Here is a 57,671-nt window from a genome sequence, read left to right on the forward strand (position 1 = left end):
TGGAGATTATATTAGAGAAGGCGATAGAAACTGATGCAGAAGTTATATTTCAAATGCAAATAGACTCATTTAGTCCTTTATTAAATACATATAAAGACTATGAAACAAATCCAGCAAATGAAACTATCGAAAAAACTATTTGTAGAATAAATCATGTAGATGGTGGCTTCTATAAAATAATAGTGGATATGAATCTCGTTGGAGCGATATGTATTTCACAAAAAGAAACACCCTCTAAATTTTGGATCAGCCCAATGTTTATTCATCCGAATTATCAAGGAAAAGGAATTGCTCAAAAGACGCTTACATTAATTGAGGAAATGTTTCTTGAAGCAACAAGCTGGGAACTTGCTACTATTTTAGAAGAAGAGAGAAATTGTTTTTTATACGAAAAGATGGGTTATAAAAGAACACAATTAGAAAAGAAATTAAATAATAAAACTACACTTATTTATTACAAAAAAGAAAGGTAAAGCATTTAAAAAACGCTTTACCTTTTTATGTTATTTCAGATTAAATATACAAAAATAATGTATGTTCTTCCAAAATACTCGGGTTAGTAATTTTGAAAGTGAATAAAAATACAAAAACTACTACTTTGTCGTAAATGTTACTAATGCTTTTTGAATGCTTAAAATACTATCGTCACCTTTAAATTCTTTCGTAATTGGATCCTCCATACTAGACACCCAAATTTTAAGTTCTGCATCCAAATCAAAATGCCCAGCCGTTTCGATGCTATATTGTGTAATACTTTTATAAGGGATAGAATGGTATTCTGTTTTTTTGCCAGTTACTCCTTGTTTATCTACTAAAATAAGACGACGATTTGTAAATACGATTAGATCACGAATTAATTTATAAGCATGCTCTACCTTTTCATCGTCTAGCATAATCTTCTCTAAATCACGTTCTACACTTTCAGAACTCGTATTTGATGCATTTCCTAAAATACCGCTAAATAAACCCATATAAAATTCCTCCTTTAATATATGTGGAATAAATTACTTATATTGTAACACGTTACTCACAAAGAAATTACGATATTACTTTAGTAGTTTCTGGTTATTGTTGTAATTAGTTTATATAACCTCATCTTAAAATCTTATGCTAATATGGAATTAAGAAAATAGAAGCAGAGGGATTTAGCATGAAGAATATCGGTTTAGTATTAGAGGGCGGAGGAATGAAAGGTTTATATACTGCAGGTGTACTCGAATATTTCATGGAGAAGAACTTATTCTTTCCGTATGTAGTCGGCGTATCAGCTGGAGCCTGTATGGGAGCAACCTATTTGTCGCGTCAAAAAGGGAGAAATAAGAAAGTAAATACAGAGCTAGTATCCGATCACAGGTATATATCTTATCGAAATTTAATTCGTAAACGTGAATTATTTGGAATGGACTTTTTATTTGACGAAGTACCTACTAAAATTGTCCCATTTGATTTTCAAACGTTCTTAAATTCTAATGAACAATTTGTTATAGGGACGACTGATTGCGAATCAGGACAAGCTGTTTATTATAATAAAACAGAACACGGAAATGATATTTTAAAAATCATTCGTGCATCTAGCTCAGTGCCGTTTATAGCACCTGCTGTCGAATATAATAATCGAAAATTGTTAGATGGAGGGATTATAGACCCTATACCAGTTTTGAAAGCCCAAAAGGATGGTTATGAAAAGAACGTTGTTGTTATGACGAAACCAGAAGGGTACGAGAAGCAGCGGAATAAATTTTCTGGATTAGCTAAAATTCTATATAGAAAATATCCGAAAATCGCAGAGAATTTAGTAGACCATTATCGTTTTTATAATGAGACGATATCTTATATGAATCAAGAAGAACAAAAAGATAATTTTTATGTAATTCAACCAAGTGTACAGCTTCCTATAAGCGGAATAGAAAGAAATAAGGAAAAGCTTGTTAATCTATATAATCTTGGGTATATCGATGCTCAATATCATTATGAAAACTTATTAAATTGGATAGAGAAATAAAGGGGTGGAAAGTTGCTATTAGGTAAAAAGGTTATTTTTAATGAATTGCAGAGAATGCCTAGTCTGCTGTATAAACCGTTTCCGAATTGTGACATTCGAAAAATAAGAAAAGATTTTAATAATATGTTTACAGAAGATGATTGTATAAGCGCTGATTTAAATTATTATTGGATGCATACAGCAGGTACTTTAAGTTACGTGCTTAATAATAATGAACAGGAGATTATGTTTAATCAAATAAAGTGGCTAAGGATATCGTTTTTCGAGTGGTTTCCGCAATATCGTTTTCTAGAAACAGAAATTGTTAAGTATCCCATTTTGTATAGAGATTTCATGAATTATGAAAAGACCCGAAAGCTATTACTTTATTACCTTGCTGAATAAAAGCAAAAACGTACAAGTTACATTACTTGTGCGTATTTTTGTTCATAAAATATTCAACATTAAAAACTAGTTTATATAGGAATTCTAATGAGAAGAAAGAAGTACATATTATAGAATGATGTAGGGAAGGGGAGAAGAGGAGTTGTTTTCCTTTAAGTTATTGTCCAACTCGAATACAGTTAATTATTTATGTTAAAATATTTCGAGTGAAATAACAAAACAAGTCCGCACCGTAGAAGGGATAACATTAACATGAAAAACGTATCAAATATAGATAAAGTAGAATCAATAAAATCTTTACAGTCAACAATCCGTAAACTTGAAAATGCCTTATCACAGATGACTCAAAAAGGATCAAATACTACTTTAGTGAAAAAAAGACTGAAAGCAGCTAGTATCGGCTTAGCTATGTTAGAAAGTGTTTGGAATCAAGAAACCCATCATTATACTAAGGAAGATTTAGCAGAAGCTCGTAATGTTCTGATTAGTTTGCTTCCATCAATTGAAAAGATTTATGTTAAGTCAAAGCTTGGAAGTCCTCAAAGAACGCTTTTAGAAAGAAGAATAAAATCGTTGGAACTTTCTATTCAAGCACTAGATAATTATTCTAGTAAATAACTCATTTAAAGAGTCTTATTACAAAAGTGTAGCAAGGCTCTTGTATCATTCTATTAAAATTAAATATCCTTACTGTCACATTACAGTAAGATTAAAGCAGCTTGATCCACTTCATAATTATTCTCAAACTTCACATCTTCAAGAACTTTTCACTATCTCTAATAAAAACCAATGCATTTAGTAATCTTCAATCGCAAAAACACTCAATTATTTAATTTACGAAAATGGAATCCCGCCATGCATTGCTATAGATCATATTAATCAGCTAAAAGAACTAACTTTCGAAAACGATATTCCGTGGATTGAAAATCAAATTTCATCTATAAATTCTAATACGACTCAACCTCATTTCTATATAGCAGCAGGACAACTTGAAAACAAACCTCTTTTGACAGCTAACAAGCGCTTATACAGAGCTTTAAAAGATAAAGGGTACCAAATTACTTATGAAGAGTTTCAAGGCGGTCATGATAGCGTGTGGTGGCGAGAAAAGTCGTTTGATGGTTTAAAAACTTTGAAACAGACAGAAATCTCACTATAAAGTAAAAAGGAGAGAGAATCTATGAATCAAGAAGAATTAGATAAAAAATTAAAGAAACAAGAGATTTTAGTAAAAGATGAAAAAGTTTGGTCGTATACGTATGAGGATCATATTAGTTCTATCGTGAAACAAGCAGAAAAGAAAGGAGCTTTCGATAATTTACCTGGTAAAGGGAAACCTCTTAATCTTGATAAAGACCTTTCGTACAATCCTGAAAAGCAACTTTATAGAACTTTAGCAAATAATCATGTTTTACCTAGGTGGATTGAGCTTTCAAAAGAAATTGACGATTTAAAAGAAAAACTACAAGAAAATACAAATACAGCAGAAGCAGCGGATTTAATCCGAACTATCAATAAAAAGATTTTAGAGCATAATTTACTTTGTCCACCAAGTGCGCAAAAAATGAGGGTGAAAACGGATTTTTAACGATTTTCAATTAAGCTATCGCTTACTATATAATTAATTAAGGCATTTTCAACTAATTACTAAAGGGAGGCAAATGTTGTGAAGAATACGTATCAACTTCAAATTCCGAAAGAACTAGAACAGTATCGTAGTATTTTAGAAAGAAGTGTGAAACCGTATATTAAAGTGTCTGGAATGCAAGCGGAGACGACTCTTTTTGAAAGTAAGTTTGGTGGATATCCGTATGTACCTATAAATCAAGAGCATCCTAAAGACTCAAACGGACAACCTATGATGCTACTTGCACAGTTAAACCTTGAAGAAATACCACACATTGAACATATGCCTCAACATGGAATGTTACAGTTTTTCATAAGTGCTGAAGAAGATCTTTTTGGAGCAGATTTTGATCATCCAACAAGCCAAAAAGACTTTCGAATTATTTATCATTCTACAATCACAGCGGATTTAACTAAGGTTATTACTGATTTTAGTTATTTAAACACTTTAGATTTAGAAAATTTTATCATACCCGAAGCAGCAAAGCTAAAGTTTGAGTTGGCTTTTCAACCAGTAACACCAAGAGATTATCGATTTGAAATGATTTTTCGTGATAACATTGATTGGGAAGAAATTGTTGATGAAGAAAACGAAACAGAATTAGGTGAACTATATAATGTTCTATGCGAGGATCAAGGGCATAAAATTGGTGGATATCCGTTTTTCACACAGACAGATCCGAGAGAATGGGAAGAAAAATACCAACAGCATGACATATTATTGCTACAAATTGATACAGACAATTCATTAAATATTATGTGGGGAGATTCTGGCGTTGCTAATTTCTTTATACGTAAGGAAGATTTGTTAAATCTAGATTTTCCCAATGTTATTTACAATTGGGATTGTTACTAGAAGATATAAATAAAATAATAGCAAACAAAAAATCTTCCTGAAGGTGAGGAGGATTTTTTTATGTTCAAAATAAGTGTTATGTTAACTAGAATAAAAAATACTATGTAGATTAGAAGTCAAGTGTTTATATAGAAAAACTCGAAGAAAATATACATTGAATAAAACATATATAAATTGAACTAAAATTATAATGTTAATCATAAAATAAAATGAATAATAACGTTGTGTGCAACAAAATAATTCTTATAAAAATTTTTCACGCTGATGAAATTTATTTGCGGATTATTAAATTATGATCATAAATTTTAAAGTTTGATTTGCTGTAAATGCGTAATTGTAAAATTAATGATAAAAACACCAGAAATTCATGTAATAAAGAATTTATGTAAATCTCATTGAAAATCTTCATTTCGTCTCATTAAGTATAGTTTACTTGGTTTTTGATACCTGAAATCGCTTTGTTTCTATAACTGCCTATAATATATATTATGTTAACTGGATAAAAGTAATAAACTTATTATATGTTAGTTTAGATTGTTACGCTTCCCTTTTCATCGGATTCATTCTGTGTAATCGATTGTGTGCTTATTTGTTGTTGTTTTATGAGTTGTTGATGATAATGTCTCCAGATATAAATTATATTTAAGACAATAAAAAATGCAATTCGTTTTAAATGAACGCATTAAACGAATTGCATGGATATGATTCATAATAAGTTTTTAAAATTAGTTTGCTACAGCAATTGCTTCGATTTCAATTAAAAAGTTATCGTTAATTAACTTTCTAACTTCTACAGCTGAACTTGCTGGTGGATTTTTAGTATCAATGTATTGATCTCGTATATCTCTAACAATGGCCATTTGAGAAATATCTGTTAAGAAAAATGTTAATTTTACTACATCATTAAATTGTAATTCCGAAGTTTCTAATGCACTTTTAATATTTTCGAATACTTGTTGCGTTTGTGTAGCTAAATCACCAATGCCAACTATCTGACCTTCAGTATTGATTGCTACTTGTCCAGATATGTAAATTGTTCGTTTAGCGTTACTAACTTCGACTACATGTGAATATCCAAAAGTTGGTGGCATCGTTTCTGGATTGATAAATTTCTTTTGCACGATTTTTCTCTCCTTTTAATATCTTATTTTCTTTATATATTAGATTTTAATTTTGAATGATCATTTATTTACAAATTACTAAAAATTCCACATACACTCAGCTGCTACATATGTGAAATTATATAAGTCGCTGTTATTTAAAGTTCGTTAAAATGAGTTTGTAATAGATTTAATAGATTATGTACGTTTGATTTTTTTGAGCACTAGTTATAATTACACCTTGTTTTATTAATTCTTCAGTTACTTTTGTATAGAAAAAATGATACCACCAGATAAAAAACTCTTCATAAGTTATTTCTTTTGAGTATCTGCTGCTCGCAAAGTATTCTTTTAAAGGTTTATCGTTTTCTTTAAATAATAAGACTAAATCTTCACTGATTGTGTTTGCAATTTCGTTAAGTATAGATAAGTCTGTTGATTTAAATACAGGGATAACAGGTTTTGAATTTTGATATAAACCTAATTTTTCGTAAACTATATTTAAATGTAAATCTATTTGTCTATCTGTTGCTACGTAACCTTTTACTAATTGCTTTTTCTTATAATTAATATCAGTATTAGTGTTTTGAAAATATTCTTCAAATGTTTCGTTACCTGCTGTTATTAAATTTAATGTTGAATATCGAGCATTTCCATAAAGACCAATTTGAACTTCTCCTAAATCTAAATACGTATTACCATACATCCCGAACGCCTCTATATCTGTTTGTTCTTGTTCTGGAATTGAATAATAGTATCTTTTCTTATTTCTTAGAGGTCTTTCCTTTTTTAAATAGTTTTTCTCAATGTTATTTATTTGTCCAAAATCTAATAACACACCGCTATATAGTAATAGACTATAAGATTCTTTAGATAAATGATTAAATGTCTCTATTTTTTTAGAACTAGCATCAATTTGATTTGAATAACTTTCAATGATCTTAAGTGTTGGTTTAATTAGAGGTTCACAAAGGTTATAAAGCTTTTTTCCTTCAGTAGCTGTTATCACCATACACGTTGGATAATACCTCCCTCCTGTTTGTTTCAATAGCCCCTCTACTTCTAATGAATTAATGTGCTCTTCAAATTCCTCATTCGTCCAACCTAGCACCACTTTCATAATATTTGACTCAAAACCAAGATGAAGCATTACAAGTAAATATTGAAGCTTCGTTCCCTTTATTTTTATAGATGGCGAATTATCTCCAGACGAAATCATTTTTGCTTCATAAGCTGTATGTAATATATTCTCCGGATTATTATTAGTGAGCATTTCATATTCCCTCCCTTACTAATAAATTCATTGTAAAATCTATGTATTTATTAAGTTCTATAAACGAAAATGAGTGTCCTCTAATAATCCCAAATTAAAAACCTTAGCATAGATATACTAAGGTTTCTTGCATTTTTATAATGAATGAATTCTTTCATAGTCTTTTTTAAATTGATTATCATTTTTTAACCAACTTTTAAAAGTTGGTTCCTTTATTTCTAAAATGGAACAAGTTTTAGCGATACATTTATTTTTCATATATTCCTTAAGGAAATTTTGTTTTCTCTGCTTAACAGCAGCTTGAGTTCTTTTTAGCTTTCGATCTTTTAATTGATCTAGACTTAGTCTTTCTTTCTGAAATTCTTCATATTTTCTATGCAGATAAATATCTTTGTCTTTATAAATCCACTTTGAAAATAGTTGTATTGGTTTTCTTCCGGTTAAAATGACGCGATAATGTTTATTTTGATTTAGTAAATCGGCTGGTAAATTATGATTTTGTAGTACCTGATTTAAAGAATTCATAAAGTTATATGATCCTCCTACAAAGCTTACTGTATAAGTTTCATACTTGACGTAACCATCCCCATCAAAATATCCACGAACAAAATGATGTAAATATTCTTCTGGTACTAAAGGAAATTCAATGTCAAAAGATTTACATGGCATGATTCCGTGAATATTCATTAGATCGTCTTTTATTACTTTGCTATTAATGTTTAGCATATATACGCCTGTTTTTTTATTTCGATATAGTGGCTGGTTGTTGCTTAGTTCTTGTTTTATATCTTCTAAAATGTAATTTTCTTTTTGAGATATACTGACACATTGATTTTCTTTCTGTATAACACCATCTGCTGCTATAAACCCTAAAATATAAGCCATATTGTTTGACCACGTTTTAAAATAATTTTCCGTTATGTCATACTTTCTCTTCCAACTCCCTATAGCGCGCCTTGGAACGTTACTGTCTGATAAAACCATACGAATATACCTTGCAGATACATTAGCAAGTGTAGCTATTTCTGAAGTACTCTTTCCTTCTGCATATTGCTGCGTTATTTCCGATTTTGATAGTTTACATTTTGAGTTCTTTTTTCTCTCTATTTGCACTTACATCCTCTCCTTCCTTTCTTATATTAGAGACATATTTTCTTCTATAACATACAATGAAACGTACGTTCTTTTTTGCGTATAAGAAGGAATTTACTAAATAAAAACAATTTACATGTACTTAATATTTGTCTTAGCTGCTGCTGTGCGACTTGTACTTTATAGATACAAATAATGAATTTGACGGATTTATGAAATACAAGGCATTTTAGATGAAAGGTAAAATGATATAGTTTAAACTACAAATAGCTACAATAACAACATACGTATATTGTTAATCGTAAAAAGGAGAACGAATGAATAAGAAATATACAAATCAAATTCATACTGATATGAGTTTTAAACCGAAAGATATTATAAGTTTAATGACGGATTACTTTAAAATAAAATCAAAGCTGCGTCCTATAAAGGATTTGCCTATCGTTTTATCAAATAAAGATAATGAATCGTTAGAGAGTGTTACATGGTTTGGCCATTCTGCTTCTCTTTTGAAAATAGAAGGTAAAAAACTGTTATTAGACCCGATGTTTGGAGATGCCTCTTCCCCATTTCCCCTGTTTAATAGTAAACGCTATAGTGGTGCTTTTCCTTTAGAACGTGATGACCTTCAAGAAATTGATGCGATTATCATTTCTCATAATCACTATGATCATTTGAATTACAAAAGTATTATGCAGTTAAAAGATCGCGCAAAGCACTTTTATGTTCCAACCGGAGTTGCACAATATCTTATTAAATGGGGTGTTTCACCTAGTAAAATTAGTGAGCATAATTGGTGGGACGAAATTACGTTTGATAATATTAAGTTAGTATGTGCGCCTGCAAGACATTTCTCTGGACGTGGTATGACAGATAGAGATTGTTCATTATGGTGTTCATGGCTTATTCTTGGTCAAAAGACTAAAATTTTCTTTAGTGGTGATAGCGGTTATGCCCCTCACTTTAAGGAAATTGGTGATAAATACGGTCCATTCGATCTTACATTGATGGAATGCGGACAATATGATTCGAGGTGGTCTGCGATTCATATGTTGCCTGAAGAAACTGTACAAGCTCATATTGATGTTAAAGGAGAATTACTTCTTCCAATTCACTGGGGTGCTTTTACGTTAGCATTACACGAATGGAGTGACCCGATAGAACGTGTTACGCAAGAAGCCAACCGTTTAGGAGTTAAAATTACAACGCCTCAAATTGGCGAATCTATTACGTTAAAATCTACAGACTATCCTAGGTATGCTTGGTGGCGAAAAGTCTAATTATAATAAAAAGCGAATCTGTCTTATATAGAAGATTCGCTTTTTACTTATTGCTTATAATGTATCGTTTACAAACTGATTAAACTTGTCTATTTCTTCAACGAATGGATTATGATTACTTTCTTCAAATTTAGTTAATACTGCGTTCGGGATTAAATTTGCTATTTCACGAGAAAATATGTAGGGACATTGTGCATCATGCTTACCACAGTATATAAAACTTGGGATTTTTACGAATTTAAGTTTCTGACGAACATCATAATCTTTATATTCAACTTGTCTAAAATAATTTAACCGATTGCCAACTGTCTTTCCGCTATTCGGCAATTTTAATGCCTCTTCAAGCTTTTCTTCAGAATAAAAAGACATAAGTGCCCACTCTCTACTTAATGTTTTTCTTTCTTCTTGTAATGTACTATCTTCATTTAATGCATTCATAATTGATACGATTCTATTAAAATTTCCATTTTTATTACAGTATATACTATCTTTATGAGATGCATATTCCATACTCGCCGCTGCGCCACCAACAATTATTTTCGTTAAACTTTCTTGTGCTTCAGTCGCATATACAAGAGCTAACATCCCTCCTGTCGAATGACCAGCAAACCCCCACTTATTAACATATAAAGCTTCCCGAATCGCTTCTAAATCTTTAACCGTTTCCGTCATACTATATTCAGAATCGTTATTTGCTAAATCTGACTTGCCACAACCCTTTAAATTAACTAAATATACGCTATAAAAATCAGTGAACGGGTTTGCAAAAGTATTTCCATTATCGTTATACTCGCTATACATATGTGTAACGCATAAAGGCGGACCTACTCCCTTCACAAAATACTCGAACTTGCCTCTAGTAGTCTTGATAATATTTGTTTTCCACATATTGAATCTCCTGTCTAAAATTTTTATTTCTAACTGCTTTTTAGAAGTGAATTCATAAATAAAAATATTACTTTACTATATTGGATTTCCCACTATCTAAAACTCTATTTGTAGGTACACTGGACATTTCAATTACTGTATTCATGCTCTTATCAGTTAGTTCAATGAGTTCGTTTTCATGTTTTATTTTATTTAAGTCCCACACCATTCCATGAAATTCATTATGCTGACCACTTACCTTTATAATACTTTTCGTTTTATTTGAAGGCTGTATTTGAAGATTTGTAAATTGATTCCCACTAATTTCATTTGGCGTAGTTACTTGACTATCCATATAAATCATATTTACACAGTCTTCTAAAGAAAAGTTCATAAAACGATTAGCATTTATCCAAGCTTGTCCAGTATTTGGTTTTTTCGCTACTAATTTCAGTCCAGTTTCCATTCCTGCAATTTTAATATTTTCGAAGTTAACAAACGAAATTTCATTTTCTTTTCCGGCGGAGTATAAAGAAATTCCGGTACCTTTATTCGTTTCCGTCCAATTGATAATATTTATATCTTTTATTTGTGTTTTGTTCCAAGTATTATAATATATATTTTTACCGTCTAAATAAATAACTTCAGAGTTAAATTTAGGATCGTCAATAGCTATATAAGCTCCTTCTATGGATGCGTTTTTCTCTAGTTCTAGAACTCTAAAGTTTCCCTCAACCACAAATTGTGATCCATAACCAAATAATAATTTTACACCTTTTTTAACAATGATTGGTGACGTGATTTTATACTTTTTATCATCGAGCAACACTGTTTTAATTTTACTAGACTCTGCTTTATTAATAGCAGATTGTATTTTTATTGAGTCATTTTTCCCTTTAAAGTCTTCTACATACAAGTTAGTACTTTTAGATGCATAGTCTTTTTTGTTGTATTGATAAAAAGCAAAAATAATTAAAACTATACCAATGAGTAAAACAATTATTTTCTTCATCGTACTCACCCCATATCGATTAATCTATGGCTTTTATATTTAGGTTATTATTATTTTACTTTGTATTTCAAATTACCATTGCTGCTTTGTCTATGAATTATATTATGTATGATTTAGTAAACTGTTTTACTTTACCAATACCTCATTCTTATAATCTATTAATTTATGATTCGATAAAACATAAATTATACTTGTACATAATGAAATCCCTTCCTCTATCCTTAATAAGCTCTTACTGGCGATATAAGATGTACTGCTGCAGATTGCTCTCCTGCTTCAATCAATATCGGTCTCATAGAACCACCAAAGCTTAAAGTAATCGTTTCTTCTTTTAACGCTCTTAAAGCATCAACCATAAAACGCCCATCGAAAGATATATTTAATTGTTTTTCACCTTGAATCGCATCTATTTGTTGCGTCTCAGATATTTTCCCGATTTGAGAAGCGTTAGAAGAAATTTTTATTGTGGATTCGTTTATGATTTCTAAATTAACATTATTATTGGTCCATTCACTTGCTAATAAACTTGATCGGTCTACGCCTTGTAATATCTTTTTTCTATCTACGTTAATAACCGTTTTAAATTCATTTGGAATGAGATTAGAAATGTTAGGATATTTCCCTTCAATTAGTCTTGAATATAATGTAGTTGTTCCGAGCGTAAATATAATATGACTCTCTGAAAGGTAGATATATACGAATTCCGAATTGCTGTTCATTAATTTTAGAAGTTCACTAATGGTTGCGCTTGGTACAATACAATTTGCTTTCACATCTGAAGAAAGTAATGTTTCGTGTATAGCTAGTCTATGTGAGTCAGTTGCAGCACAAATTAACTTATTATTAGATAACTCTATATGCACCCCAGTAAGAACAGGTCTAGATTCATTTTTTGCTACCGCAAAGACAGTTTGTTTAAATACTTCAATCAATTGCTCTGTCTCTACTTGTATTTCTGCATGATTGTCTATAAGTGGTACATTCGGAAACTCATTGGCAGCAAATCCATTTAAACTTAATGTAATTTCGTCTGATTGTATCGTAATTGTTTGCTCATTCTTACTTTTTATTACTATATCACTTGGCATTTTCTTTATTATTTCAATGAAATACTTTGCAGGTACAACAATAGTTCCTGCTTTTAAAATAGTTGCAATCTTTTCGTCTTCAATTGAAACAGGAATGAATTTTTCGATAAAAATATTAGAGTTACTTGCAATTAAAGTAATTCCAGATTGATCTGCAGTTATTTTTATACCAGATAATATAGGAATTAAAGATTTCGTTGATATTGCTTTATTGACTTCTGAAAGTGCTTGAGTGAATTGTTTGTGATTAACGATAAACTCCATGTTTCCCCCGCCTTACATGAGATACTATTTTTATGAAGATTGATGAACGATTGTTCCATTAAAAAAGTAAGGTACTGTTTCTTTCCTTTGCAAAAAATCTAGTAAATGTTCTGGTATGCGTAAATATGGTGCTGCTTTATGTAATTCCATCCACGTAATCTCTTCGATTTCTTTTGGTCTTGATATATATGTCTCTCCGCCGATTATTTCACCTAAAAAATTAAAGAAAATTGCATGATGATCTCTTTCCTCGAAAAAGGCTTCACTGATAGAACAAATCCCATTTACGGTTATATGTAGCCCTGTTTCTTCTTTTACTTCTCGAATTACTGCTTCTTCTAACGTTTCTCCTAATTTAACTGCGCCACCTGGTAATGTGTAATAAGAACCATTTTCCCCTTTGTTTTTTACCATTAAGATTTTTTCGTTAGTTTTATCGTACAAAAGCGCGTATGTAACATTAACTCTTTTCATAAGTACCTCCTCTACTTTAAATAAAAGGAATTTTCTGTCTTCTGTTCATTCTACCATTAACTCGTTTTAATATATATAAGTTAGTTGTGTCTTGCCTTTACCGTTATTTGGGGAATTAATAAGAAATGGCTACCTTTGGATTAAAAAAAGAACGTATTTTAGGGGGATTTTCTTAAATACGTTCTCGAAGTTTTTGAATAGAAGTTGATTAAATTAACACTAGTATTAATAATAACCCCGTCCTTATTTTGAGACGGGGTTAAACTTATACAACAAATTGGATTCTAAATTAATCTTTCTTTAGATTCATTTCAAATACATACATATGAAACCATTATTTTTTGTTAATAGACAAAGATGTTTACTTCCCAATTTCACAAAGTAATTTTATCTCTTTGATTTGTTCTATGTGGCGCTGTTCATGCAAATAGATCAGTTCTATCCACTGATCAAGAAGTAATTCTCCAAGAGCTGGATGCATCACTGATTTATTCGTGAGTCTAGATTCATCTTCTATTGTACTAAGGAAACGCATCAATTCTTTTCTTGATTCGTTTAACATATCTATCATTTGCTGCACTACAAATGGTTCTAAACTTGGTTCAATCATTTCTGGAGCTGTAAATTTTATCGATCTATCTTGTAATATAGAATGAATTTCTCGACGCTCTTTTAAGGTGCTATCAACCTTTTTTAATCCAGATGAAATGACCTTTATAACCCTCTCATCTAATAAAACTACGTGATGACATACTTGTGCTATACTCCATTGATTACTGTCTGGCTTACTATTGAATTGAGCATCATTTAACATCGTAATTTCCTCGAATAGATTTTTTCTGATTTCATAAAACTTGTCATTTACAAATGAATTCATAAGAATTCCCCCTTCATCTGAATGCCCACATTTATATTCCTATTTTAGATATATTCGCTATAAAAAAAGAGTTTCCCGTCACTATTACTCCAATCCTATCTTTTCTTGCTTTAGGAGTGCTTCTAATTCGCAGCAAGATGTATAAGTTTACTCAAGATTCTCTTTTAAACGCATAATCAAAAAGGATAACATTCTAACTACTAACGTTAATACATTCTATATACTTTATAGCCTTTTTTCTAAATAATAATGATTATGTCCTTTCGGATGATCTTCACTTACTCCAATTACTTTATATCCATGTTTCTTATAAAAATCAGGAGCTTGGAAACTAAAAGTATCTAAATTGATTAACCTACACCCTTTTTCAATTGCAAATTTTTCAATACGATTTATTAGTTTACTTCCATATCCTTCGTGTCTATATTCTTCCGAAACCCATAGAAATTCAACGTGTACATGGTGCCAAAAAGTTATTGCTGTTACCCCACCTACAATTTCTTCTTTTTCATTTCTCACTATAAAACTAACCTTTTCTGAAGGTGTTTTTTCTTCATATGCGAGACATTTTTGATTGTATTCAATTACTTTCTCTCTTATGTAATCACTATCTTCTTGTACCCACTGCTGCGCTATTTTCATTTTAAGTATCACGCTCCTTTTCACTTATCTATTCAATTTTATAATGATATTGTCCTGTCTTTCATGAGTTAGTAAAGAAACAAAGTTAACGTAATAAAAAAGGGCCCCAGCATAAGGACCCTTTTTAGAATTAAGCTATTTTTCGATGTAAATGTTTTATTTCCTTTTTCTTCTCTACATTCGGCGGACGAATTAATATAGAAACAATAAAGGAAATAACGCTTAGAACACCGATTATGATGAAGGTTGGTTGAAATCCACCAAGTATTGCTCCGATAAATGAACCTGCAAGTGCACCAAACCCGAAACCTTGGTATACAATCCCGTAATTTGTACTATGGTTTTTTAATCCGAAGAAATCTCCGACAATAGCTGGGAATATAGTGATATTACCGCCGAAGCAAAAGGCGACACTTGCTACACAAGCGAAATAGATTCCGTAATTTAGCGGAATAAAGCTTAAAGTAAAGACTGACAATCCTATAATAATAAACGTTGCAGAGACAATTTTAATTCGGTCGATTTTATCTGATAACGTCCCAAGAATGATTCTACCTACTGTATTAAAGATTGCAATCATAGCAACGGCGTTTGCAGCGGTTGCTGCGCTAAGTCCAACGAGTTGTACGCCGATATCTTTTACCATACTGATTAAATACAACCCCCCCATACACGAGGTGAATAACATAAAAAATAGCAGATATACTTGTTTCGTTCGCATCATTTCACGCGGAGTATAGTCATTGTGTAATGTTTCAGTTACAGCATTACTTACAATTGCCTCACGTAAGAAGAATGATCCAATTAATACTAAAAGTAACACGATAATACCCCAATATAAGAATGCTTGTGATACACCAAGGTTATCGATAAGATTTCCGTTTATATATCTAAAGATTAAGCTGCCCATTCCATATGCTGATACAGATATACCTGAAATAAGTCCTTTTCGATTTGGAAACCATTTAATTAAATTAGATAGTGATGTAATATAAGCTGTTCCATCCGCATAACCAACAACGACACCAGCTAATAAATATAGTAGTGGTAAGGAAGAAACTTGTGAACTAAGTATTAAACCGAGTCCTAAAACAATTCCTGCAGTAGCGATGAGTTTCCGAAGTCCTAATTTTTTCTGCAACTTTGCTGCAAATAAGGTTGAGAATGATAAAGAAAAACTTGTTATGGAGAAAGTTATCGCTACTGAATTAAGGTTCCATCCAAACTTACTTACAAGGGGTTGATTAAATAAACTCCATGTATAAATTGTTCCAAGGCCAATTTGAACAATAATTGTACCTAGAACAATTAATAGAGGATTTATAGAAGTTTGTTTCATACTAACTGTCCCCTTCTTTTATCTTGACATGAATTTTCACAGTTAGTATATCCATTGAAAAATACAAGATACTGTACGGAAAATGGAAATTACATTTATATACACAAAAAGACACTTCATAAAGAAGTGCCTTTTTGCAGGTTATATCAGATATTTCTAAAGAAAGCTTTGTTAAGATAAGACATTTTCAAATGCTTATGTATATATGTTATCAAATGATTTCTTATATGTGATGGGACTTAAGACGTATTTTTCATTCATCATATAGTCGGATGAGAAATTAATATTCGATTTCATCAAAATCCTTCGGCTGCGGTACAGTTTGCATATTAGCTGCATCTTTTGGATCGCTATAAATTGCATTTTGCTCTGTATTTACATCTTTAATATTTTGCTTTTTATTTTTACTCACTTTATCTTTCACTTTAAATCACTCCTTTTTGTTATAGGAGTAATTATGCCCTATTACTGCTACTAAATGTATCTGCGACTAAATTGCTAAATTCACGTAAATAATATAAATAATTTCCGCCGCCGTAGTTATATCTTTTATTATACATTTTCGCAACAACTACATTATATTCAGGTATTACTAAAATAGTCGGTCCTGTAATTCCTAATATTTGATAAGAGCCTTTTGGAACACGTTCGCCAAGCTCACTTAATTGTGCAGGTTCATTTTGGACGAACCAAAACAACCCATTTTGTGGCAGGTCCCAATTTTTATAAGACGGGCTTTGCAAACTTGTAGCAATTTCTATAACTTCTTTTGGTACAAGTTGTTTACCATGTATCATACCTTGATTTAAATGCAGATTGCCCCAATACGCAAATTCTCTAGCTGAAACAAATAGATTTTTTTCAGTACCATCATCTATCGTACCAATTTCACTAATCGCGTTTTTATTTGGATCATTGACAACTTTAACTAAATTTTCATCTTGCTGAATCTTCCAACCTGTTTCTTTGAAGTTAGCAGGTTTAAATACACGATCCTTTAATAAATCAGGAAAGCTTTTATTATAGAGCTGATAAATGAGACTTGTCATCATTCTTACATTAATATCTCTATACGCCCAATCTTGTCCAGGTTCAAATTCACGAAAAATAGTCCCGTCATCCATTTCGCCTAGACCATGCGAATGAGTTACTAAATGTCTTATCGTTGTTTTACCAAGTAATAGAGGATTAAAGTCTTTAAAATATTTTATTGCCTCATCATCAATGGAGTTTATTTTCCCTTCATAAAGAGCGTACGCTATCATTAACCCTAAATAACTTTTTCTCGCAGAAGCGACATTAAACTGCGAAGATGCTGTTACCTTTTTACTATTAAATGTATTTGAGTGATATCCATTATAATGTTCTAGCACAATTTTGTTATCTTTTATAATACATAGTGCTGTAGCAGAACTATGACTTTTTTCTTTTATATTCTCTACCCAAGAAATCAACTTTTCGTATGTATACAAATAAATCCCCCTTAATACTAATACAAAATTACAACATGAAAGAAAAGTATAAACAGTATTTACACCTTTCTTTCATATGAAATATTAATGATGTACTATATTTAAATAACCCACCAGTTCCAGCAATTAAAGCAACCAAAACATCCAGCACAGCCTCCGCATCCACCACATCTGCCGCCGCCGCAACCGCCACAGCGTCCACCACAACCTCCGCATCCACCACAACGACGTACATCACCTTGAATGTAATAGTATGGATATTGACTTTGTTGTTGATCCCAATACACAACATTACCAGTTTGATAATCATTAAGATTTAATGTTTGTAGTTCATGTTGAAACTGATTCATTACGAACCCCTCCATTTATAAATATAAATTCCGCCCAAACGTTAAAGTTTATATATTTTTGTAAACGAAATAGAAACAAGACTATAGATTAAATGCGTACATCAACAAAATATGAACTTACACTAGGTGATGTACCTTGTTTTTCAGCCTATTTTCTTTATATCCTTTCGATGGACGTATTTACTATAAATAGAGGGATTTAAAAATTACTTATCCAACAATTTAGTAGTTCATCATTTAATTTTCTTTCTAGTAATTCTTTAACTGAAGGCGTTGGCATGTTTTTATGAGTAGTTAAAGATTCTTTACTGTAATCTATCCAATGAAATGCTAAATGAGACTCGCTAGAGTGTGGTGTTAAATCCGTATGTAACTCTTGTGAATCTACTTCAAAAATGTGATTAATTTCATGATGAAGCACTTCTTTATCTTGCCATTGATTTTCTATGACTCCTAAAAATTGTTGTATACTACAGTTTACTCCAAGTTCTTCTCTTAACTCTCTTATTAATGCGTTCTCTGCTGATTCACCAATTTCAACATGCCCCCCTGGCAAGAAATAATGATGGCCAATATATTCAGCGACTAATAATTTTTCATCTTTTATCACGACTGCTCGTACAATATGATGGAATTTACTTTTCAATTGATATTCCTCCTAGTCATTCAATCTATAATAGTTAAACAAATAAACGATACACTTGCTCACCATCATAATCATGGCCTAATGATTGAAAACCGTAACGTTCATATAGTTTCTTTGCAGAGATATTATCTTTATGTACTGTTAATCTAATTTCTTTACACGCCTTACATGTGTTTTTGATTAAATAAATGCTTTCTTGCAATGCTGCTTTTCCATAACCATTACCTTGCTGCTTTTGATCAATAATAAATCCGTTAATCCAATACATATCCGATGTCTCTCTAACAACAGCATGCATAACAAAACCAACCATAAGGCCACCATCGTATATAGCGAATGGCATGTACTCTACATTGTCACCATCTGGTTTTATATATACTTTAGCAAGTGAAACTGCTACGGCGGGGACAAATTTCCTTTGATCTTCTTTAACTTGTAACTTTAATGCATCTTCCCAATTGTCTCTTGTAACAACCTTTAACTGGACATTCAATATTGTAAGCTCCTTTATATAGAGGATGTATTTTTATATTCAACGTAGTGAAATAATTCCCTTTTTCGACAACAACTTATAACATAGTTTTTATAAAATCTTGAATGAATTTTTCTGCATCTATTTCTAAAGCTATACGGGCTCCTTCAGATATAGAGTTAGGGCGAAAATCTGCAAATGTTTGTCCTTTCGTATCTCCGTATGTATCTACATTCACTGTACGATGCACAAGTTCAAAAAAATTTGGATTTACTAATCCACTTATAGCAACCACATCGTGTAGCAAAGGTCCTTCAATAGATGGATTAAGTTTTTGGTATGCAGATAAATAGTAATCATACATTGGTTTCATTATCATATGAAATGGATTCTTTGTATTAGCTTGGATGAAATTAAATACATTTGGTGTTAAAACTGCTTTGTTTGTTACATTTAAAGGGAATATTAATAAATTCTTTGCTTGCTGAAAAACAATTTTACTTGCTATAGGATCTCCATACACGTTTGCCTCCGCTAATGGTGTTACATTTCCTACTTCTAAAAAGACGCCACCCATGAAATAGATTCCTTTTACATTTAGCATTAAGTCATTCCATAAATTAAAAGCAATCGCTAACGAGGTAGATCTTCCTACATCGACAATCGTTAAATCTTTTCCATACTTTATAAGAATCGAAGCAATACTACCAAAGTTGTATATTGGGATAGATAATACGCTTTCTGGAACATGGATGGGCCCTAATCCTTCTGACCCGTGAATTTCAGGGTAATACGTAGTAATTTCTTCTGTAAGTGGTTTTGTTGCACCACTAATTACCGGAATGTCTTGTCTATTTGCTAACTGTAAAATATACGCTGCATTATGTGCAGCATGTATATGCTCAACATTTCCGTATCCAGTTACAATACCGACAATTTCAATTTCGGGATGCAGTAAACCATACATAATAGCAAATGAGTCATCAATACCTGGGTCTCCGAAAAATAATACTTTTTCCAAGAAATACTCTCCCCTCATAAAAAATAGATTCATCAATAGCTATTTATATGAAAAAAGCAAGTATATCTATGCAAAGTTTAAAATAGATTATGTTTTACAAGATATAAAAAAGGAACTAGCATATGCTAATTCCTTTCCCTAGGTAACTATTCTCAAATTTGATTATTTATCATATCCTTCATACATTTCATCATTTATTAGATTTTGTGTTTTTTTATCATCAGGTACAGGTTTCCACCAATTTCCCGTAATAAATAGCATAGTTAATAAATTGTAACTATCACTAAAATAGCTTTCTCTCTTATTCTTCATCCAATCCCATCCACTATTTACCCACTTTTGATTATTACTACTTGTTATACTTGCAGCAATAAATGGTGAAACAAATACAGCAGTTGAATAACTACCGATATTTGATCCGTTTAATTGATAACCATCCACAATTTTAGAAGGATTTCCATTCGTTTTATTTTGAATCCATGAAGAAACTTTATCAGAGATGACTTTACTTCGCTTCTCACCGTACATCGCATAGTCCATTACAATTCTCAACGGTACCCGACTAGCATTGTAATAATATGCATTTGTATATTCTGACTCATCTAAGAAATCTTTAGGTGCGGGTTGTGGTGGGCTTTTTACAACAAAATCTGAAATAAGCCCTGTATTTGGAGAGTACTTATTACTAAATTGCGTATAAACATCGTACAAATTATTAATAACAGTAAGCCAAGTTTTATCACCTGTAAATTCATAAAATGCTCTAAGGTGTGACATCATCCAATCAGATGGTCTCGTATCAAGTGAACTTTTAGAATCCCAATCTCCTAAATTTAGTCGGTTATTATTTGTAACATTACTAGCTTTAATACCTTTTGTAATCATGTCTTGTGCTTCTTTCAAATAATTAACCGTTCCATTTGATCCCCACTGCTTATGAGCAAGAAGAAGAGAATACGCAATATCTAAATCTCCATCAGTAGCAGAATCAAAATGGCCTTGTGCTTTTTTATTATCTGCTACAACCCAACCCATTAAATTAGGGTTTTGAGAGCTTTTAAAAGTTCTTGCTGTTTTAAATAAACCGTCATAGATTTTTTGGGCATTTGAATCATAACCAGCCATTAATACGGTAATAATCATTCCATACCCTTGACCTTCTGAAGTTCCAAGTGGCTTAAACCCATCAGCATCACCTGTAATCTCTCCTTTTACATAATAACCACCAGGTAAAGAAGATAAGTCATTTTTTAAATATTTCTTTTTCCAATTATCGTAGTAACTTATTACTGAAGCATTTAAACTTTCCTGTGTAACATGATTCGGTTTTATAACACCTGCATAATTAACTTGTTGAGGAAATGGTTTCATTTCTTTTGTGGTCGCTACTTGTTGATTATTTACGGAGATAGAATTTTGTACTGAATTGTCCGTTCCATTTGCTGCAAAACTAGAAGTAGAAAAACTAGCTAGTCCGATTCCTATAATAGAAATACATGTGAAAACTTTTCTTTTTCCATTCATTATGTTGTCATCTCCTTTTAAAATGCTTACTACATAAAATGTAACATACAATATTTAACTGAAATACAAAATATTATATTTATCAACATAAGAAAGAAACTATATAAAAAAGTATCATAAAATTATTATTGAATTACATTATACTGATTGATTATTTGCTAGATTCCTATGTTTTTCTTTTCTTAATACTGGTATATGAACAATCACAATTCCAAGTATAGTAATCCCTCCACCAATTATTGAAACGAAAGTTGGAACTTCCCCTAACCATATCCAAGCAACGAAACACGCAGTTACTGGCGTCAAATATAGCGAACTTGTTGCTTCAGAAGCACCAGCACGAGAGATGATATAGGCCAATGCAATATACGGAAGTACCGTTGGAAAGACACCTAAATATATAACGCTCAAATTCACTTCAATTGGAGATGCCAGTATTTCTTGATAAACTCCTGGTGAAAAAATAAGCATACATATAGTACTAGACAAAATTGTATATACGGTAAATGGTAAGAAACCGTACTTTTTTAAATACGATTTTTGAAAAACGAAAAATAAACTTTCCGAAACTGCTGCTAATAGTACAAATAATCCTCCACTATTTAATTGAATAGAATCTCCTTGACTGAATGATATTAAAGCAATTCCTATAAAACTAATTACACTACCAATCCAACCGTTTAATTTCATTTTTTCATTTAAAAAAACAGAAGCAAGAATTGCCGTTACTATAGGAGTGACTGAAACAATTAAACTTGCAGATCCAGCATTTACAGTTTTTTCACCGTAGTTTAATGCAATATGATAAATAGTAAATCCTAAAGCACCAAATATAAAAATTGCTGGAATATCTTTCAAATCAGGTAATCGGAGTTTGTATATAAAGGAAAACAGAAGAAGTATAGATGAAGCGATTAATAAGCGTAGTAATGTAAGATGCTCAGGTGTATAAGATTCAAGCCCCATACGAATTGCTGGAAAAGCAGTTCCCCATATTATAATCGTGAAAGCGTGAGCACATATGATTCGAAAATCCCATTTTTTATTAAGCATGTTTTCTCTCCCTCTCTAATAAATCAACTCGTTATTTATTACCAATTATTTCTTTTCATCATATTTAATAATTGATACAATGTCTTCAACCAGTTATGTATCGAAAAAACCAACCACTTTGCATTTTTTAAATAAACGAGGGAGTTTTTTTATATGACAACCGATAAAAAGGTGCCCAAATATCGGCAAATAATAGACTATATGAAAGAGAAAATCGAAAACGGAGAATGGCCAATTGGGAGTAAGATTCCTAGCCAGCGGCAGTTAGCAAAATTATTTCATGTAAATCGAAGTACTATAATAACGGCGCTAGATGAACTTATGGCAGATGGTTTAATTCAAGGACAAATTGGAGCAGGAACGATTGTAACGAATAATACATGGTCATTATTAGCGACTAATCCCCCGCCCGATTGGAGTGAATATGTAAAGGCTGGTATTCATAAACCAAGCAAATTAATGGTGCGAGAAATAAACGAAGCAGAAGCAAATAAAACACTTATCCATCTTAGTAAAGGTGAACTTGCACCTCATCTTTTCCCGCTCGAAATTATGCAATCTATAATAAAAAACGTCAGTGAGGAATTAGATTATTTCGGATACGAAGAACAAAAAGGGTTTTATCCGTTACGTGAAGCAATAAGCAAATACGTAAAATCATTTGGAATACACGCATCACCGAGTTCTATATTAATCGTCTCTGGTGCACTACAAGCATTACAATTAATATCAATTGGTCTTTTACATAGAAAATCAACCGTTTTACTCGAGCAACCTTCTTACTTATATTCACTTCATGTCTTTCAATCAGCAAATATAAATTTGTCCGGTATACCAATGGATCATCACGGTATTTTACCTAACGACTTATTAAAACGAATTAAATATAGTCAAAAGAAAAACATTTTATATACAATTCCTTGTTTTCAAAATCCAACGGGGATATTGATGTCCACAGAACGAAGAAAAGAAATATTGAAAATATGTGAAAAGGAGCAGTTACCTATCATTGAGGATGATATTTATCGTGAGTTATGGATTGATGAACCTCCCCCAGTTCCTTTAAAGTCGATGGATAAACATGGACATGTATTATATATTGGTAGTCTCTCTAAAACACTTAGTCCAGGACTTAGAATTGGTTGGATAATCGGACCAGAACCTGTTATTGATAGATTGTCAGATATAAAAATGCAAACAGACTATGGATCAAGTTCTTTATCTCAAAGAGTAGCTGCTGAATGGATAAATGAAGATTTTTATGAAGAACATGTAGCAAACGTAAGAATTCACCTAAAAGAACGAAGAAAAATAATGGTACAAGCTTTACATAAGTATTGTACAGATATCGCAACGTGGGATATTCCTAGTGGTGGATTTTTCATATGGCTAAAGGCTGTACCTAACATTCCGATGAAAAAACTATTTTCAGAAGCGCTATCAAAAGGAATTCTTTTAAATCCAGGACGTATTTATGAAGAAGAAACAGATCAGTACATACGTTTATCGTATGGATATGCTTCACCAGCACAAATTACTTACGGGATTAAATCGCTCAGTGAATTAATCCGTAAGTTAATGGCATAACAAAAACTCCTCTTTTTCTATAGAGGAGTTTTTATGTATCTTATTTACCACAATCTCATTTCTTGTCCCAATAAAATAAGTTCTTCATAAGGATCACCGTTAATGTTTAATACTTGAGCAAAAGCAGGTTCTGTTTTTAAACCGCTCTCTTTTAACTGAATTACTTCTTCCCTTATATGTGGATGTTGCATTAATAGCATGTGCTCTACTATCATATGTCTATATGCATTTTGATTACGTACTGGCTTAGGCTGCGCAAATAATTCAAATTCAAAACCTTCAAATTTAAAATTAGCCCTTATCGATTCAGTATCTTTAATTTTTGACTTTTTTATTTTGAATCCTTCATAAGAACCATATAAAGATCTCATTTCCTGTTCAAAAACATTAAAGTTATATACTTCCATTACTATATCTAAGTCAGATTGAGGAGTATCAATTCTTATAGGGATTGTCCCGCAAAGAACTGGACTATACAAAACTAAATCCTCCATTATTTTTAGTTCATTCAAAACATCATATATTTTTTGTTGCTTGTCATTCCCAGATTGTAAATATGTAATAGATGTAAACATTGAAGTTTCTCCTTCATTTAACGTAATAATCAGCTCACTAAATTTGAAAAAACATTTAAATCACTGGATTTTGTTCTAGGAGTACCTTTATTTCAATATATTAAGCCGAACTAACTATATTTTTCAACTTTTCTCCTATACTGCAATACTATAAAAATAAAAAAGGAGGAATTATTATGAGCTTTTTCAGCATTCTTTTAACCATACACATACTATTTGGAACAATATGCTTAATCACCGGTATTGTAGCGATGGTTGCTCAAAAGAAAAAAGGAAAACATACGGAATGGGGTGAAATATACCATGCATCCTATGTTGTCATCACCCTTACTGCGATAATATTATCTATTATCAATTGGGATAAAATCGCATATTTATTTTATGTAGCAATTTTATCTTATTCATTTGCGATTTATGGATACCTTGCACGAAAAAAACGTTGGAAAAATTGGCTCCATCACCATATTAGAGGTATGTTAGGTTCTTATATAGGTGCAGTCACCGCACTTTTAGTAAATGTCGGCATCCATATTCCCGTTATAAATTTACTTCCGCCAATATGGTTTTGGTTTTTACCTACCTTAATTGGTATCCCCCTCGTAGCCAGTGTATCAAAAAAATATAAAAAGCGTAGTAAAAATTAATTACATTTTGATTACTTTCTGACAAAACTTATGAAAAATTATCATCAATATCGGATTGTATCAAGTTCGGCAAATAGAACAACAAAAAAGAATCCAATATGTTTAGTGGATTCTTTTTTGTTAATTACTCTCTTAAGAATAATACTTTTTATTCATGATTTTTTATATCTAATACTGAATGTAAACGATCCGGATAATTCGTAAACATCCCATCGACTCCCCATAAAATTAACTTTTTCATATCCTTTTCATTATCTACTGTAAACGGATGTACTTCTAATCCGTGTTGCTTTATCTTCTTTACATAAGCGGCATCAATATATTTGTAATTCATACCAAGACCTATGCAATACTTTTTATACTTTTCTATCTTTGATTCAGTTAATTGAACTGCTTTTTTATATGGTAATAATTGCACCAGGGCTATATTAACATTTAAGCTATGAATTTTTTGCAAACTTTCTTCACTAAATGATTGAATAATAACTTTATCCTGTATTTCGTAGTGATTGATCATTTCTAATAACTTTTCTTCCATTCCTGGATATTCATCAGGTGATTTCGTTTCAATATAATAGTTTGCGTTATGCCCAAACGTTTCAATAATTTCTTCAAGTGTTGGAACTTTAACGTTTTCAAATTCTTTCTTTGCTGAGTTCGGGTACTTTTCATTATAAAAAGAGCCTGCATTTAGTTGCTTTATTTCTTCTAATGTATGTTCTTTCACTAACCCAGTACCATTTGTTGTACGGTTTAATGTTTCATCATGCATAGCCACTAAATGTCCATCTTTTGTCATTTGGAGATCAATTTCTATATAATCTCCATTCATTTGTTGTCCTAATTTATATGCTGCTATTGTATGTTCAGGTGCATAGGCAGAAGCGCCTCTATGTGCGATGTTTTTTATATGATTTGATTGATTAATAGCCTTAGTATACTTAAATTCATTTGTTTTCTGAAAAACAAAGATACTTAATACTATAAAGGCACAAATGATTGTAACGAGATACATCTTTTTCATAACGACTTATAAGCTCCTATATGAAGTTTTAAATGCAAAGTTATCTATTAATAATTGTTTATAATTCATCAATAGTTCTCCTTTTCATAAAAGTAATACTCGAATCCTTCTATATTAAATATAACATATTAGAAATTCATCCTTTTCTATAGAAAATTCATCTTTGAATCTTGCTCTGTCTTTTAAAACAATTAAAAATGATATAACGTTGTCGGAATGAAAAAAGTGGTATATAATAAACATTAACATTACTAGTAATTATTTTAGGTATTCCTAGAATAAAGGAGCGATACATATGAAAATTACTATTTATTTCGGAAGTCATGAAGATCAAGATGTTCGTACTATGGACTGTCATTTAGATGTAGAAGATACAGAAGAGATTGTTTCTGTATCTTAATATAAATAGTTAGGGTAAACCCTATTCCCTACAGCGTTTGAGGCACCTTTTATAGGTGTCTTTTTTGTTGTTTTTTCATCAAAAACCCTTTACTTTATAGCGTTTTAATAGTAAAATATAAATATACGAACAAACGTTCTTTTTATTTTAAACGTACATGAAGGGATGATTTTAACAATGGCTCCATTAAAGCGCAGAGGAAGAAAAAAGCAAGCACCTATTATTTCAAATACAGGCTTTATCGGCTCTGTCTTTATTGATACATTGGAGTTACAAAAGAAATCCTATTATTTTGCTCGTAAAAAACTCCAAATCGTTCATCATGTTTTAGACGGTCTTTCTGGAGCAACGAGTTCGCTATTTAAAGAACATAACATTTCAGCATACATGTCATGTGTGTATTTACATAAACAAAAGAAAATTGGTTTTGTTCTTTCCACGAAACCATTCGAACAAAGTGATGGCGTTGCGTATTTTGTAAATTATTTAATCGAAAAGAATTTTTACGGCGGCCATGACGAAGATGTAGAATATCAAGAAGTATTTAATACGGGTTTTATCGGTGTAGTATTCGCTGATTTATCTAGTATAGATCGCTTTAATTTCGAGTTTGAAATGGGTATGCTAACGAAATTAATGAAAGATATGATTATTCCGGTTAAAGAACTCTTTTTACGCCATAATGTACCGGCTTACATCTCCTCTTCTCATTTAGAAGAACAAAACAAATTAGGTTTCGTTCTCTCTGTAAAGCCATATGATGAACGCGCTGAAGCAGATTTATATTTTGAAGCGTATTTAAAAGAACGTGGATTATTTATTGGTGATGAAGAAGATGATATTGATAAGATTGTTATTAGAAAAACAGCTGAATTACGATAGAAAAGCGCAGGATGGTAATCCTGCGCTTTTTATAATTTATGAAACTGATTTACCAAATAAACGGTATTAGTTTTTTTGTTTTCTGTTTATACACTGTAAATTGTTCTCCATACTTTTTCTGTAAGTAAGCATCAGATTTTGGAATATATTCAAAAATAAATACAAAGAACAGGCCTAGAGGTATAAACAAACTATAAATATTGCTAGAGATAAATGCTAAACCTAACACCCAAAGGCAATCCCCCAGATAATTAATATGAATCGCATATTTAAATAAACCGCCTGTATATAGCTTACCTTGATTTACAGGATTGTCTTTAAAGGATTTTCTAAGTAGCTCTGAAACTGTGTTTAACATACTTCCTCCTAAAAATAATATCCAACCTATTGTAAGTAATATTAAATTAGGATCCTGATTACTAGTAATCATTAAGATTGGAAAACCTAAATAATAAATTCCAAAAGCAATACTGTTCATAATGGCTTCTTGCCATGAAATCCCCCTAGGCAACCATATAAACATCATAGCTGTTAATCGTAAAGCGGTGATAATTAAAGCTATAAACAGCCCTATTGAAATGCCTGGTTTGAAATAAGTAATGAAAAGCAAGTAAAACGCAATGATTAGATAGATAATCCCAGTAACTAAAATTAATATTTTTTCTTTCATTGTTGGCCGGTTTATACCATACATTGTGATACGCCCCTTCCTTTATTCATTTTATAGGAAAATATACTTCTATGATATTATTCTCCTCCTGTGTGCTATAAGGATTCGTTTTATAAACTTCAAACGGAGCGCCATTCAGTTTATAGTTATTTTCTTCAATCCAAACATGTAGCTTTGTATGAATATAAGGTAATTCTTCGTAAGAACCAATAAGCGTAGCCATTGCGCAAAGACCGGGATTAAACACTTTTGTTTTATTTGTGGCTTCTGCAAGGGGAATCGCAATTTCCACATCATAATTTTCAGGTACATATTCTGAACTATGGAAAATAGCAAGTGGTTTTGCAATAGGTAATAAATTTTCAAATGAAATTTTACTAAACAACTCATTAAAGTGCGTTAGGAAATCAGCGGTATTAATTTGTTTTCGCTGAGATAATATATTATAGGTTAAGTGATTTACAAGATTAATCTCAATATGATTTAAGTAACCTATGATACTTTCCTCTGCATCTAATTGTTGAATATCAAGCTTTAATTTTTTTAATAAAGTAGAATAATATGTTATCTGCTGTGTTAGATTTTCTTGTTTGGCTTTCATTTTAGAGTTAAGCAATTCAGTATTCTCCCGATTTTCTAAAATATCCTTAATTTCTTCCAGCGAAAAAAAATAAGTTTTTAATCGTGTAATCAATAAAGCTATTTCTAATTGGAAAATATCATAGTAGCGATAGCCATTCTTAGTATCTATGAAAGCTGGTTTTAAAAGCCCAATTTCATCATAATAGCGCAGCGTCTTCATTGTAAGATGAGATATTTTTGAAAATTCTCCAATTGAAAGCATAACACTCACCCCCTGTAATTAATTATTTTAAATATATTGCTTCCTGTAAGGGGAAGGTCAATCAATAAAGTTAAATTTTCTTATTGTATTTAGGAACGATATTTATCCCCCTCAACCTACAATTTTAAAGTATTCTCCAAAACGAATATGTAATCTTTTCAAAATTGTTCATGGGAAATCAGCCCATTTTTTCGTTTTATAGTATTTGCATTTCTTAGCTTAAAAAATGTAGCAGTATGCATTCTATAAATAATCTAAGATCTACTAAGCGCTATAATCTTTCGAATGAACTTCTAATATGAAACGATTCGATGAAACTTTAATTACTATTAAATATAAGATTCCCCCTACAATTGTAATCATGTAGGCTGGGATATAATTTAATAATAGACCGGATAGCGCCATTGCTAAAGGAAGCATCATTTTACCTATACTTAATCCAATGCTGAGAACTCTCCCTCTATATTCATCAGGAATCTCTTTTTGCATGAAATAAGCTATAGGTATATCAATAAGCACTATAATTAGCCCTAAAAAGAACATAACAACACAATAGGTAATAACGTATACAAAATCATTTACCTCAAAACTTTTGAATAAAACTGGAATTCCTGAAATAATCATAAAAACCGCCAACATAAAGCTTAACTTTTTCAAAAGATAAGCGTAAGAAAAACGATCGGTTATCTTTTTTACTAAAATCGCACCAATTATCATGCCTACTGGAAAAGTCCCTTGAATCATACCAAATTGTTTAGAACCAAGATTGAGAACTGTATTAATAATGTATGGCAATGGAACAGTTACAGCAAACCCTAAGAAGAAATTAAGTGAAATTAAAATACTGAACGTATTTTTTAAGCTTTTCCGCTCCATTAAGTAAGAGTATCCCTCCTTTATATCTTCAATAAAATTAATTTTTCTAATTGAACATTCCTCATTTATGTTTTGCTCAAACAATTTAAAGTTAATAAGTAATATGGAAATAGCCGAAAGGATAAATGAAATACCGTTTATAATTATAAAAATTTTAATATCAAAGACTGCAAAAACAATACCACCTAACATAGGACCTAGAATTAAAGATATAGAATCGATAATTTTACTTATAGAGTTAATACTCATTAGCCTCTCTTTGGAGACGATATTTGGTTTTGCAGCTTCTAATCCTATTCCAAAAAATGTTGTAAATACCGTTATAAGAAAGGTAGTAGCATAAATGGTGAATAAGTCTAATCCATAATTGCTGCTAAATATATAAACAGTAATTAATAAGCCTCCACTTAGTAAATCCATACAAATGACCAATTTCTTTTTATCAACTTTATCTGCAATTACACCAGCAAATGGATTCATAACAATCATTGGAATAGTCCCTAAAATAAGCGTAATTGCGAAATTTAATGCTGATCCGGTTATTTGTAAAACATATAACCCTAATGCAAAATTATAAATAGAGCTACCAAATATTGATACTGTTTTCCCGAATGAATAGAGACACATATTTCTTAGTTCTTGATTAATTTTTACGTTTTGTGAATGCATTAGTAAGCGCCCCATAATTTCCCTCCTGTTTAACTTTATATTACATACAGTGTAAATTCTCGGGTAAACCCAATATCAATATGCTCTTATAAAAAAAATTTAAATAAAAAATTAAAAAAGATGGGGTTAACCCCACCTTTTTCCTAAAAATGAATATGTATAGATTTCTTCTCCTTTGACAAAGAAATCTTCGTATTTCCCGCCCCGTTCTAAATACTTAGAGGTTCTTTCACCAATGGACTGAAACTGTAAATTTTGGATTTCTCTCTTAACTTTTGCAGATGTAAAATTCTCTCGGAGTCTAGGTGCAATTTGGCTATTTATACTGAATTTATTAAATAAAATAAATGAACTTAATAAATAACAATTAGGTTTAAAAAGGTAATTTAATTCGCGTAATAAAAACTCCTCATGTTCAAAATTATAATTACTTGTACCTGATTGATCAATTACAATATCAGCAGAATAATTCTGAATAGGAATGTTTAGAAAGTCAGCACAGATAAATACAATATTTCTTTTCACAGTTCTTCTCTCAATTACATCTTTTAAAAGTAAAAGTTTATTCAAATCTCGATCAACTGCAATGTATAAACAATCTTCTGGTAGTTCTTCATAAATATTTCGTAAAAAGAACCCAAGCCCCGATCCTAAATCAAGTAATATCTTGTTATTTAAATCTAGCTGTATTAGTTTCTTTTTTGCCCATTCGCCGCCTCTTTGTATATTCTCCAAAAAGGTAGTATCCGTTTCATGGATATAATCTGAAATAGAATCTTCAAGTGATTTCCTTTCATACGCCTCAAGTGATTTTCCAGCTGTTAAAACTCCGGAAGTAATCGCGTATTCTTCACCACAATTACAAATTAATTTCCCCTCAACAATTTGATTTTTATTAATAATGCCATCTTCAAGAATTAAATTTCCGTTACACTTAACACATTTAAATAAATGAAGTACTTTTAAATCTACCCCCAAAATTGAACTCGTAATTTCAGTTTCTATAGATAAATTATTTAACGCTTTCTTTAATTTATCTTTTCGTTCCTTTAAGGTTTTTATTTCTTGTTCAACCTTTTCATATTTTACTTTAAATAAAGATTGATAAAAAATATCCTTTTCATAGTCTAACGATTTCCCTAAATTTTTATAAAGAAACAGTTCTTTAATTTCATTCAAGCTAAACCCTAGCCATTTGTACTCTAATATAAGTTCTATATCCTTTTGACAATACTCGTCAAAAAAATAGAGACTTCCTTTTTTCTCGGGAATAACGAGTCCGAGGTCCATATAATGTCTAATCGTATCTACACTTACATTATTTACTTCTGCAAACTTACTGATTTTCATCCTAATCACTACCATTTATATATTTGTTTATACATACTTCTTTATTATTTTAAAAAATCCTTTCATCTCCCTATATAAAATTATTTATGCTATGAAAAAGATGTAATTAATTTTAGGGTTTCTCCACATATCCATCAAGCTAAGCTTATATAAGTTTAGCTACTCTTTTTAATCTTGAGTTTAAAAAAGAGTAGCAGGTAGTACGGTTATGTCTATATATCCAAAAAACTTAAAATTAAACTATGAGTTCATGAATAAATTAAAAACTGTGGCGTAAGTACGACAGTTTTTTTCCTTTTTCATTTGGTTGGACTATGTAAGGTTACGTACTTTAACTGTAGAGGACTTGTACTACCCGTTCATATTAATTTCATAGACGTTTAGGATATTGTTTTATGGGAAGTGTTCTTGCTATGGAATCGAGATTGTACATATAGATGGACGTGATTCAAGTCAAAAAAGGCACTCCTAGGAGCGCCTTTTCTTTGACTATTTTATATGTGCAAGCGTTTTCGAAATTTATTGGATATAAATTGATGTACGCATTGTATTAAATGGTGCATTTATAGATGTCTTTTGGTACTCAAAAGTTCCTTGTTGGTGTCCAGAAGCATCCCATTTATAATACCAGCCAACGATTGGTCTTCCGCCAATTATAGTGGAATCAATACTCTTTACATTAGAACCATTCATTTTAGCAAATGGGTTTTGGCCATAGCCCATTTCTTTCGTTGTAATATATAAGTATTTTCCCCCGTGGTTACGTGATGTGCTAAAACTGTTCTGATTAATTGTTTCTACCCCGCCTAGCTCAGACTCTACTTGTACGACGTTTAGTGAAGTAAGTGGTGCTGCTGGTCCGGCTGAAGCTTCTGTTGCCATTCCTAATCCAACGAACGCTGTGATCGCTAACGATGAAATCCCTAGTGCTGCTTTTTTAAACATAAAAAACATCCCCTTCCATCTATTGTTTTCTCTTACATTGCCAATATAATCCTAATAACATTATATGTAAATGGGTTGTAACTGTAGAAATATTAGAAAGAATATTCCGATTTATGTAGATTAAAAAAATATGACTTTCAATAACTTAATCACAGGATAATACAATAATCCGATAACAAGATCATCAAATTATTGTTAATATTAGGGTATAAATATTTTGAAGGAGTCACTTTCTATGAGGAGATTCACGTGGTTATCTTATGTAGCACTTATAACTAGTCTTTATCCAATACTGTATTATCAAATGTCTAAAAAATATGAACAGGATTATGATCTGGAATTGTCTCCTTGTGAACCAGTGTGGTTGGTTCTTTGCTTTATCAGTCCATTCCTTAGCTTGGCTATTATCTATTTGGGTAAAATACAAAACGATGTGAGAAAAGAATTAGGAGTAAAAGAAGAAAACCCGTGGATGTATCGGACAAGTATCATTATCATTCTGCTTACTGTCTTTCTATATCTGACTCAAGTATCGAAATAAATATATAAAATATTAAAACTTGCTGTTTCATGGATAGGAAATGTAGTATTCATGCAATATTACATTTTAAATTAGAATATATTGATGTATAATGATTAAGAACTGATCAACTTTTTTCGTTAAAGATAGTCATCAATCTCTAACTACCTAATGACCTCAAATAAACGCTATTCAAGTCATTTTAAGAGGTACAAAAGACGCCCGCATGGGCGTCTTTTGTATAAAAACACCTTATATACTATAAGGTGTTTTCTTATTTCCTTTATCTAGAATTCCTCTATTTGAACAGTAAAATGTGACTTGAACTTTACCTCGATTGTTTTGTTTTCTACACTGCCTTGGACATATAAGGAGTCATTACAGGTATAGATTCGTTTCGCCGATTCAATCTCGGCTTTAAAGATACGGATATTTTGTAGATTCCTTAGTACAAGTTTTTCAATTGATACTGGGTTAATGGGAGCCATCAATCTCTAAGCTCGATGGAGATATGGCGAGATCCCATTTCAATTTAATTAAATAAAAAACCCGTGAATCATTCACGGGTTTTACTTTAATAACTAATTGCTATTGTTCCCTCACCTGCATGAACAGCAAATGAAATTGGTAATGGATATAGTTTGAAATCCATTTCGGGGAATGCTTGTCTAATATCTGCAATCCATTCTTCCGCTCCAGCTTTATCGTTAGCATGGAACATATGAAGTACTTTTGGTAATTCTTTTTCAAGTTCATTTTTAATATATTCTCGACATTTTTGGATTTTACGAACTTTCTTTTCAAGTAAAAGCTCTCCACCTTTTACTTCTAATATTAAATTCACACTTAATAAACTTCCAAGTAAAAATTGGATGCCCTTTACACGACCACTCGCATATAAACCTTTTAAACTCTTTGGGAATACATGAAAAGGTCTTCTTTTTTCATCTACTAATGTTTTGTGTATATCTTGTAAAGTCATACCATCATTGTATAACGATTTCGCTTTTCTAATTAATTCATCCATTGGATAACTTGTTGTTTCACTGTCTAATACAGTTAATGGAAAACCTGCCATTTCTGCAGCTAACTTCATATTTTGATAGGTTCCACTTACTTTTCCGCTAATAGCAACTGCAAATCCTTCTTCATATTCTTCTTTGCATTTCGTAAATAACTCTACCATTTCCCCGATATTAGGTTGTGAAGTAGTGACTGTTTTACCTTCGTTTAACGCATTATAAACACGTTCACGTACACCTTCTTCACAATCTTTGTACGACATTCCATCAATAATAACTTCGATTGGGATAACAAAGTTATCTCCTTCTGTTTTAAAATTCGCAGTTGTACTATCAGTAATCCAAGCAACACGCTTCATGTTGTTCCTCCCTTAATTCAATTCCTCTTTTCTAATTTTTCTATATATTTATGTTATGAAAAGAGAATATCCCTGTAATAGTAACAGGACTTGATTGTTTTGGCTATAGTAGATGCGTATTAAATGTGACTATTTCTTGTCTATTTCACAAATAAAAAAGAAAATCAAGGAATTTGCTCGATTTTCTTTTTTATTATACATTATTTAAAAGTTTCATTATCTAAAATTACAACATAATCATTCGTTAATCTTCCTGCCTCTTTTGTATAACTAACAAGCCTTTGTATATTATCACAGCAAATTTTCGCTCCCCATACGAGTAACGGTACGCCGATAAAGTCGATGTGGAACCTTCTAGAAAATAGACCACCAAAAGTCATTGGTAAAGGCACTGTTGGTGATGTATTAGAAAAAATAATCTTTTCATGGCTTTGATAATGTTTTTGTAGAATCTCACCTAAATGCTTCATCGCAGGTACAACGACTTTTGATGCACCACATCCAATCGTATATACTGGATTTCCATGTTCATCTATGCCATGAAAAATAATTTTCCCCATATCTTCTGTTCTCAATTTATTAAAGTAATCTACATTCAAAATCTCTTCTTTCGTTAACTTCCGATCCGTTGGTAATTTATTTAAATGATACGCTGCAGCTAGTGATGTTGTATGCGTTCCACCAAAATCTGTGTAAATGTATATCATATTATCATCCCTTGTTGTAAAAGTTCAATGTTATTTAGTATTACCGTTCGCAACAATGTTAAACAAGGGATGAATGTATTTATACTTTTTGTGTTAATTCATTATATTTTTTCCAAATATAATAACGTCTACTAATCACGGTGCCTAATGTAATACATAAAAATGCATTTGTTACAACCATTAACGTCTGGTGCGTACTACCAGAAAACATACTTTGTTTAATTATAATTTTTGCTCCTAAAATAACAAGAAGTATTATTGTACTTACCCAATTTCCTTTTCGTAGTACATGACCTGTTTCACTATCTAATCGAAATGTTAAAGCTTTTCCTCGTATAATTCCAATACCTAAGCCAATTCCAAGCATTACAACAAACAGTAGTCCTTGCAGCAAAGTTATTTGTCCCATATGAATAATGGACTGAACTGTTACAAAGCACAATAAAGCCGGAATGAGCCAAATACGGTTTATTTTCACTTTTCGTTCTTTACCTTGCATTAAAACAATAATAAGAATAACAAGTAAAATATCCATTTAAAATCCTCCTATATAGTTGTTTATCTATAAAAATTATATTCTCCTCTTTTCATTCCATACTTGAAATACGATAGCTACTTTCAAGTGTAAGATGGAAAATGTGATTTCTCATCAGTCTTAAGCATTATTTTTAAAAATAAAAAGACGTACGAGTAAAGAGTACGCCTTCAATAACTTTATTAATATATTTATAAACTCGTTTAAATTTTTATTTATCAACTAATTCTACATCTTTAGAATTAGTTTTTTCTAATACTTGAATGTTACATTTAGTAGCCAGTTTTAAAAAGGTTTTATAAATAAAATATCCAAAAATAGAGCCTAAAACGTTACAAGTTACAAATTACATCATCGATATCGGTAATGCGTACCACGCCACTAAATAAAGACTCAATTAATTGTAACAATTCAATACTAACTGATATAGCAAATCCTAATAAAATAGTATTTTTGACCTTTTTATATTTATCCCATAAAATTGGTGCTAAAAATCCTAAAGGCATTAATAATTAAATATTCCCGCCTACATTTCTTACAATTTCATCTACTTTTTGATATGCTCGAATTTTTATATCTATGTAATTAAATACCTTTTTCTATTTCTGCCAATAATTTTTCAGGTCCTGAACCTTTATTTGAAACAATAACCAATGTAATTCCTAAGTCTGGATATACAGCTGAACGAAAACTCACCCCTGGGTCATAACCCATGACATGGTATTTAAAAATATTATTTTGTCTTGTTTCAATCCATATTCCATAGCCGTAAAATTGTGTATTATTTACTTGAAGGTGAGGAGTTAAGAATAACTTTGAATATTCTTTTCCTAAAATTTTATTATTAAATAGTGCCGCCCAAAATTTCAACATGTCTGATGCAGTAACATATGCACCTCCATCAGCACCTCCTTTTATTGGTATAGAGTAGGCGTTTGTTCTCCAATTTTGGTTAGTTTCGTCCTTTATATATCCTAGAGCTGTATGTCTTGGTAATTTATCTAACGAAAAATAGCCAGAATCATTCATGCCAATCGGATTAAAAATATTTTTTCTATATACTCCGTAAATTCAAGTCCCGTCTGTTCTTCTATTATTAATCCAAGTATGATAAAACCTGCATTGTTGTAGTGAAACTTACTTCCAGGCGCAAACATCATATTACTGTTTTGGAATAATGGTAAAAAGTCTTTTAAGCTCTTTAATAGATACATAGGTGTTTGTTTCCAAAGATCTTCGAAGTTATCCATAATACTTTCATCAAAATAATCTGGTATACCAGCGCTATGCGTTAGTAGTTGATGTATTGTAATATCTTCATCAAAGTTTGGAAATTTTATCTCTAGACAATCTTTTAATTTTGTATGAAAAGAAATAAAACCTTTTTCAACAAGTTGACAGATGCCAATTGCAGTGAAAATTTTACATCCTGAGGCAATGCCGAATCTTGTTTGTATCGTATTGTTTATCCGTTCATTCCGATTTGCATAGCCAAACGCTTCTTCACAGACTAATTCTTTTTCTTTTTTAACTAAAACAACTCCTGAAAATTCTATATTCTGATGTATTACTTTTACAATATTCTCTATTTGATCTTTTGTATTTATCACGACAACCCCCTTGTCTTTCCCTATTATAGTTCTTACCCCTTATTATTTTTCTTTATAAAGGGGTAAGGAACCTTCAATTCATAAATTATTGATTAAAACAACAAATATCATTTAGAGTTTATTGATTCAGAGAGATACACCTTGGACTTAGATGGTAATAAAGTAAACACACACAATACGATAGTTATAAATAACATTACGACTACTCCTATAATAACTACAGTTTGAATGGAAATGAACTGAGTCGCAACACCGGACAATATTGTAATAAAAATTGTTACTAACGCCATAATAAGCCCGTATATACTCCCAATCCGTCCCATTATATGAACAGGAACGTTGTTTTGATAAAATGTGTAAAACCCTGTATTTGCATATGCCATTGAGAAAGATAAAATAAAGAAACCAATAGCAGCTATTAAAAATACATTTGAAAAAGCATAAATTAAATAACCAATTGCAATGAATAATGATCCTATTCCAATTAGAAATGAAGGCGTTAATTTCTTTGACAAAATTGTATTTGTTATGGCACCTAATATATAGCCTGAACCAGCTATACTAACTAGAAAACCGTATTCACTATCTGTTAACAATAAAACTTCTTTCGCAAACGATAATTCGAGTGAATCAGTAGCAGTCGCTAATACGAACATACTTTGAAATAAGAAATACACACATACGACATACACATGTTTTCTACTAAAATTTATAACAGTGCTCCAATCTTTTTTTAATACTGTAAGGGATAATGTATTACTAGTTGTATCCGAATCTTTTTTCTTATCAAGATTAGGTAAAAGTAATGTAATTAATCCTGATAACAGAAATGCTATAGCATTCATATATATAGCAACCTCTGGTGTACTTACTATTAATAATACTCCCGCTATCGCTGGACCAATTAAAGATGCTCCAGATCCTATTAAACTACGTAATGAGTTGAAACGTTGTCTTTGTTCTACTGGAATTAATTTCGTCATATACGTCGTAGCAGTTGGCTCATAAATTGCATTGGCCATACTTATAAAGAATACGAATGCATAAACAATCCAAAGTGATGGAAGCAAAGGTAAAATAGCGATAAATACCGCACGATATATATCGAGGTGAACCATTAACTTCCGTTTATTTAAACGATCAATCATACTCCCAGACCAAGCGTTTGTAAATAAGATGGCTAATGGTTTTATTACATATAAAGTAGCAACAGCTAAGGCTGAGCCACCCATATTATAAACTAGTACATTAAGCGCTATTAAGTAAATCCATGCACCTAAATTCGCAATACCAACTCCGGACAGTAGTAATAAAGGATATTTCCAATCTTTAAGTAAGTTTTTCATTTTTGGCCCCCGCTTTCCAAATTGTTTTAAAACAATAAAAAAATCCCACCCCCAAGACTTTTAGTCTTAGGGACGAGATTTATAATCGCGGTGCCACCCTAGTTTATTAATATGTCGCCATATTAACCTTATCAGGTACTGCATTATTTTCATGCTTATACCTTAGCTCTATAACGGGAGCTCCCGTCACACCATCCCCTACTAATAGGTTCCGATGTGCTGCTCAGAGGCTTGGTTCAATAAAGAATTTTTACTCCTTTTCAGCTACATGGAGCTCTCTGTAAAAAATTCATTTTATTTACTCTTCTCTTCACTGCATTTGTTTTTTCCATATTATCACATATGCATTTAACTGTAAATAAACAATAATCAGATATTTAATAACGTGTCACTGTTAGTTCTCTTATTTATTATTTTTTCTAAAAATTACGGTGCGTGAAATTACTTACAACTCTAAAGAAAGAGCTATTTGCATATAGCTCCTTCCAAATGCCCAAATTAATTCGTATTTGCCTCAGCTAACGGTTGTAACGGTGGTTCTAATTCTAGTTCTAGTGTATCTCCTTCTCGTAAATCTTGTCCTTTTTCAATACTTTGGCTCGTTACATAACCCGTACCAGAAGTTTTCAAATCTAATTTCAAAAGCTTGGAGAAATACATAATATCACGCATGGACCAACCTTTTACATTTGGCATTTGTGCGTTATTCCCTAATAAAAATATACGATCTCCTTCACTCATTACCTCGCCAGACTGTGGATATTGTTTTATTATTTTTCCTTCTCCTAAAATTACTGGCTGTAGCTTCTCTTTCTCTACACTTTTCTCTACTGTACCCATCGATTGATTTACATAATTTTGTACTTTTAATTGAGATTGTTTCGTTGCATCAGCTATTTGTTTTTCTGTATACGGTTTCACCTTTAAATATTCAAGGCTGTTTTTTATAACAGGTTTAAATATTTCAGCAAGAGGCTGAGCTCCATACTCATTTCCTTTTAACTTTGGTTGCTTAACAGCTAAGTATACGATTAACTCCGGATCATCAATTGGAGCCATTCCTAAAAAGGAGAAAATATAATTATCTTTCCCTTCCATATATCGGCCGTTTTCAGGATTCGGGATTTGTGCTGTTCCTGTCTTACCCCCAATTGGATAACCATCCACTTTATACATTGTACCAGTTCCTTTTGAAGATGTTATAACACGCTCCATTAAGCTTCTAACCTTGTCCGCTGTTTCTTTTTTTATCGGATTCCCAATTTCTTTCGGTTGATTTTCCATAATAACTTGTTTGTTTGTTGGATTTACAACTTTATCAACGATATATGGTTGCATCATTTTCCCGTCATTTGCTATAGCGGTAGCTGCTTGGATTAATTGAATAGGAGTTACTGTAGAACCTTGACCGAAAGAAGTTGTGACTTGTTGAATTTGCGTATTTAATAACAAAGTATTTTTACTTTCACCAGGTAAATCTATTCCTGTTTTTTGATTAAATCCAAATTTATTCATATATTGCTTAAATTTATTTGGTTTCAGTAACTGATCTTCTAAAATAGAAAAAGCTACGTTTGATGATCTTTCAAAACCTTCATCAAATGTAATTGATCCCCATCCGAATCCACCATTATGATCTTTTATATCAGATGCACCAACGGAATATTTTCCAGATTGAAAATATTCTTTTCCGTTATATACACCTTCATTAATGGCAGCTGCTAACGTAAAAACTTTCATTGTTGAACCTGGTTCGTATGCATTTGCAATCGGATCATTTAAAAAGTATTCGATATCACCTATATTAGGATTGTAACTAGGTTTACTAGACATCGCTAAAACTTTACCGGTTTTTGGATCAGCAATAATTCCAATTAACATAGAAGGATCATAATGCTCTTGTGCTTTGTTCATCGCTTCTTCTAAAAAGCTATTAATTTGTTTATCAAGCGTTAGATATACGTTATTCCCATTTTTAGCAGGCTCTACCTTACCTATATCATTCGTAAGCGGAATCCCCCTTCGTGTACCCACATATTCTATATTCCCGTTTGTAGAGCGCAAATATTTATCCAAACTCTTTTCAAGCCCAAACTTTCCTTCCGTATTCCCTTTATCATCTGGTCTAGCAAAACCAAGTATATAGGACGCAAAATCTTCATTTGGATACACTCTTGCTTTTTCCGACATAAAAGATACACCTGGTATTTTCAAATTGTTGATTTTTTCCTTCGTTTCCCTAGATAAGTTCCGACCAATTTTTCCAATTTCAACTTGCGTACGCCCTTCATGAAAGTTTTTTAATATTTCTTCTTTATCAATTTCAAGCGCATCAGCTAATTGTTGTGCAGTTTCATCTTTATTTTTCACTTTATCTTTTCCTTTTAAATTCACAACAACTCGATACGTTGTAGAATCTTGTACTAGCACCTTCCCGGTTTGGTCATAGATAGTGCCACGATTCGCTTCTAAAACACCTTTTTTATTATGTTGTTCATCCGCGAGATCCTTTACATTCACATTATGCACGACTCCTACTGCCTGGATATAGAATATACGCAAGATCATAATAAGAAACAAAGCAATAAAAGCAATCATCATATATCGAGCGCCTTTATTCGTTTGAAGTTTTTGCATACTTATCTCCTTTCTTTTGGGATTGATTTATACGAAGATACGGTTTGAAATTTGTAGTTTTTGTTTGCGATACTATATGTTTCGAAGTTTTCTTTTTAATTCCTTTAAAACAATGCGAAACTGACTATTGTTATTTTGTGTTTTTATTTTTTTATTTAAAATACGGTGCGTGAAATTTCAGAATATTCATCAGTGAAACTTGAATGTATAGCACTCTAAACTCTTTTCTTAGTTACTATAAAAAAGTTCCCCTCTGGATGTCCAAAGGGGAACTTTTTTATAAGAAAATTACGCGATATGGTTATATTTCGCTAAGAAAGGAATTCGTCTCGCTACTAATGCATACATTTTGAATACAAATTTCGCTATTGGCTCAAACATACGTGTACTTTGCATTACTAAACCGCTCGTAACAAATGTTAAGAAAGCTGCACCAAGTATATCTAAAGGATAATGAACACCTACATACATACGTGATATACCGACTAACACTGCCCATAATAGCGCGATATATTTCAGTTTTTCTCCTCTAAGAATAAATACGAAGGCGATTGAAAATACAAGTACAGAATGATCACTAACGAATGATGAATCTGCTGCATGTGGTACTAATTGATGTACATCATGTGATACAAACGGACGCGGATGGTAATATACCGCGTGTATAAGAACGTTTACTAATAATGCAATAATAACCGAAAGCGTCGTATATAAAACTGTATATTGTTTTCTAATTGCATTCTCTTTCTTTCCATTATTAAACCATAAGATAAGCATAAATAGAATGGCTACGTATACAGCGCTATTTGTAATAGCAACCATTATCGTATCTAATAGTTTGGATGAATCAGCAAAATTATTAAACCACTGAAATACTGTGTAATTCATAATACTCTCTCCCTACTTACAAGTGTTCTTGATTTACACAGTATACAATACCATTATGAAAATGGGCTTAAACTTTTCTCATCTAATTCTCATTTTACTATTACTCATTTGACAATTATAAAACAAATTTTATACGCGATTTATGTATAAAGCTCGTAAACCGTTATAATAAGGCTGTTCGTATTCTTTTCATGTTTGGAATACATAACATATCTATTTAAATATAATAATTGCAAAATCATATTTTTTAATTCATTTGAAGTACAATATTTCCGAATTGTTCTCCTAGATCCATACGGCTTAGCGCACTAATCGCTTCTTCTAACGAGTAAACCTTATCAATAATTGGTTTAATTTGATGTTTTTCTATAAACTTTATCATCTCATTAAATTCCTCACGGCTACCCATGGATGTTCCCGTAATATCTATTTGATTATAAAATAATGCGCGTAATGGTAATTCAATTTTATCTCCTGAGCTTGCACCAAAATTCACAATTCTTCCATTTGGTTTTAATACATCAAAATATTTCAAGAAAGTTGCCGGGCCTATACTATCTATTATTAAATCTACTTTTTCACCTTGTAAGCTCTCGTCCCAATTTCCGGTACTATTAAAAGAAATATCTGCACCATATTTTTCAGCCAGTTCCCTTTTATTCTCTACCCTTGAAGTAACGCTCACTTTTGCGCCAATTGCTTTCGCGAATAACATGGCAAATGTAGCTACACCACCGCCTATTCCCGGAATTAAAACATGTTCACCGCACTTCAATCTACCCTTTGTAAAAAGTGCTCTATATGCTGTTAATGCGGATAAAGATAAAACACCTGATTCTTCCCAAGTAAGATATGACGGCTTCTCTACTACATTTTCAACTGGTACAATTACATATTCAGCAAACGTCCCATCTTTCGGCCCACCTAACACCTCTGGTAACTCTGGTACTTCGGTAATGTTATCCCATCCAATACTAGGATTAATAATAACCTCGGTATGTAGTAAAGTATTTGAAACACCTTCTCCAATTTCTGTAACAATACCTGCACCATCTGATCCTAAGATTAAAGGTAATTGCATTTCTTTTCTATTATTCATAATAAATAAATCCCGATGATTTAAGCCTGCTGATTTTAATTTCACTTTAACTTCCCCATTATTAAGTGTTCTCTCAGGTGATATTTTATATTCTACACCGTCAAATCCAGTTTTATATTGATGTACGATAGCTTTCATTATAATTCCCCCTTAATAATTTTAATGTACTAGAAATTTCAAAATAAACAAAATGATTTGATCGTAAAAAAAGAAGGGATGCTTTTTGGCATCCCTTCTTTGATTGCTTATGTTATTATACAAGGTAATGTAATCGTAACGATTGTTCCTTCGTTTTCTTTACTCTCTATTTGAATAGTTCCGTTATATTTTTCTACAAGTCGTTTTGCAATAGACAAGCCTAGCCCGTTTCCACCTTGTTTTCGACTTCTCGCTTTGTCAACTCGATAAAATCGATTAAGAACAAATGGTAAATCGGACTCAGGTATTCCCGCTCCATGATCTATTACACGAATTTTAACTTTCCCTGATTGTAAACTGGATTCTATGCAAATATATTTATTAATTTCTTTTGTATACTTAACTGCATTATCCATTATGATAATAATAATTTGTTCTAAGTAAGATGATGGCATTGACACATAAGCTGCATCATCCCCAAATTTCATATTAAATTGAAAATCACTTTGAAGTACTATAAAGTTTTGTGTAACATGTTTTAATACGCTATTTACATGGACTGGCTCAGATGCAATTGGATGCATTTGTTCAGATTCAGCTCTTGATAGTTCTAGCAATTCTGAAACTAATTTATTTAAACGATCTACTTCCTTTAAACTAGATTGAAGAGATTTATCTAATACTGCTGGATCATTTTTCCCCCATCGGTTTAACATCGCTAAGTGTCCATGAATAATTGTTAACGGTGTTCTTAGTTCATGAGATGCGTCTTCGACAAATTGTTTCTGTTGTGTAAAAGAAGTTTCTACTTCATCCATCATCTCATTAAAGAGAAATGATAATTTTGCAAGCTCATCATTATTTTCTCGTACTGGAACCCGTTCATTAAGTCCATTTTTTTTAATACGTTTCATCGTATCTGTTATATTTTGGACACTTGATAATAGTTTCTTCGTTATAAGTATCCCGCCTAAAAAACTAAATATCAATCCGAATATTCCAGCAATAGCCATTACCACTAAAATAATTTTTAATAAATGATCAAATGTCTCTAGGTTTTTCGTAAGTTCAATAGTACCAGTAAACTCTTTCGTTTTAATTGGTATGCGCTTAACTAATATTCGATCTTCTAAATGCCTTTTTATAAATGACTCATCTTTTATAACCTGTTTCGGCTTTATCCATGTTTCATTAAAATCTCGTGAAACAGTAATAATCGGCTCCCCATCCATGTCAATAATACGAATCATTTGATGCTTATCAATCATATTGTTTAGAAAATCTTTACTGTTTTCAAATGTTTTACTCGAAAGGGTATCATTTTTATCTTGGAAATATGCCGCTATTTCCGTCACTTGCCTATTTATTTGTTTCTGTTCATAATCTATAGTCCACTTATTGATTACAATAAACTGCAAAGCACTATATAAGATGAATAAAATAAATACTAATGTAGTGGACCAAAGTGTTAGTTTCCACTTTATAGGTAGATTTCGAATTCGAAACATAATATTTTTTATCATTTCATTATATATCCCGCACCACGGACTGTTTGGATATACTCCTCCTTATCTACACTATGTAACTTGTTTCGCAAATAACGAACATATACATCAACGATATTTGTCTCAACAATTGCATCATATCCCCATACTTGGTCCAGTAAAATATCACGAGTAAGTACGCGATTAATATTTTTCATAAACATAAGCAATAACTCGAATTCTTTATTTGTAAGTTCAATTTCTTCATTTCCTTTAGTTATAGTTCGAGATTCAATCTGAAGTTGCAAATCTTTGAATGTAAGAAATGAAACCTGCTTGTTTTCAATATGTTCTTCTCGTCTAAATATCACTCTCATACGTGCTAACAGTTCTTCAATTGCAAATGGTTTCGGAAGATAATCATCCGCCCCACTATCTAAACCTGTCACACGGTCCATAATACTATCACGAGCAGTCAGCATAATAATGGGTGTATTTTTAGTCGCTCTTAGTCGACGACATACCTCTAGTCCATTTAATCCAGGCAGCATTAAATCAAGCAAAATGAGATCGTAATTCTTTTCAAGTGCTGCGCTTAATCCGTTTCTTCCATCAAGTTGTATATCTACTTTGTACCCTTCATATTTTAGTTCTAATTCTAAAAAATCCGCTAAACTTTCTTCATCCTCTATAATTAAAATGTGTTGCAACTGTAGTTCCTCCTAGACGATTAAATGAATAAATAATCCTATTCCAAATATAATTGCAATGATTTGATGCACTTTTCTATACATCATAAATTTTTCTTTCTTATTTATTTGTTGTAAATAAAACCCAACAATCCCTAGTACGATTAAGGCTAATAGAGAAAATATACCACTGTATATGAGGAAAATGTGACGACTTCCTTTTATTAAAAAGTAAACACCGTGAGTAATCGTAACAGCTATTACAGCGTAGCCAATTAATACATGAAACTTTTTTGCGAATAGATACACTTCTTTAATTTTTTTAAATCCTTGTATATTTTTCTTCTTTAAAAACAACCATATATACCGCAACAACCATAATGAAGCAGCGATAATCGCCCCATATTCACCAAAAGAGCCTAATTTTTTATTTAACCATTTTACATTCAGTACATTGCCGTACGTAACATTAATAAATAGCATCCCTACACTACAAATAATAATAGTAATGCCTATAATTTTAACACACACATGGAAATATTTATTTCTTAATATCTTCTCCATTTTATTTAATCTCCTTACTAGTAAAGGCTTTGTAACAAGCAGTCTATCAAATAAAAAAGAAAAGAACATGAGAGAAAGATTAAAATAAAATGAGAATTTCAATATCACTTACAATTGCTATTGATTTTTTTCAGCTAACTTTAATATGTTTTGAATAAACGGTGCTTTTGCCTTTGTATATGAAACACGATCAAAAGGATATGTAATAGCAAGCATCTCTTTTAATTCTCTATATTCTTTACATGCCCATTCATGGCTTTTTAGAAAGTCCCGAAATAAAATATTGTTTCTCCATTCTTCGCTATTATAATGATAAACATGCAAATGATGAGTACCAGCTCTCCATTTTCCCTTTCTAAAAAAGCGCCAATTCGTTGCTTCTTTTGGAACATACTCATATCCAATTTCCGATAGAATTTCAATCCAGTTTTCAGTAATTTGCAAGTCCGTTACGCCAATCATCATATCAATAAGAGGTTTAGCCCCTAACCCTTCTACTGCTGTGCTCCCTATATGTTCAACAGCAATTATTTCTTGTCCTAACAAAGAACAGAATTTCTCTTTTTCTTTTATATACTCTTCAACCCAGTCTTTTTGATACGATTTAATAACAATTTGTTGGTCCATTGTATTTACCCCTTTATAAGTATTCATCATTATATTTATAAAATTTCATATTATCAACATAGGATTTCCATAAACTATGTCGAATAGTGGAATGTACAACTTTATTATATTAAATGCGAGGTAAGCTATGAAAAATAACTCAGTCAAGATTCAGTTGAATAATGTAACATTCCAATTAAAAGAATATCATAATTTTGATTGGCTTATTAAATTAGGGACCGTATTTGCAGTTTTTGACCAGCAAGACTCAGGTAATATAAGTTTTGGTGTAGAAAAAGATGGTCATAAAAAATTTGTTAAATACGCAGGGGCACAAACAATTGCCTATGAAGGAACAACGGATCATGCTATTGAAAGGCTAAAAAATTCAGTTACTATCTATGAAGATTTAAAGCATAAATCGCTCATAAGATTAATTGATCATTTTCCAGTTCAATCTGGATATGTATTAATTTTCGATTGGTTTGATGGTGAATGTCTCCATTCGCATTGGAGTTTCCCACCTCCTGAGAAATATAAAAATCCAAACTCTCCATTTTATAAATTTAGACATTTATCTGCTATAGAACGAATTCGTTCCTTACATTACATTTTTTCTTTCCATACTCATGTAGAAAAGAAAAATTATGTAGCAATAGATTTTTATGACGGTAGTATTTTATATAATTTTAATACAAACGAAACAAAAATTTGCGATATAGATCTATACAGTAAGAAACCTTACATAAATAAAATGGGCCGGCTATGGGGTTCCTCCCGTTTTATGTCACCAGAGGAATTTGAACTACACGCTATAATTGATGAAAGAACAAATATATTTAATATGGGAGCAATGGCTTTCTCGCTTTTAGGTGGTGAAAAAGATCGTTCCTTTATAAAATGGGAAGCAAGTAAGGAATTATATGAGGTAGCGTATCGTGCTGTAAATGAAAATCGTGCAGAACGGTATGCATCAGTTACAGAATTCTACGAAGCGTGGTTAGAAGCGGCTCATGCAGAAAAGATATAACCCTAAATTAGTAAAAGAAATATAGAGTTTATACTGTTATCATGTATATTAAGAATGGTTTTATGAGCATTTCGTACTAGTGTGTTCTAATTGATTATGGCTATTATTGAGGAAGACATATCAGCGATAATTTATGTCTATTTTGTATAGGTGTTAGCAAGTTCGTTTGCAAACTTGTTAGCACTTTTTATATTTGTCTGCTTTCACAAGTACATTACACCTAGCTGCTAATTCTTCCAGTTTCTTATTTCTATATATTATGGCAATAAAAAAACAGAACATATGCTAATAGAGAAAAAATGCGAAAAAACACAATAAGCTGCCCATGTGGACAGCTTATTTACATAATTATTGTTATCAGCACTCATACCCAAAAATAAGTAATACATACACCAATTCTTATTTATTTTCATTTTTTATTAAGGCAGATAAAAATGAAAGTAAGGTGCGTGAAAAAATGGAGGAATTAAATCAAGTTTTAAACACTACTGAAAAAATTCAATTAGATAATGAAAATACTTCCGATGTACAACAATTATTAGATTGTTCTACTCCTTGTCAAAACGTTATAAATACTTCTGGGACAATTAGATTAACAGGTGGCACGAGTAATCCTTCATCAATTATTTTTCCAGAACCATTAACTGTTGGTGATACCTTTCCTGTAATTACAGATCCATATTATTTAAAATTTAATGTTGCTCAATGTGATGCACAAGCATCTGTAACTACTCCTTGTGGTGTTATAGAATGTAATGTTTCTGTATCTCAAATTTCTGTAATTGGAAATTTACCATTTTATTTTGAATTTCCGGCTCAATTTTGGCCATGTACGGGTCCAAGAACAGGATTTAGTGCATATTTAAATGATGTCGTACAATTAAATAATGTTCTTTGTTATAACTGTGATGGATCTTTACCTTTATTGTGTCAAAATGGACTTTCACAAGTAAATGGTACAGCAACTTTAGTAGGAATTCGTCGAGATAATTCTTATATATATTTTGATTTTGATGTAGAAATTATTTTACCTGGTTGTTAAAAAATAAAAAGGGGAATCCNNGGATTCCCCTTTTTATTTTTCTATAACTCTATTCATCTTTTTATACATTCCTATCCTGGCATGGGTTTTAAGGTTCTCGTTTGTTACTAGATTAGCCGAAAATTGTATAAAATTTTGTATACTCTTAGCGTGGGGGTTTTCAAAAATGCTGGCGATACCCCATCGCGAGCAACCTAAGATTTTTAATTACCCCCAAAACGAAAATTTTATACATCGTTGACTACTGATAACGATGACTCCTACTTCGTTATAAACTATGTAATCACATACGTCCTCTTCTTCTAAATAACGTTTATAAATAATACCTCTTCAAATGCTTCCTGCACGCCCGTTCCCTAATTGATTTAGAAACTGATCAATACGTAATGACATTTTCTCAAGCCACTCTTCTCGTTTGCTTTGTTGAATAGTTGCTAATACCAGCTTGTACAAAGATATTTCTCCAAGCTTTATTAACTTGATACTTCTCCACTTCTTTTGTGCGACGAGCAATTGCTTTTCTAATCTTTCTTTTCTTCAAACCTTTTATTCTCCCAACCTCGCTTTAAAAGGATTATGTTATTTAGTTTTATTTACGTGAATATATTCACAAGATTTACATATCCTCGAAATTTATGGTTATAATTGTAATATTTTTCTTTTGAATTTGTTACTTCCGTCATACAATAAAAGTTAAATTTCATATTTTTGGAATTTCACTTAGACACATTTTATTAATAGAGCAGGAGGAAAACACAATGAACAATCTTTACGATAAAAGACCTAATAGCACTTTAAATGTAATTATCGGTATTTTTCTAATTCTTATTGCTTACGTAGGTTTGGCTTATACTATGTTACCATTTAATTTTACATTTGTAGCCCTAGCTGGTGTCATAGCTCTATATTTGAACTATGGCATTTACGGCCTTAAGTCAGCGTTTAGTCCGCTCCAAAAAGGTGTAATTAAAATTATTTTAATTGGTTATATATGGTATACGGTGCAAAGTTCGCTTGTTGCAGCAGTAATCAAATTTGGTTTTAACTTTCCGGTCGCTAGTAACGCGGCAACTAACTTTTTTGTAGACAACACACCTGGTCAATTCATCTATAACGCTTTAAATATTTTATTTAGTTTAATTGGTGAGGAATGCCTCGTTTTAATTCCATCTATACTAGCAATTTACTTTTTGAAAAAACATGGAGTAAATGAGAGACGATCTATGATTATAGTTACAATTGTTGGAGCATTCTTTTTTGGTTTGGCACATTATTCTACATATAATGGTAACCTCGTTCAGATCTTCTTTATCATTGGTTTAGCTAGATTACCATTTAACTGGGTTGCATTTAAAGCTAATTCATTATGGGCCAGTTCTATCACACATATTTTATTTGATTTCACACCGTTCTTAACAGCGTTATCATTTTCTATCCTACGCTAAAATAACGATTAAGGAGCACTTTTGAAAAGTGCTCTTTTTCATATATAAATAACACTACAAAATTAAATTTTTATAAACTTCTAAAAAAACATATAAATATCTAAAATTCCGAACATAATGATCATTAAATGTGATAATATTATTATGAAGATATTTACCAACTAACTTTTTTGCCCTAGCCTTACGTACTAGGGCATATTTATTTTTTAGTGTGTAATACCTCTCTTATTTAAAATAGCGTTTTTGTTTAAAATAACAGCTCTAAATAAATTAGATACATTTACCAGTATGTTTACCACAACATTCATGTTAAAATCCCTTGTGAGTACGACATAACTCAACCTTATGAAGCCCTTATCGCGGGGCTTTTTTTATTTAAATTAACGCTTTTGTTCACTTTTTTGATACATTTACGAAACATTCATGTGTTATCTTCATTAAGTTTTTTTCTTTTTATAATGTCGTGTGAGGTATACCAACACAGGAAGCCCTAGCCCCCCTAATACTAGGGCTTATTTTTTTAATAAGGATTTTTTGCATTTTATTATTCCTAACATCCATTAAATTCGATATACATAATATCTTTGTGAACTATCACGTGTTTCAAATACAACATTTTTTGATGGCCTCTTATCTTTCCGTAAGAGGTCCTTTTTTCAGATATCTATTTTATTATGTTTTCTAACTTACAGTAATGTACTAAAAAAAAATTCATATATATTTATCAGATGCACTTTGGATACAAAAAAGCTACGTTTTATATAGAATAAAAAATTATCTTACGCAAAGGAGCTTGATTATTTGTGAATTACCAAAATGATAACAACTCTAATATTCACAAACCTTGCACTTGTCCATCCCCCACGGCTAACAGTTTAAATGTTGTTCAAACGACCCCAGCAATAGTTTCTGTAAATTCTGCGATCCCACTAGATACCGTGGTAAATTCTAATGGCACAGCAATCTCATTCACACCACCAACAACTGTTTTACTTGAAGGTGGCAGAACCTATTTGGCAATCTATGAAGTGCAAGTTATTATTCAGCCAGGAGGTAATTCGGCAGGTATCACTATGTATCTTAATAATAATCCAATCATTGGTTCAGGTACTTCTCTAGGATATACTGCAGGATTCACTTCTGTATCAGCACCCGCAATTTTCACTACACCCTCAGGTTTAACAAGTACTCTTACTGTTAATGTAGGACCATATTCTAATTCATTAAATACGTTGGGCTTAACTCTTGCTGTTGTAGCATTAACATAGTAAAATTTAATACTTTCTAAAATAAATTTCTTTGTCCTTTAACTACAGTTTGGGGTTAGCCTCTAAGAACTCACTATAACAACATATAGAAAAAATATTATCTGGATCAATCGTACTGGGTGACTCGGCTGACACAATTGCTGAGTCACCTATTTTTCTTTAATAAAATAACGCTTTTATTTAATTTTTAAAATGCAACCACATGTCCATTTCACTTTATTCTACTGTTGCATTTACTATTAGTACTACGAATTTTTCAGAGGTGAATTATAATGGACGAATCTTTATCCTCCACTGCATTTAATCCAGGTTCAATCGGCCCTACACTTCCACCTATGCAACCTTTTCAATTCCCTACAGGTCCCACTGGAGCAACGGGCGCTACTGGTATTACCGGACCCACTGGCAACACCGGACCTACTGGTATTACCGGGCCTACTGGCAACACCGGACCTACTGGTATTACCGGATCTACGGGAGATACTGGGCCACCTGGTATTGTTTCAGTTACATTTAACCAAAGTCATATTCCTACAACCAGTCCAACTAACCTCGTATTACCAGCTATTAGTGTAGGTGTTAATCAAATAGTAAAGTTAGAAGGAGTTTTCAGATCTGATTATGTTTCCCTAAGTCCCCTTACAGAATTTACTGTATCTTCAATTCTTGCTCTAAAAAGAGGCATATTTACTATTGCGGTTCAGATGGAACTTCAAGAAGATATTCAAAAACCAGTAAATGTTTCAACAAATTTAACACACAACGTTTCAATAGTCTGGATAGATGCCCCTCCCCCTGGCACTTATGTATACAGTCTATCTCTGAATGCCACGGGAATTGGTACATCAACTAACACTATTAGCGAAAGAAATATAACTGCTACAGTAATTAACATTTAAAGTTTAATTGCAAAGTTAATTTATTTCTTTTTTGAAATACACTTTAACCATCAATAGCCAATTGTTTTTAAGAAAGCCCCCTCTGACTAAATTTTATTAGGGGGGCTTAACAAAATGCAAATTTTGTCTTACTTCACATCGACACGGCTTTGACTAGCTTCTCTACTAAATCCATTAGGGTATCTTGTTGTTTAATTAGAAAATTATCTATTTTCTGACACCCTCAATTATGATTCACTATTTATAATATTAATTAAAAGATTAAACTTTCATCTTAAAGCTAAATCCTCCATTGCTTCACGTAAGTTTTCTGATTTTGGTTTTGTTATATATATAATCTGTTAATATGTTTTCTTGAATCTGTATTCCCTTGTTTAATAGAATGTCTGTTTTGGAAAGAAAACCAAAACTCATGTCTGTGCTCCCTTTAAAAATTTTCGTAACAGTACTTGGTTTAACTTCCCAATAATTTGCTAGTTTATTTTTCCTTATTCCAGATGCACATAACCTTTTTTCAATTTGATTTAGAGCTTTCCACATGTTTTGTCCCCCTCATTGGAACAAGACACACTTCCCTATCATGAAAACGCACCTTAATGATGAATTACATCTAAAAGCTGTGTTATATTAGCTGTATATGTTACGCATAGTCGTAACTGAGTTGCAGATATTAAGATATGCCTGGTTTTTTAGACACTCAAATAAATTATGCGATATTACATTTGATAGCTCGTACATATATACCTTTAGTAATTGCAAAGTCATTCATTCACATATTTTCATTATGTATTTAATTACTATAAATACATAATAAAAACCACTCAAATGAGTGGTTTTTATTATCAATTAATATAGATGTTCGAATAAGCACTCGTTAAGGAATAAGCTAAAAGAGCCTCACTTCTTCATTCTAGTTAGTTAACCACCTACTATTCTTTAAAATCTACTTATTTTTTCTTACATTCAATTAGAACTAAACAGAATTTGTTATTCTAAGCCGCCGTTAAAAAATTTATAAATGTGCCCCCATAAAAGCAATAGAGTTATGTAAAAAATGAATCCAAAAAACAATCCAAAAAGCAGATATTGTAACCTGAGCTTTTTCATTCTTTTTATGATATACCCAATAAGCATAGTTATAGAGAAATCCGATTATTGTAGTAACAACGATATAAGTGAGCCCAAATGAATGATTTAATCCAAATATAATCGATGCTATTAAGATAACAAGATAATCATAATCCCTAATAAAAGGAATAAAACTCAATATCCAGAATAAAAAAACCTGAAAAACTATTGTTTCATATATAGGTGCTGCAACTATTACTGCCAAAATTTGAAGAATAATAGGCTGTTCCATTATTGGGTTTTTTTCTATTTTAGGTAAGAATAAATCTAATGGCATAGCAACTAAAAATGAACCTAATAAAATCAGTAATATAAACCAAACTATAGGTAAATCAAACATAAATTTATTTATTTTTGCTAACATATGTTTTCTCTCCAACTACCCTCTTATGTTTGTAAGAGGATTATAAAGATACCTTCTTCCCTTTCCCTAATTAGTTTTATAAAATAAATCTATTTATAAAGATTATAAGTTACTAATTATTTTTTTAAAATATAAACTTTACTATTTTTAACAACAAATGAACACCTTGCCCTATAACTGAATTTATTTTTATATGGTAAAATATATCCATCGCTCATATGTCCAACTATGCAATTTTCAAAGTAGCTAAATTACAACTAGACTTATACAACATGATTCAAAACAAAATGAAGGAGTGTTTCAAGTGAAAGGACATATTCGAAAAAGAGGAAATAAGTACTTAGTGTTTTTCTGGTTAAAAGACAAAAAAAGAAGCAGTAAAAAATTTTGGTGAAAGTATCTTTGAATAGCTAATGTTTGCATTTTATAAAAAAAGCTAAATAAATCTTGTATGAACAAGGTTTATACACCTTAACACATGTTATCATGTATAATACATATGAAAAGGAAATTCAGAATAACGAGGCAAATATTATGGACTTTGTTTATATTAATCAAAACGTATTAAATAATCTTCTATACATTTTAAGTAGTATATTTGTTTTTTATTTCATATATGATAGCAGGCACTATTTGAAGAAATATAAAATACTACTGATTACCCTTTGTTCTAGTATCCCACTTATTTTATGTATGCGATACCCTATCTATATGGATGAAAGTTGTATTCATGATTTAAGACAAATTCCGGTCATAATAGGTACGCTTTATGGTGGATTCCCTGTCGGTATCATCTTGTTTACAATTTTATTAATTACAAGATTTTTATTTTATGGCTTTAACATGCTAACAGTCGTTGTTTACGGAATAATGTTCATCATTACAGCACTCGCATCTTCAAAATTTAATACATATAATAGAAAACTTAAAGTAGCTTTTTCTATGTTTTTAACCTTTTTCCTAGCAATATTTACAACTGTAATTGTATTAACTTTATCAAAGTTTGAAGTGAATAATTTGTATATTATTTATTTCATAATATTACCGACTACTTTAATGTTATTTATTGTTTATATAAATGAAGTTATAAAAGATGCAGTACTTATGCGCTCAAAATTAATTAAAATGGAAAAAATGGAGATCGTTAGCCAACTCGCTGCAAGTATATCGCACGAAGTAAGGAATCCCTTAACGGTCGTGAAAGGATTTACACAGCTTTTAAAAACACCAAATTTAACTCCCGAATCAAGAGACGAATATATTAAACATATACTTGAAGAGTTAAATCGCGCCCAAGAAATTATCGATGATTACTTAACGTTTGCCAAACCTGCTCCAGAAAAACTAGATCAAATTTCAGTAGAACAAGAGTTAAATCGAGTTATTAATATGATATTGCCATTATGTAATATGAATACGGTGCATATTACAAATGATTTTTCTAAGGCAACAATTGTTGGTAATAAACAGCACTTTCAGCAATGTTTTTTAAACTTAATAAAAAACAGTATTGAAGCAATGCCTAATGGCGGCACCTTAAATATTTCTTCATCTATCAATAATAGTAAAGTTGTAATACGAATTGAAGATAGCGGAGTTGGAATGTCACAGGAGCAAATAAATCGATTCGGTGAACCTTATTTTAGTACAAAAACGAAAGGAACCGGTTTAGGTACGATGGTCGCTGTTAAGATTATTGAGACGATGCATGGAACTTTAAAAATCCGAAGTATCGTTAGTAAAGGAACGACTTTAACGATTACATTCCCGAAATATAATAAGAACACACATGAAAACAAATAAAAAAGGAGCATAGTCGCTCCTTTTTTATTTGCTTCGATACACAAGTATCTTCTATATTTTTTCAGTTTACATTTGTGAAGACTAATTAAAAATTAGTATCCTCCGCCCCAGCAGCTGCATCCTACAATTATTAATAGAATGAATAACACAACTAATAAAGCGAAACCTCCACCAAAACCACAAGAACCACCGTAACTCATATTTTCTCCTCCTTTTGGTTTGAAAACTAATAGGTAGTTGATCATTTTAACTGGTTCGTATTATACATTATGTGTTTATCCCTTTTTTGAGCATGTCTACATAAAAATAAGTAAAAGCACTCAAGTAAGAGTGCTTTAAAATGGATACCAAAAATTTTGAAATACGTTTAATTTTAAATATACCGCAACAATGAATATGAAAAACCCGGCAAATAAAGCAATAAAATCTTCACGTTTCGCCTTACTTGTATAAAACCATGTACGTTTATCCCTCTTTCCAAATCCTCTTAAATCCATTGCATTTGAAACCGTATCTATTCTTTCTAGAGAATGAATGATTAGCGGCCAGAAAATTAAAACACGGTTCTTCATACGAATCCATAAACTTGCTTCTCCTTTTTCAAAAGCCACTCCTCTCGCTTCTTGCGCATGTTTAATAATTTTATACTCAGACTGAATGTCAGGAATGTAACGCAGTGCAATATTTATTGCATATGTAATCTTATAATGAATACCAAGTTTACTTAAGCTACTTACGAATTCGCTTGGATCTGTCGTGTAAATAAAAAGAAGTGTAAATGGTAATAACGTAAAATATTTTAATGAAAGTGTAGCTGCATAAAATAATGTTTCATATGTAATCGTTGCATATCCAACATGTAAAAACGAGGTATATGATTCAGTTAATTCAGATCCATGAGTTGGTGTAATAAATACAATCATGACAGAGTTTAATAAACTAAATGTAAATATGACACTAAAAACAATTAAAATTTTACGAAATGGAATTTTAGCAATTCCGAGTCCGATACACCCAATAATAAATAAAATCAGCAACACCCGAAAATCAAAAAACAAAAAAGTAAGCGTCATACAAAAAATAAATAAAAATAATTTCACTACCCCATCCATACGATGAAAATATGTACTATGCACCTTCCTCCCTCCTATTACTGTCTAGATAAAGCTCCATAAATTTTTCTGGGCATGGAATCCCACTAAATTTAACAAGCTCGGTTAAAGAACTCTCTCTTAGGTTGGCTCTTTGTAACGTTTCTTGATCACCTAATACATTAGACACTATATTATCCGCAATAATTCTCCCTTC

At 31.5% G+C, this 57,671-nt stretch carries 58 protein-coding genes, 5 pseudogenes and 1 other annotated feature (2 of these 64 running past the window's edge); of the genes and pseudogenes, 17 read left to right on the top strand and 46 right to left on the bottom strand.

All coding sequences use genetic code 11. From position 1 onward, the window contains the following. A protein-coding gene (locus tag COK05_RS17705; protein ID WP_098613622.1) for a GNAT family N-acetyltransferase crosses the window boundary here: on the top strand, window positions 1-473 show its 3' portion. It extends 1 nt beyond the left edge of the window; 473 of the gene's 474 nt are visible here — the last part of the coding sequence; only part of the start codon is in view: it crosses the left edge, with 2 bases visible at window positions 1-2; the stop codon is at window positions 471-473. A 120-nt stretch (window positions 474-593) separates the two neighbouring features. On the opposite strand, the gene COK05_RS17710 is transcribed toward COK05_RS17705, so the two are convergent. Next, window positions 594-971 (bottom strand): PH domain-containing protein, encoded by a 378-nt coding sequence (locus COK05_RS17710; RefSeq protein WP_000522472.1) that lies wholly within the window; start codon window positions 969-971, stop codon window positions 594-596. A gap of 179 nt (window positions 972-1,150) precedes the next feature. On the opposite strand from COK05_RS17710, the gene COK05_RS17715 reads away from it, so the two are divergent. From COK05_RS17715 to COK05_RS17745, 6 genes and pseudogenes are all read left to right on the top strand, one after another. After that, window positions 1,151-2,002, top strand: coding sequence for a patatin-like phospholipase family protein (locus COK05_RS17715; RefSeq protein WP_098613623.1), 852 nt, complete (start codon window positions 1,151-1,153; stop codon window positions 2,000-2,002). Window positions 2,003-2,014: 12 nt separating this feature from the next. Next, window positions 2,015-2,386, top strand: coding sequence for a YxiJ-like family protein (locus COK05_RS17720; RefSeq protein WP_098613624.1), 372 nt, complete (start codon window positions 2,015-2,017; stop codon window positions 2,384-2,386). 252 nt (window positions 2,387-2,638) lie between these two features. Further along, entirely contained in the window at window positions 2,639-3,004 is a 366-nt protein-coding gene (locus COK05_RS17730; protein ID WP_098613625.1) for a hypothetical protein, read from the top strand. Between the two features lie 112 nt (window positions 3,005-3,116). After that, a pseudogene (locus tag COK05_RS31825) lies at window positions 3,117-3,545 on the top strand (enterochelin esterase); the annotation flags it as partial. Between the two features lie 21 nt (window positions 3,546-3,566). Continuing rightward, complete coding sequence (locus COK05_RS31830; protein ID WP_098613627.1) at window positions 3,567-3,974, top strand: J-domain-containing protein; 408 nt, start codon at window positions 3,567-3,569, stop codon at window positions 3,972-3,974. Between the two features lie 78 nt (window positions 3,975-4,052). After that, on the top strand, window positions 4,053-4,868 hold the full coding sequence (locus tag COK05_RS17745) for a YwqG family protein (RefSeq protein WP_098613628.1): 816 nt from the start codon (window positions 4,053-4,055) through the stop codon (window positions 4,866-4,868). Between the two features lie 725 nt (window positions 4,869-5,593). Here the strand turns inward: COK05_RS17745 and COK05_RS17750 are convergent. From COK05_RS17750 to COK05_RS17760, 3 genes are all read right to left on the bottom strand, one after another. Continuing rightward, complete coding sequence (locus tag COK05_RS17750; RefSeq protein WP_098613629.1) at window positions 5,594-5,989, bottom strand: RidA family protein; 396 nt, start codon at window positions 5,987-5,989, stop codon at window positions 5,594-5,596. Window positions 5,990-6,158: 169 nt separating this feature from the next. Beyond that, on the bottom strand, window positions 6,159-7,241 hold the full coding sequence (locus tag COK05_RS17755) for a hypothetical protein (RefSeq protein WP_098613630.1): 1,083 nt from the start codon (window positions 7,239-7,241) through the stop codon (window positions 6,159-6,161). A 135-nt stretch (window positions 7,242-7,376) separates the two neighbouring features. Then, window positions 7,377-8,354, bottom strand: a complete 978-nt coding sequence (locus tag COK05_RS17760; protein WP_098613631.1) for an LAGLIDADG family homing endonuclease — start codon at window positions 8,352-8,354, stop codon at window positions 7,377-7,379. A gap of 296 nt (window positions 8,355-8,650) precedes the next feature. Here COK05_RS17760 and COK05_RS17765 point away from each other — a divergent pair, with 296 nt between their 5' ends. After that, on the top strand, window positions 8,651-9,613 hold the full coding sequence (locus COK05_RS17765) for an MBL fold metallo-hydrolase (protein WP_098613632.1): 963 nt from the start codon (window positions 8,651-8,653) through the stop codon (window positions 9,611-9,613). A gap of 54 nt (window positions 9,614-9,667) precedes the next feature. On the opposite strand, the gene COK05_RS17770 is transcribed toward COK05_RS17765, so the two are convergent. The 15 genes from COK05_RS17770 to COK05_RS17840 form a co-directional block, all read right to left on the bottom strand. Further along, on the bottom strand, window positions 9,668-10,501 hold the full coding sequence (locus tag COK05_RS17770; RefSeq protein ID WP_098613633.1) for an alpha/beta fold hydrolase: 834 nt from the start codon (window positions 10,499-10,501) through the stop codon (window positions 9,668-9,670). A gap of 67 nt (window positions 10,502-10,568) precedes the next feature. After that, a complete protein-coding gene (locus COK05_RS17775) occupies window positions 10,569-11,492 on the bottom strand; it encodes a hypothetical protein (RefSeq protein WP_098613634.1) in 924 nt (307 codons plus the stop codon). 221 nt (window positions 11,493-11,713) lie between these two features. Next, complete coding sequence (dnaN, locus tag COK05_RS17780; protein WP_098613635.1) at window positions 11,714-12,844, bottom strand: DNA polymerase III subunit beta; 1,131 nt, start codon at window positions 12,842-12,844, stop codon at window positions 11,714-11,716. Window positions 12,845-12,874: 30 nt separating this feature from the next. Next, the gene (locus COK05_RS17785; protein ID WP_098613636.1) at window positions 12,875-13,318 is read right to left on the bottom strand and encodes an NUDIX hydrolase; all 444 of its coding nucleotides are present in this window, start codon (window positions 13,316-13,318) and stop codon (window positions 12,875-12,877) included. A gap of 361 nt (window positions 13,319-13,679) precedes the next feature. Further along, window positions 13,680-14,195, bottom strand: a complete 516-nt coding sequence (locus COK05_RS17790; RefSeq protein ID WP_098613637.1) for a DinB family protein — start codon at window positions 14,193-14,195, stop codon at window positions 13,680-13,682. 225 nt (window positions 14,196-14,420) lie between these two features. Beyond that, window positions 14,421-14,837, bottom strand: coding sequence for a GNAT family N-acetyltransferase (locus tag COK05_RS17795; protein WP_098613638.1), 417 nt, complete (start codon window positions 14,835-14,837; stop codon window positions 14,421-14,423). A 130-nt stretch (window positions 14,838-14,967) separates the two neighbouring features. Continuing rightward, the gene (locus COK05_RS17800) at window positions 14,968-16,176 is read right to left on the bottom strand and encodes an L-lactate MFS transporter (RefSeq protein WP_098613639.1); all 1,209 of its coding nucleotides are present in this window, start codon (window positions 16,174-16,176) and stop codon (window positions 14,968-14,970) included. Window positions 16,177-16,456: 280 nt separating this feature from the next. Continuing rightward, a complete protein-coding gene (locus tag COK05_RS31390) occupies window positions 16,457-16,600 on the bottom strand; it encodes a hypothetical protein (protein ID WP_000653685.1) in 144 nt (47 codons plus the stop codon). Window positions 16,601-16,631: 31 nt separating this feature from the next. After that, a complete protein-coding gene (locus tag COK05_RS17810; protein ID WP_098613640.1) occupies window positions 16,632-17,648 on the bottom strand; it encodes a serine hydrolase domain-containing protein in 1,017 nt (338 codons plus the stop codon). 101 nt (window positions 17,649-17,749) lie between these two features. Continuing rightward, window positions 17,750-17,998, bottom strand: coding sequence for a heterocycloanthracin/sonorensin family bacteriocin (locus COK05_RS17815; protein ID WP_141539149.1), 249 nt, complete (start codon window positions 17,996-17,998; stop codon window positions 17,750-17,752). A 199-nt stretch (window positions 17,999-18,197) separates the two neighbouring features. Beyond that, window positions 18,198-18,644 carry an NUDIX domain-containing protein gene (locus COK05_RS17820; protein WP_098613642.1) on the bottom strand — a complete coding sequence of 149 codons (447 nt, stop codon included), beginning with the start codon at window positions 18,642-18,644 and terminating at the stop codon, window positions 18,198-18,200. Between the two features lie 34 nt (window positions 18,645-18,678). Next, complete coding sequence (locus COK05_RS17825; RefSeq protein ID WP_098613643.1) at window positions 18,679-19,137, bottom strand: GNAT family N-acetyltransferase; 459 nt, start codon at window positions 19,135-19,137, stop codon at window positions 18,679-18,681. A gap of 76 nt (window positions 19,138-19,213) precedes the next feature. Then, on the bottom strand, window positions 19,214-20,137 hold the full coding sequence (locus tag COK05_RS17830; RefSeq protein ID WP_098613644.1) for a nucleoside hydrolase: 924 nt from the start codon (window positions 20,135-20,137) through the stop codon (window positions 19,214-19,216). Between the two features lie 162 nt (window positions 20,138-20,299). After that, complete coding sequence (locus COK05_RS17835; RefSeq protein WP_098613645.1) at window positions 20,300-21,661, bottom strand: glycosyl hydrolase family 8; 1,362 nt, start codon at window positions 21,659-21,661, stop codon at window positions 20,300-20,302. Window positions 21,662-21,799: 138 nt separating this feature from the next. Continuing rightward, on the bottom strand, window positions 21,800-22,714 hold the full coding sequence (locus COK05_RS17840; protein ID WP_098613646.1) for a DMT family transporter: 915 nt from the start codon (window positions 22,712-22,714) through the stop codon (window positions 21,800-21,802). Window positions 22,715-22,867: 153 nt separating this feature from the next. On the opposite strand from COK05_RS17840, the gene pdxR reads away from it, so the two are divergent. Further along, window positions 22,868-24,301, top strand: a complete 1,434-nt coding sequence (pdxR, locus tag COK05_RS17845) for a MocR-like pyridoxine biosynthesis transcription factor PdxR (RefSeq protein ID WP_098613647.1) — start codon at window positions 22,868-22,870, stop codon at window positions 24,299-24,301. A gap of 44 nt (window positions 24,302-24,345) precedes the next feature. Here the strand turns inward: pdxR and COK05_RS17850 are convergent, their stop codons facing one another. Then, entirely contained in the window at window positions 24,346-24,876 is a 531-nt protein-coding gene (locus tag COK05_RS17850) for a DUF4269 domain-containing protein (protein ID WP_098613648.1), read from the bottom strand. Between the two features lie 176 nt (window positions 24,877-25,052). Between COK05_RS17850 and COK05_RS17855 the strand changes: the two genes are divergently transcribed. Then, a complete protein-coding gene (locus tag COK05_RS17855) occupies window positions 25,053-25,520 on the top strand; it encodes a DUF2306 domain-containing protein (protein WP_098613649.1) in 468 nt (155 codons plus the stop codon). A gap of 148 nt (window positions 25,521-25,668) precedes the next feature. Here the strand turns inward: COK05_RS17855 and COK05_RS17860 are convergent, their stop codons facing one another. Next, window positions 25,669-26,544, bottom strand: a complete 876-nt coding sequence (locus COK05_RS17860) for a glycerophosphodiester phosphodiesterase (protein ID WP_098613650.1) — start codon at window positions 26,542-26,544, stop codon at window positions 25,669-25,671. Window positions 26,545-27,121: 577 nt separating this feature from the next. On the opposite strand from COK05_RS17860, the gene COK05_RS17870 reads away from it, so the two are divergent. Then, a complete protein-coding gene (locus tag COK05_RS17870; RefSeq protein WP_098613651.1) occupies window positions 27,122-27,826 on the top strand; it encodes a hypothetical protein in 705 nt (234 codons plus the stop codon). 49 nt (window positions 27,827-27,875) lie between these two features. Here COK05_RS17870 and COK05_RS17875 read toward each other — a convergent pair whose 3' ends face one another. The 18 genes and pseudogenes from COK05_RS17875 to COK05_RS17970 form a co-directional block, all read right to left on the bottom strand. Beyond that, window positions 27,876-28,520, bottom strand: coding sequence for a methyltransferase family protein (locus COK05_RS17875; protein WP_098613652.1), 645 nt, complete (start codon window positions 28,518-28,520; stop codon window positions 27,876-27,878). A gap of 22 nt (window positions 28,521-28,542) precedes the next feature. Continuing rightward, on the bottom strand, window positions 28,543-29,340 hold the full coding sequence (locus COK05_RS17880; protein WP_098613653.1) for a MerR family transcriptional regulator: 798 nt from the start codon (window positions 29,338-29,340) through the stop codon (window positions 28,543-28,545). 264 nt (window positions 29,341-29,604) lie between these two features. Continuing rightward, window positions 29,605-30,900 (bottom strand): MFS transporter, encoded by a 1,296-nt coding sequence (locus COK05_RS17885; protein WP_098613654.1) that lies wholly within the window; start codon window positions 30,898-30,900, stop codon window positions 29,605-29,607. A 111-nt stretch (window positions 30,901-31,011) separates the two neighbouring features. Then, window positions 31,012-32,235, bottom strand: coding sequence for a methyltransferase domain-containing protein (locus COK05_RS17890; protein ID WP_098613655.1), 1,224 nt, complete (start codon window positions 32,233-32,235; stop codon window positions 31,012-31,014). 519 nt (window positions 32,236-32,754) lie between these two features. Continuing rightward, a complete protein-coding gene (locus COK05_RS17895; protein WP_000472916.1) occupies window positions 32,755-33,180 on the bottom strand; it encodes a DUF4879 domain-containing protein in 426 nt (141 codons plus the stop codon). A 1,094-nt stretch (window positions 33,181-34,274) separates the two neighbouring features. Further along, window positions 34,275-35,081 carry a DegV family protein gene (locus COK05_RS17910; protein ID WP_098613658.1) on the bottom strand — a complete coding sequence of 269 codons (807 nt, stop codon included), beginning with the start codon at window positions 35,079-35,081 and terminating at the stop codon, window positions 34,275-34,277. Window positions 35,082-35,281: 200 nt separating this feature from the next. Beyond that, the gene (locus COK05_RS17915; protein ID WP_098613659.1) at window positions 35,282-35,788 is read right to left on the bottom strand and encodes a DUF3189 family protein; all 507 of its coding nucleotides are present in this window, start codon (window positions 35,786-35,788) and stop codon (window positions 35,282-35,284) included. Between the two features lie 79 nt (window positions 35,789-35,867). Next, window positions 35,868-36,323, bottom strand: a complete 456-nt coding sequence (locus tag COK05_RS17920) for a DUF1453 family protein (protein WP_098613660.1) — start codon at window positions 36,321-36,323, stop codon at window positions 35,868-35,870. A 211-nt stretch (window positions 36,324-36,534) separates the two neighbouring features. Beyond that, window positions 36,535-36,865 (bottom strand): annotated as a pseudogene (locus COK05_RS17925) (VanZ family protein); the annotation flags it as partial. Between the two features lie 43 nt (window positions 36,866-36,908). Then, window positions 36,909-37,933: pseudogene (locus tag COK05_RS17930) on the bottom strand (serine hydrolase domain-containing protein). 107 nt (window positions 37,934-38,040) lie between these two features. Then, complete coding sequence (locus COK05_RS17935) at window positions 38,041-39,279, bottom strand: MFS transporter (protein WP_098613661.1); 1,239 nt, start codon at window positions 39,277-39,279, stop codon at window positions 38,041-38,043. 65 nt (window positions 39,280-39,344) lie between these two features. Beyond that, window positions 39,345-39,602: a binding site (T-box leader), on the bottom strand. A gap of 175 nt (window positions 39,603-39,777) precedes the next feature. Continuing rightward, a complete protein-coding gene (locus COK05_RS17940) occupies window positions 39,778-41,916 on the bottom strand; it encodes a penicillin-binding protein (protein WP_098613662.1) in 2,139 nt (712 codons plus the stop codon). Between the two features lie 288 nt (window positions 41,917-42,204). Then, complete coding sequence (locus COK05_RS17945) at window positions 42,205-42,804, bottom strand: undecaprenyl-diphosphatase (RefSeq protein WP_098613663.1); 600 nt, start codon at window positions 42,802-42,804, stop codon at window positions 42,205-42,207. Between the two features lie 247 nt (window positions 42,805-43,051). Then, window positions 43,052-44,041, bottom strand: coding sequence for a zinc-binding dehydrogenase (locus COK05_RS17950; RefSeq protein ID WP_098613664.1), 990 nt, complete (start codon window positions 44,039-44,041; stop codon window positions 43,052-43,054). 107 nt (window positions 44,042-44,148) lie between these two features. Then, complete coding sequence (locus COK05_RS17955; protein ID WP_098613665.1) at window positions 44,149-45,564, bottom strand: HAMP domain-containing sensor histidine kinase; 1,416 nt, start codon at window positions 45,562-45,564, stop codon at window positions 44,149-44,151. Continuing rightward, on the bottom strand, window positions 45,561-46,235 hold the full coding sequence (locus tag COK05_RS17960; protein WP_098613666.1) for a response regulator transcription factor: 675 nt from the start codon (window positions 46,233-46,235) through the stop codon (window positions 45,561-45,563). Before COK05_RS17960 ends, COK05_RS17955 begins: the two co-directional genes overlap by 4 nt. A 12-nt stretch (window positions 46,236-46,247) precedes the next feature. Further along, window positions 46,248-46,778, bottom strand: a complete 531-nt coding sequence (locus COK05_RS17965) for a hypothetical protein (RefSeq protein WP_098613667.1) — start codon at window positions 46,776-46,778, stop codon at window positions 46,248-46,250. 117 nt (window positions 46,779-46,895) lie between these two features. Continuing rightward, window positions 46,896-47,405, bottom strand: coding sequence for a GrpB family protein (locus COK05_RS17970; protein WP_098613668.1), 510 nt, complete (start codon window positions 47,403-47,405; stop codon window positions 46,896-46,898). A gap of 127 nt (window positions 47,406-47,532) precedes the next feature. Between COK05_RS17970 and COK05_RS17975 the strand changes: the two genes are divergently transcribed. Together COK05_RS17975 and COK05_RS17980 are read left to right on the top strand one after the other, a co-directional pair. Beyond that, window positions 47,533-48,414 (top strand): protein kinase domain-containing protein, encoded by an 882-nt coding sequence (locus tag COK05_RS17975; RefSeq protein WP_098613669.1) that lies wholly within the window; start codon window positions 47,533-47,535, stop codon window positions 48,412-48,414. A 457-nt stretch (window positions 48,415-48,871) separates the two neighbouring features. Then, window positions 48,872-49,456: a hypothetical protein gene (locus COK05_RS17980; RefSeq protein WP_098613670.1), complete on the top strand. Its 585-nt coding sequence runs from the start codon at window positions 48,872-48,874 to the stop codon at window positions 49,454-49,456. A 255-nt stretch (window positions 49,457-49,711) separates the two neighbouring features. Here the strand turns inward: COK05_RS17980 and COK05_RS17985 are convergent. Then, a pseudogene (locus COK05_RS17985) lies at window positions 49,712-49,891 on the bottom strand (ArpU family phage packaging/lysis transcriptional regulator); the annotation flags it as partial. Further along, window positions 49,854-50,006 (bottom strand): DUF3983 domain-containing protein, encoded by a 153-nt coding sequence (locus COK05_RS17990; protein ID WP_098613671.1) that lies wholly within the window; start codon window positions 50,004-50,006, stop codon window positions 49,854-49,856. The gene COK05_RS17990 and the pseudogene COK05_RS17985, both read right to left, overlap by 38 nt. A gap of 208 nt (window positions 50,007-50,214) precedes the next feature. Here COK05_RS17990 and COK05_RS17995 point away from each other — a divergent pair, with 208 nt between their 5' ends. The 3 genes from COK05_RS17995 (at window position 50,215) to COK05_RS18005 (ending at window position 53,068) form a co-directional block, all read left to right on the top strand. Then, window positions 50,215-50,901, top strand: coding sequence for a CPBP family glutamic-type intramembrane protease (locus tag COK05_RS17995; RefSeq protein WP_098613672.1), 687 nt, complete (start codon window positions 50,215-50,217; stop codon window positions 50,899-50,901). 803 nt (window positions 50,902-51,704) lie between these two features. Next, window positions 51,705-52,169: a hypothetical protein gene (locus COK05_RS18000; RefSeq protein WP_098613673.1), complete on the top strand. Its 465-nt coding sequence runs from the start codon at window positions 51,705-51,707 to the stop codon at window positions 52,167-52,169. 272 nt (window positions 52,170-52,441) lie between these two features. Beyond that, window positions 52,442-53,068, top strand: a complete 627-nt coding sequence (locus COK05_RS18005) for an exosporium leader peptide-containing protein (RefSeq protein WP_098613674.1) — start codon at window positions 52,442-52,444, stop codon at window positions 53,066-53,068. Window positions 53,069-53,340: 272 nt separating this feature from the next. Here COK05_RS18005 and COK05_RS18015 read toward each other — a convergent pair. Then, window positions 53,341-53,608: pseudogene (locus tag COK05_RS18015) on the bottom strand (AimR family lysis-lysogeny pheromone receptor); the annotation flags it as partial. 472 nt (window positions 53,609-54,080) lie between these two features. Next, complete coding sequence (locus COK05_RS18020; RefSeq protein WP_098613675.1) at window positions 54,081-54,560, bottom strand: CPBP family glutamic-type intramembrane protease; 480 nt, start codon at window positions 54,558-54,560, stop codon at window positions 54,081-54,083. 486 nt (window positions 54,561-55,046) lie between these two features. On the opposite strand from COK05_RS18020, the gene COK05_RS18025 reads away from it, so the two are divergent. Continuing rightward, window positions 55,047-56,363 (top strand): LytS/YhcK type 5TM receptor domain-containing protein, encoded by a 1,317-nt coding sequence (locus COK05_RS18025; protein ID WP_373605404.1) that lies wholly within the window; start codon window positions 55,047-55,049, stop codon window positions 56,361-56,363. Between the two features lie 92 nt (window positions 56,364-56,455). On the opposite strand, the gene COK05_RS18030 is transcribed toward COK05_RS18025, so the two are convergent. From COK05_RS18030 to COK05_RS18040, 3 genes are all read right to left on the bottom strand, one after another. Beyond that, the gene (locus COK05_RS18030) at window positions 56,456-56,563 is read right to left on the bottom strand and encodes a YjcZ family sporulation protein (RefSeq protein ID WP_000120182.1); all 108 of its coding nucleotides are present in this window, start codon (window positions 56,561-56,563) and stop codon (window positions 56,456-56,458) included. 135 nt (window positions 56,564-56,698) lie between these two features. Further along, complete coding sequence (locus tag COK05_RS18035) at window positions 56,699-57,499, bottom strand: energy-coupling factor transporter transmembrane component T family protein (RefSeq protein WP_098613677.1); 801 nt, start codon at window positions 57,497-57,499, stop codon at window positions 56,699-56,701. Beyond that, on the bottom strand, window positions 57,492-57,671 hold the 3' portion of the coding sequence (locus COK05_RS18040; RefSeq protein WP_098613678.1) for an ABC transporter ATP-binding protein. Its footprint extends 1,521 nt past the window's final position; the window shows 180 of its 1,701 coding nt (coding positions 1,522-1,701); its start codon lies beyond the right edge, outside the window; it ends in the stop codon at window positions 57,492-57,494. The genes COK05_RS18035 and COK05_RS18040 overlap by 8 nt, the downstream gene beginning before the upstream one ends.

The sequence above is a fragment of the Bacillus cereus genome (genome assembly GCF_002567495.1).
Taxonomy (GTDB): domain Bacteria; phylum Bacillota; class Bacilli; order Bacillales; family Bacillaceae_G; genus Bacillus_A; species Bacillus_A cereus_AQ.

Coding starts and splice junctions, on each gene's coding strand:
- COK05_RS17710 (WP_000522472.1), bottom strand. CDS start 971: ATGGGTTTATTTAGCGGTATTTTAGGAAATGCATCAAATACGAGTTCT.
- COK05_RS17715 (WP_098613623.1), top strand. CDS start 1,151: ATGAAGAATATCGGTTTAGTATTAGAGGGCGGAGGAATGAAAGGTTTA.
- COK05_RS17730 (WP_098613625.1), top strand. CDS start 2,639: ATGAAAAACGTATCAAATATAGATAAAGTAGAATCAATAAAATCTTTA.
- COK05_RS31830 (WP_098613627.1), top strand. CDS start 3,567: ATGAATCAAGAAGAATTAGATAAAAAATTAAAGAAACAAGAGATTTTA.
- COK05_RS17755 (WP_098613630.1), bottom strand. CDS start 7,241: ATGCTCACTAATAATAATCCGGAGAATATATTACATACAGCTTATGAA.
- COK05_RS17765 (WP_098613632.1), top strand. CDS start 8,651: ATGAATAAGAAATATACAAATCAAATTCATACTGATATGAGTTTTAAA.
- COK05_RS17770 (WP_098613633.1), bottom strand. CDS start 10,501: ATGTGGAAAACAAATATTATCAAGACTACTAGAGGCAAGTTCGAGTAT.
- COK05_RS17775 (WP_098613634.1), bottom strand. CDS start 11,492: ATGAAGAAAATAATTGTTTTACTCATTGGTATAGTTTTAATTATTTTT.
- dnaN (WP_098613635.1), bottom strand. CDS start 12,844: ATGGAGTTTATCGTTAATCACAAACAATTCACTCAAGCACTTTCAGAA.
- COK05_RS17785 (WP_098613636.1), bottom strand. CDS start 13,318: ATGAAAAGAGTTAATGTTACATACGCGCTTTTGTACGATAAAACTAAC.
- COK05_RS17790 (WP_098613637.1), bottom strand. CDS start 14,195: ATGAATTCATTTGTAAATGACAAGTTTTATGAAATCAGAAAAAATCTA.
- COK05_RS17795 (WP_098613638.1), bottom strand. CDS start 14,837: ATGAAAATAGCGCAGCAGTGGGTACAAGAAGATAGTGATTACATAAGA.
- COK05_RS17800 (WP_098613639.1), bottom strand. CDS start 16,176: ATGAAACAAACTTCTATAAATCCTCTATTAATTGTTCTAGGTACAATT.
- COK05_RS17815 (WP_141539149.1), bottom strand. CDS start 17,998: ATGAATCAGTTTCAACATGAACTACAAACATTAAATCTTAATGATTAT.
- COK05_RS17835 (WP_098613645.1), bottom strand. CDS start 21,661: ATGAATGGAAAAAGAAAAGTTTTCACATGTATTTCTATTATAGGAATC.
- COK05_RS17840 (WP_098613646.1), bottom strand. CDS start 22,714: ATGCTTAATAAAAAATGGGATTTTCGAATCATATGTGCTCACGCTTTC.
- pdxR (WP_098613647.1), top strand. CDS start 22,868: ATGACAACCGATAAAAAGGTGCCCAAATATCGGCAAATAATAGACTAT.
- COK05_RS17850 (WP_098613648.1), bottom strand. CDS start 24,876: ATGTTTACATCTATTACATATTTACAATCTGGGAATGACAAGCAACAA.
- COK05_RS17855 (WP_098613649.1), top strand. CDS start 25,053: ATGAGCTTTTTCAGCATTCTTTTAACCATACACATACTATTTGGAACA.
- COK05_RS17860 (WP_098613650.1), bottom strand. CDS start 26,544: ATGAAAAAGATGTATCTCGTTACAATCATTTGTGCCTTTATAGTATTA.
- COK05_RS17870 (WP_098613651.1), top strand. CDS start 27,122: ATGGCTCCATTAAAGCGCAGAGGAAGAAAAAAGCAAGCACCTATTATT.
- COK05_RS17875 (WP_098613652.1), bottom strand. CDS start 28,520: ATGTATGGTATAAACCGGCCAACAATGAAAGAAAAAATATTAATTTTA.
- COK05_RS17880 (WP_098613653.1), bottom strand. CDS start 29,340: ATGCTTTCAATTGGAGAATTTTCAAAAATATCTCATCTTACAATGAAG.
- COK05_RS17885 (WP_098613654.1), bottom strand. CDS start 30,900: ATGGGGCGCTTACTAATGCATTCACAAAACGTAAAAATTAATCAAGAA.
- COK05_RS17890 (WP_098613655.1), bottom strand. CDS start 32,235: ATGAAAATCAGTAAGTTTGCAGAAGTAAATAATGTAAGTGTAGATACG.
- COK05_RS17895 (WP_000472916.1), bottom strand. CDS start 33,180: ATGTTTAAAAAAGCAGCACTAGGGATTTCATCGTTAGCGATCACAGCG.
- COK05_RS17910 (WP_098613658.1), bottom strand. CDS start 35,081: ATGAAGCGTGTTGCTTGGATTACTGATAGTACAACTGCGAATTTTAAA.
- COK05_RS17915 (WP_098613659.1), bottom strand. CDS start 35,788: ATGATATACATTTACACAGATTTTGGTGGAACGCATACAACATCACTA.
- COK05_RS17920 (WP_098613660.1), bottom strand. CDS start 36,323: ATGGATATTTTACTTGTTATTCTTATTATTGTTTTAATGCAAGGTAAA.
- COK05_RS17935 (WP_098613661.1), bottom strand. CDS start 39,279: ATGAAAAACTTACTTAAAGATTGGAAATATCCTTTATTACTACTGTCC.
- COK05_RS17940 (WP_098613662.1), bottom strand. CDS start 41,916: ATGCAAAAACTTCAAACGAATAAAGGCGCTCGATATATGATGATTGCT.
- COK05_RS17945 (WP_098613663.1), bottom strand. CDS start 42,804: ATGAATTACACAGTATTTCAGTGGTTTAATAATTTTGCTGATTCATCC.
- COK05_RS17950 (WP_098613664.1), bottom strand. CDS start 44,041: ATGAAAGCTATCGTACATCAATATAAAACTGGATTTGACGGTGTAGAA.
- COK05_RS17955 (WP_098613665.1), bottom strand. CDS start 45,564: ATGATAAAAAATATTATGTTTCGAATTCGAAATCTACCTATAAAGTGG.
- COK05_RS17965 (WP_098613667.1), bottom strand. CDS start 46,778: ATGGAGAAGATATTAAGAAATAAATATTTCCATGTGTGTGTTAAAATT.
- COK05_RS17970 (WP_098613668.1), bottom strand. CDS start 47,405: ATGGACCAACAAATTGTTATTAAATCGTATCAAAAAGACTGGGTTGAA.
- COK05_RS17975 (WP_098613669.1), top strand. CDS start 47,533: ATGAAAAATAACTCAGTCAAGATTCAGTTGAATAATGTAACATTCCAA.
- COK05_RS17980 (WP_098613670.1), top strand. CDS start 48,872: ATGGAGGAATTAAATCAAGTTTTAAACACTACTGAAAAAATTCAATTA.
- COK05_RS17995 (WP_098613672.1), top strand. CDS start 50,215: ATGAACAATCTTTACGATAAAAGACCTAATAGCACTTTAAATGTAATT.
- COK05_RS18005 (WP_098613674.1), top strand. CDS start 52,442: ATGGACGAATCTTTATCCTCCACTGCATTTAATCCAGGTTCAATCGGC.
- COK05_RS18020 (WP_098613675.1), bottom strand. CDS start 54,560: ATGTTAGCAAAAATAAATAAATTTATGTTTGATTTACCTATAGTTTGG.
- COK05_RS18025 (WP_373605404.1), top strand. CDS start 55,047: ATGTATAATACATATGAAAAGGAAATTCAGAATAACGAGGCAAATATT.
- COK05_RS18030 (WP_000120182.1), bottom strand. CDS start 56,563: ATGAGTTACGGTGGTTCTTGTGGTTTTGGTGGAGGTTTCGCTTTATTA.